General features: G+C 62.5%; 57 protein-coding genes, 1 tRNA gene and 3 pseudogenes (2 of these 61 cut by a window edge). 27 read left to right on the top strand and 34 right to left on the bottom strand.

The window, feature by feature from the left end:
- Both NKH90_RS13055 and NKH90_RS13060 read right to left on the bottom strand, forming a co-directional pair.
- On the bottom strand, positions 1-190 hold the 5' portion of the coding sequence (locus NKH90_RS13055) for a P1 family peptidase (RefSeq protein WP_352819764.1). It extends 830 nt beyond the left edge of the window; 190 of the gene's 1020 nt are visible here — the first part of the coding sequence; the start codon lies at positions 188-190; its stop codon lies off the left edge, out of view.
- 14 nt (positions 191-204) lie between these two features.
- Positions 205-1278 carry a branched-chain amino acid ABC transporter substrate-binding protein gene (locus tag NKH90_RS13060; RefSeq protein ID WP_352819672.1) on the bottom strand — a complete coding sequence of 358 codons (1074 nt, stop codon included), beginning with the start codon at positions 1276-1278 and terminating at the stop codon, positions 205-207.
- A gap of 179 nt (positions 1279-1457) precedes the next feature.
- On the opposite strand from NKH90_RS13060, the gene NKH90_RS13065 reads away from it, so the two are divergent.
- The 6 genes and pseudogenes from NKH90_RS13065 (at position 1458) to NKH90_RS13085 (ending at position 5784) form a co-directional block, all read left to right on the top strand.
- Entirely contained in the window at positions 1458-1952 is a 495-nt protein-coding gene (locus NKH90_RS13065; RefSeq protein ID WP_352449411.1) for a flavin reductase, read from the top strand.
- A gap of 33 nt (positions 1953-1985) precedes the next feature.
- Positions 1986-2114, top strand: a pseudogene (locus NKH90_RS34860) (AAA family ATPase); the annotation flags it as partial.
- Positions 2115-2177: 63 nt separating this feature from the next.
- A complete protein-coding gene (locus NKH90_RS13070; RefSeq protein ID WP_352662504.1) occupies positions 2178-2516 on the top strand; it encodes an XdhC family protein in 339 nt (112 codons plus the stop codon).
- A gap of 6 nt (positions 2517-2522) precedes the next feature.
- The gene (locus NKH90_RS13075) at positions 2523-3227 is read left to right on the top strand and encodes an XdhC family protein (RefSeq protein ID WP_352449412.1); all 705 of its coding nucleotides are present in this window, start codon (positions 2523-2525) and stop codon (positions 3225-3227) included.
- On the top strand, positions 3224-4834 hold the full coding sequence (locus tag NKH90_RS13080) for an NTP transferase domain-containing protein (protein ID WP_352541422.1): 1611 nt from the start codon (positions 3224-3226) through the stop codon (positions 4832-4834). The genes NKH90_RS13075 and NKH90_RS13080 overlap by 4 nt, the downstream gene beginning before the upstream one ends.
- A gap of 92 nt (positions 4835-4926) precedes the next feature.
- Positions 4927-5784: an alpha/beta hydrolase gene (locus NKH90_RS13085; RefSeq protein ID WP_352501599.1), complete on the top strand. Its 858-nt coding sequence runs from the start codon at positions 4927-4929 to the stop codon at positions 5782-5784.
- On the opposite strand, the gene NKH90_RS13090 is transcribed toward NKH90_RS13085, so the two are convergent.
- The gene (locus tag NKH90_RS13090; RefSeq protein WP_352818137.1) at positions 5781-6818 is read right to left on the bottom strand and encodes a DUF1176 domain-containing protein; all 1038 of its coding nucleotides are present in this window, start codon (positions 6816-6818) and stop codon (positions 5781-5783) included. The genes NKH90_RS13085 and NKH90_RS13090 overlap by 4 nt on opposite strands.
- 123 nt (positions 6819-6941) lie before the next feature.
- Between NKH90_RS13090 and NKH90_RS13095 the strand changes: the two genes are divergently transcribed.
- Positions 6942-7448: a DUF1993 domain-containing protein gene (locus tag NKH90_RS13095; RefSeq protein WP_352766959.1), complete on the top strand. Its 507-nt coding sequence runs from the start codon at positions 6942-6944 to the stop codon at positions 7446-7448.
- 45 nt (positions 7449-7493) lie between these two features.
- Here NKH90_RS13095 and NKH90_RS13100 read toward each other — a convergent pair whose 3' ends face one another.
- Entirely contained in the window at positions 7494-7658 is a 165-nt protein-coding gene (locus NKH90_RS13100; protein WP_023674744.1) for a hypothetical protein, read from the bottom strand.
- Between the two features lie 384 nt (positions 7659-8042).
- On the opposite strand from NKH90_RS13100, the gene NKH90_RS13105 reads away from it, so the two are divergent.
- On the top strand, positions 8043-9110 hold the full coding sequence (locus tag NKH90_RS13105; protein ID WP_352501601.1) for an aldo/keto reductase: 1068 nt from the start codon (positions 8043-8045) through the stop codon (positions 9108-9110).
- Positions 9111-9158: 48 nt separating this feature from the next.
- Entirely contained in the window at positions 9159-10424 is a 1266-nt protein-coding gene (locus tag NKH90_RS13110) for a cysteine desulfurase-like protein (RefSeq protein WP_352819676.1), read from the top strand.
- A gap of 18 nt (positions 10425-10442) precedes the next feature.
- On the opposite strand, the gene NKH90_RS13115 is transcribed toward NKH90_RS13110, so the two are convergent.
- From NKH90_RS13115 to NKH90_RS13135, 5 genes are read right to left on the bottom strand one after another with little or no spacing between them, the layout of a single operon-like run.
- Complete coding sequence (locus NKH90_RS13115; protein WP_352819678.1) at positions 10443-11474, bottom strand: histone deacetylase family protein; 1032 nt, start codon at positions 11472-11474, stop codon at positions 10443-10445.
- Positions 11471-11983: a GNAT family N-acetyltransferase gene (locus tag NKH90_RS13120; RefSeq protein WP_352501604.1), complete on the bottom strand. Its 513-nt coding sequence runs from the start codon at positions 11981-11983 to the stop codon at positions 11471-11473. Before NKH90_RS13120 ends, NKH90_RS13115 begins: the two co-directional genes overlap by 4 nt.
- 9 nt (positions 11984-11992) lie before the next feature.
- The gene (gene kce, locus NKH90_RS13125) at positions 11993-12922 is read right to left on the bottom strand and encodes a 3,5-dioxohexanoate:acetyl-CoA acetone transferase (RefSeq protein ID WP_352819680.1); all 930 of its coding nucleotides are present in this window, start codon (positions 12920-12922) and stop codon (positions 11993-11995) included.
- 10 nt (positions 12923-12932) lie between these two features.
- A complete protein-coding gene (locus tag NKH90_RS13130) occupies positions 12933-14300 on the bottom strand; it encodes an aminotransferase family protein (RefSeq protein WP_352819682.1) in 1368 nt (455 codons plus the stop codon).
- 1 nt (position 14301) lies between these two features.
- A complete protein-coding gene (locus NKH90_RS13135; protein WP_352772713.1) occupies positions 14302-15942 on the bottom strand; it encodes a N,N-dimethylformamidase beta subunit family domain-containing protein in 1641 nt (546 codons plus the stop codon).
- Between the two features lie 155 nt (positions 15943-16097).
- Here NKH90_RS13135 and NKH90_RS13140 point away from each other — a divergent pair, with 155 nt between their 5' ends.
- The 5 genes from NKH90_RS13140 to NKH90_RS13160 all read left to right on the top strand — a co-directional run bounded on the left by NKH90_RS13140 (position 16098) and on the right by NKH90_RS13160 (position 18858).
- On the top strand, positions 16098-16346 hold the full coding sequence (locus NKH90_RS13140) for a ParB N-terminal domain-containing protein (protein WP_023674751.1): 249 nt from the start codon (positions 16098-16100) through the stop codon (positions 16344-16346).
- A gap of 121 nt (positions 16347-16467) precedes the next feature.
- On the top strand, positions 16468-16953 hold the full coding sequence (locus NKH90_RS13145; protein ID WP_352819684.1) for an SRPBCC family protein: 486 nt from the start codon (positions 16468-16470) through the stop codon (positions 16951-16953).
- A gap of 24 nt (positions 16954-16977) precedes the next feature.
- Complete coding sequence (locus NKH90_RS13150; RefSeq protein WP_352681885.1) at positions 16978-17934, top strand: alpha/beta fold hydrolase; 957 nt, start codon at positions 16978-16980, stop codon at positions 17932-17934.
- 193 nt (positions 17935-18127) lie between these two features.
- On the top strand, positions 18128-18526 hold the full coding sequence (locus NKH90_RS13155; protein ID WP_352541413.1) for a GFA family protein: 399 nt from the start codon (positions 18128-18130) through the stop codon (positions 18524-18526).
- A gap of 119 nt (positions 18527-18645) precedes the next feature.
- Positions 18646-18858 carry a hypothetical protein gene (locus tag NKH90_RS13160; RefSeq protein ID WP_023717422.1) on the top strand — a complete coding sequence of 71 codons (213 nt, stop codon included), beginning with the start codon at positions 18646-18648 and terminating at the stop codon, positions 18856-18858.
- 13 nt (positions 18859-18871) lie between these two features.
- Here NKH90_RS13160 and NKH90_RS13165 read toward each other — a convergent pair whose 3' ends face one another.
- Positions 18872-19786, bottom strand: coding sequence for a hypothetical protein (locus tag NKH90_RS13165; RefSeq protein ID WP_352614084.1), 915 nt, complete (start codon positions 19784-19786; stop codon positions 18872-18874).
- A 259-nt stretch (positions 19787-20045) separates the two neighbouring features.
- On the opposite strand from NKH90_RS13165, the gene NKH90_RS13170 reads away from it, so the two are divergent.
- Both NKH90_RS13170 and NKH90_RS13175 read left to right on the top strand, forming a co-directional pair.
- Positions 20046-21065, top strand: a complete 1020-nt coding sequence (locus NKH90_RS13170) for a glycoside hydrolase family 25 protein (protein ID WP_352819687.1) — start codon at positions 20046-20048, stop codon at positions 21063-21065.
- Between the two features lie 232 nt (positions 21066-21297).
- Positions 21298-21669, top strand: coding sequence for an endonuclease domain-containing protein (locus NKH90_RS13175; protein ID WP_352467292.1), 372 nt, complete (start codon positions 21298-21300; stop codon positions 21667-21669).
- A 264-nt stretch (positions 21670-21933) separates the two neighbouring features.
- Here the strand turns inward: NKH90_RS13175 and NKH90_RS13180 are convergent.
- Positions 21934-22047: pseudogene (locus NKH90_RS13180) on the bottom strand (type II toxin-antitoxin system HicB family antitoxin); the annotation flags it as partial.
- Positions 22048-22097: 50 nt separating this feature from the next.
- On the opposite strand from NKH90_RS13180, the pseudogene NKH90_RS13185 reads away from it, so the two are divergent.
- Positions 22098-22247, top strand: a pseudogene (locus NKH90_RS13185) (glycoside hydrolase family 25 protein); the annotation flags it as partial.
- 17 nt (positions 22248-22264) lie between these two features.
- On the opposite strand, the gene NKH90_RS13190 reads toward NKH90_RS13185, so the two are convergent.
- The 7 genes from NKH90_RS13190 to NKH90_RS13220 all read right to left on the bottom strand — a co-directional run bounded on the left by NKH90_RS13190 (position 22265) and on the right by NKH90_RS13220 (position 31488).
- Positions 22265-23176, bottom strand: coding sequence for a DUF3037 domain-containing protein (locus tag NKH90_RS13190; RefSeq protein WP_352819689.1), 912 nt, complete (start codon positions 23174-23176; stop codon positions 22265-22267).
- Positions 23136-24002 carry a HipA family kinase gene (locus tag NKH90_RS13195; protein WP_352819691.1) on the bottom strand — a complete coding sequence of 289 codons (867 nt, stop codon included), beginning with the start codon at positions 24000-24002 and terminating at the stop codon, positions 23136-23138. Before NKH90_RS13195 ends, NKH90_RS13190 begins: the two co-directional genes overlap by 41 nt.
- A 72-nt stretch (positions 24003-24074) precedes the next feature.
- Complete coding sequence (locus NKH90_RS13200; protein ID WP_352819693.1) at positions 24075-27839, bottom strand: vitamin B12-dependent ribonucleotide reductase; 3765 nt, start codon at positions 27837-27839, stop codon at positions 24075-24077.
- Positions 27840-28489: 650 nt separating this feature from the next.
- Positions 28490-28978 (bottom strand): NUDIX hydrolase, encoded by a 489-nt coding sequence (locus NKH90_RS13205; protein ID WP_352819695.1) that lies wholly within the window; start codon positions 28976-28978, stop codon positions 28490-28492.
- Between the two features lie 220 nt (positions 28979-29198).
- Entirely contained in the window at positions 29199-29699 is a 501-nt protein-coding gene (gpt, locus tag NKH90_RS13210; RefSeq protein WP_023674762.1) for a xanthine phosphoribosyltransferase, read from the bottom strand.
- 127 nt (positions 29700-29826) lie between these two features.
- Positions 29827-30660 carry a universal stress protein gene (locus tag NKH90_RS13215; protein ID WP_352474045.1) on the bottom strand — a complete coding sequence of 278 codons (834 nt, stop codon included), beginning with the start codon at positions 30658-30660 and terminating at the stop codon, positions 29827-29829.
- Between the two features lie 78 nt (positions 30661-30738).
- A complete protein-coding gene (locus NKH90_RS13220; protein ID WP_352766769.1) occupies positions 30739-31488 on the bottom strand; it encodes a competence/damage-inducible protein A in 750 nt (249 codons plus the stop codon).
- A gap of 148 nt (positions 31489-31636) precedes the next feature.
- Between NKH90_RS13220 and NKH90_RS13225 the strand changes: the two genes are divergently transcribed.
- Complete coding sequence (locus NKH90_RS13225; RefSeq protein ID WP_352819697.1) at positions 31637-32623, top strand: alpha/beta fold hydrolase; 987 nt, start codon at positions 31637-31639, stop codon at positions 32621-32623.
- Between the two features lie 89 nt (positions 32624-32712).
- Here NKH90_RS13225 and NKH90_RS13230 read toward each other — a convergent pair whose 3' ends face one another.
- The 8 genes from NKH90_RS13230 to NKH90_RS13265 all read right to left on the bottom strand — a co-directional run bounded on the left by NKH90_RS13230 (position 32713) and on the right by NKH90_RS13265 (position 39410).
- Positions 32713-33606 (bottom strand): carbohydrate ABC transporter permease, encoded by an 894-nt coding sequence (locus tag NKH90_RS13230; RefSeq protein ID WP_023674766.1) that lies wholly within the window; start codon positions 33604-33606, stop codon positions 32713-32715.
- Between the two features lies 1 nt (position 33607).
- Positions 33608-34459, bottom strand: coding sequence for a carbohydrate ABC transporter permease (locus NKH90_RS13235; RefSeq protein WP_502893743.1), 852 nt, complete (start codon positions 34457-34459; stop codon positions 33608-33610).
- 187 nt (positions 34460-34646) lie between these two features.
- Positions 34647-35972, bottom strand: coding sequence for an ABC transporter substrate-binding protein (locus NKH90_RS13240; RefSeq protein WP_352819699.1), 1326 nt, complete (start codon positions 35970-35972; stop codon positions 34647-34649).
- Between the two features lie 33 nt (positions 35973-36005).
- Positions 36006-37091, bottom strand: coding sequence for an ABC transporter ATP-binding protein (locus NKH90_RS13245; protein ID WP_352620649.1), 1086 nt, complete (start codon positions 37089-37091; stop codon positions 36006-36008).
- A gap of 165 nt (positions 37092-37256) precedes the next feature.
- A complete protein-coding gene (locus tag NKH90_RS13250; RefSeq protein WP_023674770.1) occupies positions 37257-37496 on the bottom strand; it encodes a DUF2188 domain-containing protein in 240 nt (79 codons plus the stop codon).
- A 28-nt stretch (positions 37497-37524) separates the two neighbouring features.
- A complete protein-coding gene (locus NKH90_RS13255) occupies positions 37525-37818 on the bottom strand; it encodes a DUF982 domain-containing protein (RefSeq protein ID WP_352749379.1) in 294 nt (97 codons plus the stop codon).
- A gap of 61 nt (positions 37819-37879) precedes the next feature.
- Positions 37880-38197 (bottom strand): SH3 domain-containing protein, encoded by a 318-nt coding sequence (locus NKH90_RS13260; RefSeq protein WP_352819701.1) that lies wholly within the window; start codon positions 38195-38197, stop codon positions 37880-37882.
- Between the two features lie 109 nt (positions 38198-38306).
- Positions 38307-39410 (bottom strand): NADH:flavin oxidoreductase/NADH oxidase, encoded by a 1104-nt coding sequence (locus NKH90_RS13265; protein WP_352819703.1) that lies wholly within the window; start codon positions 39408-39410, stop codon positions 38307-38309.
- Positions 39411-39563: 153 nt separating this feature from the next.
- On the opposite strand from NKH90_RS13265, the gene NKH90_RS13270 reads away from it, so the two are divergent.
- Positions 39564-40142, top strand: coding sequence for an NUDIX domain-containing protein (locus NKH90_RS13270; RefSeq protein ID WP_352541399.1), 579 nt, complete (start codon positions 39564-39566; stop codon positions 40140-40142).
- 127 nt (positions 40143-40269) lie between these two features.
- Here the strand turns inward: NKH90_RS13270 and NKH90_RS13275 are convergent, their stop codons facing one another.
- The 3 genes from NKH90_RS13275 to NKH90_RS13285 form a co-directional block, all read right to left on the bottom strand.
- Positions 40270-40557 (bottom strand): ribbon-helix-helix domain-containing protein, encoded by a 288-nt coding sequence (locus tag NKH90_RS13275; protein WP_352819705.1) that lies wholly within the window; start codon positions 40555-40557, stop codon positions 40270-40272.
- A 428-nt stretch (positions 40558-40985) separates the two neighbouring features.
- Positions 40986-41074 (bottom strand) — tRNA-Leu (locus tag NKH90_RS13280).
- Positions 41075-41131: 57 nt separating this feature from the next.
- Positions 41132-41464 carry a tyrosine-type recombinase/integrase gene (locus tag NKH90_RS13285; protein ID WP_352819706.1) on the bottom strand — a complete coding sequence of 111 codons (333 nt, stop codon included), beginning with the start codon at positions 41462-41464 and terminating at the stop codon, positions 41132-41134.
- Between the two features lie 349 nt (positions 41465-41813).
- On the opposite strand from NKH90_RS13285, the gene NKH90_RS13290 reads away from it, so the two are divergent.
- From NKH90_RS13290 to ade, 3 genes are all read left to right on the top strand, one after another.
- Positions 41814-42296, top strand: a complete 483-nt coding sequence (locus NKH90_RS13290; RefSeq protein WP_352819708.1) for a class I SAM-dependent methyltransferase — start codon at positions 41814-41816, stop codon at positions 42294-42296.
- Positions 42297-42874: 578 nt separating this feature from the next.
- Entirely contained in the window at positions 42875-43327 is a 453-nt protein-coding gene (locus tag NKH90_RS13295) for a cupin domain-containing protein (protein ID WP_352453477.1), read from the top strand.
- A 594-nt stretch (positions 43328-43921) separates the two neighbouring features.
- On the top strand, positions 43922-45727 hold the full coding sequence (ade, locus tag NKH90_RS13300; protein ID WP_352819710.1) for an adenine deaminase: 1806 nt from the start codon (positions 43922-43924) through the stop codon (positions 45725-45727).
- Between the two features lie 140 nt (positions 45728-45867).
- Here ade and NKH90_RS13305 read toward each other — a convergent pair whose 3' ends face one another.
- The 3 genes from NKH90_RS13305 to NKH90_RS13315 all read right to left on the bottom strand — a co-directional run bounded on the left by NKH90_RS13305 (position 45868) and on the right by NKH90_RS13315 (position 49736).
- On the bottom strand, positions 45868-47031 hold the full coding sequence (locus NKH90_RS13305; RefSeq protein ID WP_352819712.1) for an alpha/beta hydrolase: 1164 nt from the start codon (positions 47029-47031) through the stop codon (positions 45868-45870).
- 132 nt (positions 47032-47163) lie between these two features.
- Complete coding sequence (locus NKH90_RS13310) at positions 47164-48237, bottom strand: alpha/beta hydrolase (protein WP_352451120.1); 1074 nt, start codon at positions 48235-48237, stop codon at positions 47164-47166.
- A 104-nt stretch (positions 48238-48341) separates the two neighbouring features.
- A complete protein-coding gene (locus NKH90_RS13315) occupies positions 48342-49736 on the bottom strand; it encodes a hypothetical protein (RefSeq protein WP_352819714.1) in 1395 nt (464 codons plus the stop codon).
- A 126-nt stretch (positions 49737-49862) separates the two neighbouring features.
- Here NKH90_RS13315 and ilvA point away from each other — a divergent pair, with 126 nt between their 5' ends.
- Together ilvA and NKH90_RS13325 are read left to right on the top strand one after the other, a co-directional pair.
- Entirely contained in the window at positions 49863-51119 is a 1257-nt protein-coding gene (ilvA, locus tag NKH90_RS13320; protein WP_352472737.1) for a threonine ammonia-lyase IlvA, read from the top strand.
- Complete coding sequence (locus NKH90_RS13325) at positions 51116-51688, top strand: DUF1697 domain-containing protein (protein ID WP_352819716.1); 573 nt, start codon at positions 51116-51118, stop codon at positions 51686-51688. The genes ilvA and NKH90_RS13325 overlap by 4 nt, the downstream gene beginning before the upstream one ends.
- Positions 51689-51696: 8 nt before the next feature.
- Here the strand turns inward: NKH90_RS13325 and NKH90_RS13330 are convergent, their stop codons facing one another.
- Both NKH90_RS13330 and gloA read right to left on the bottom strand, forming a co-directional pair.
- Complete coding sequence (locus NKH90_RS13330; protein WP_352472739.1) at positions 51697-51990, bottom strand: DUF2218 domain-containing protein; 294 nt, start codon at positions 51988-51990, stop codon at positions 51697-51699.
- A gap of 78 nt (positions 51991-52068) precedes the next feature.
- Positions 52069-52509, bottom strand: a complete 441-nt coding sequence (gene gloA / locus NKH90_RS13335; RefSeq protein WP_023674793.1) for a lactoylglutathione lyase — start codon at positions 52507-52509, stop codon at positions 52069-52071.
- 236 nt (positions 52510-52745) lie between these two features.
- Here gloA and NKH90_RS13340 point away from each other — a divergent pair, with 236 nt between their 5' ends.
- The 3 genes in view from NKH90_RS13340 to NKH90_RS13350 are tightly spaced (at most 20 nt apart) and all read left to right on the top strand, a layout consistent with a single transcriptional unit that may run on beyond the window.
- Positions 52746-53321, top strand: a complete 576-nt coding sequence (locus NKH90_RS13340) for a cold-shock protein (RefSeq protein WP_352541457.1) — start codon at positions 52746-52748, stop codon at positions 53319-53321.
- A 19-nt stretch (positions 53322-53340) separates the two neighbouring features.
- A complete protein-coding gene (locus tag NKH90_RS13345) occupies positions 53341-53904 on the top strand; it encodes a DUF192 domain-containing protein (protein ID WP_352458459.1) in 564 nt (187 codons plus the stop codon).
- Positions 53905-53924: 20 nt separating this feature from the next.
- Positions 53925-54567: the 5' portion of an alpha/beta fold hydrolase gene (locus NKH90_RS13350; RefSeq protein WP_352472740.1), read on the top strand. The gene runs 125 nt beyond the window's last position; 643 of the gene's 768 nt are visible here — the first part of the coding sequence; it begins with the start codon at positions 53925-53927; its stop codon lies off the right edge, out of view.

Genomic DNA, 54567 nt, shown 5'->3' on the forward strand with positions numbered 1-54567 from the left:
TCGAATTGTGCGGCTCGAGCAGGTCGGTTTCGCGGGTGCCCGGCGCACCGCCCAGGATTTGCACGCCGGCCACGGCCGGTTCGTCGCAGATGACGGTGGTCACACCGGATTTCAGCTTGGCATTCGCCGCATTGCCGACACGCAGGCCGGCGACGTCGGTGATGAGATTGCGCGGACCCGTATGGAACATCCCTGTGCTGGACATCATTGGCTCTCCGCCGGCACGAAACGGCCGCCGTCGAAACGGAAGGCTCGATAAGAATTTTGCGTCAGGTCACCTTTTTCGTCAAAGCGGATCGGTCCGATCGCCGTGGTGAAGTCATGCGCGGTCAGCACGTTGGCCAGCCTCTCGCCGGAGCTTTGCGTCAATGCTGAAGCCGACTTGGCGATCTCGACCGCGGCATAGGCGGGCAGCGTGTAACCTTCCGGCACGATGTTTTGTCCGGCAAAGCTCTGCAGCACCTTGGGGTCGGCGACATCGGCCCATTCGGGCGGCGCGATCATCAGCGTGCCGACGGCATAAGGCATGTCGCCGAGCGGCGCGCGCAACGCTTCGCCGCCGGCAAACACCATGCCGGTATTTAGCTGGCCAGCATCCCGGCCCATAATGGCGACATCATCGCCGTCGCCGCCGGCAAAGACATGCGTTGCGCCGGCTTTCCTAAGTCGGCCGATCAGGCCAATCTGGTTATCGAGCTGCGGCCGGAACGTGTCGACGAAAACCGGCTTCAGCGCCGCTTGCTCGGCGGCTGCCCGAAACGTCTCGGCCATTTCGCGGCCATAGATCGTGCCGTCGTCGACTATGGCGAACAGCTCGGTCTGCCATAGGCGGGTGAGGATGGCAGCGACGGCATTGCGCTCGTCGTCGCCGCGCGGCCCGAGACGATAGATCGGCCATCCGGTCTTGGCGCGCCGGTCGGTCAGGCTTTCCGTGCGAACGCCGACTGTGATCACCGGTATGCCGGCATCCTTGAGGATCGGCAGAGCCGCCTCGATTGCGTCGGTGCACAAAAACCCGACGACGACGTTGACCTTGGCCGCGGTGAATTCCCGCGCGGCGGCGGCGCCACCGTCGGCCGTGCAGGCGTCATCGATCGTCCTGATCTCGGTACCGTCAGCTTCAGCCGCCATTGTCGCGCCGGCCTCGATCTGTTTGCCGAGGATCGCCGACGGCCCCGACAAAGGAGCCGCGACGCCGACCAGCAGCGTCTCGGCGCTCGCACCACCGGCGACCGAGAGCCAGGCCAGCACCGCTATTGTGGTTGTCGAACGTCGCATGCGAGCGAAGAATTCCTCCACGCCGGTCGCGTGGTTGCCGGCGCCAATGCCGTCAAGACCTAAAGGCTGGCCAGCTTTGGCGCAACACGCGAATTCGGGATATGGGTCAAGCACTTCGCTTGTGGCCTGCAATATCCCCCCATATATAACGGTTGGTTCTGACTAGTGGAAAATCATCGGTGCTGAAGAAGAATGACATCGGGCCGCAGGCCTACCGCGACGCGATGGCCCATTTTGCTGGCCATGTGCATGTAGTCACCACCGATGGCCCTGCCGGCAGGCGCGGCGCGACGGTGATCGCGGCCTGCTCGGTGTCGGACACGCCGCCAACCATCCTGGTTTGCCTCAATCGTGAAAATCCCAAGAACGAGCCGTTCGTGGAAAACGGCAAATTTGCCCTGAACACGCTGGCTTCGGATCAGGAGCCGCTGTCGATCGGCTTTTCCGGCATTACCGGCCTGCCGGTCGAGGAGCGTTTCGCGTTGGCCGAATGGGATGTGATCTCGACCGGTGCGCCGACGCTGAAGGGCGCGCTCGCCGTCTTCGACTGCGAACTGATCGACTCCAAGGATCTGGCCACCCACCGTGTGCTTTTTGGCCAAGTTACAGGTTTGCGCATCGGCGATAATTTGCGGCCGCTGATCTATCACAACCGCGGCTACCACGCTTTGTAGAGGCTTTCAGATGGCCGCGCCCGCGAAAACAGAATGACCGAGTTGAAAACCGCGTCCGACGCCGCGGACGGTCGACGAGACGCTCGATCTGTTAACCCGTGCGGATTATGTGCGGACCGGTCGCTGGCAACCGTGCTGTTTTTATGCGTTCGGTCGACGCGCGCCCGTGGATCGAGGCTGGCGTGAAGCGCGTCGCATAACCACATGTCTGCCAGGGAGAAAATCATGGAACGCAGTATCTATCTCGATGAGGCCCGCGACCCGCTGATCATCGCGGAGGGCTGGATGAAGGACGGCAAGGATGTCGCCATTGCCACTGTGGTCGAGACCTGGGGCTCGGCGCCGCGCCCGGTCGGCAGCCACCTGGTCATCGACGCCGAAGGCAATTTCCACGGCTCAGTCTCTGGCGGCTGCGTCGAAGGCGCGGTGGTCACCGAGGCGGTCGATGTTATCGATAGCGGCAAGGCCAAAATGCTCGAATTCGGCGTCGCAGACGAGACCGCCTGGCAAGTCGGCCTGTCATGCGGCGGCCGCATCAAGGTCTATGTAGAAAGATTGGGTTGATCTCGAATGGATCCCTATGCGCTGAAGACACTCAACGCCGAACGCCGCGCCCGCCGCGCGGCAATCCTGGTCACCGATCTCGACGACGGCCGCGACCGTGTCGTGCGCGAGGGCGACCGGGTAGCCGGCGAACTCGGGGCGGCCATCGCCAAGGCATTTCGCACGGGCAATTCCGGTTCGGTCGAAGCTGAGGGACGGACCTTCTTCCTCAACGCACATCTGCCGCAGCCGCGCCTCGTGGTGATCGGCGCCGTCCACATCAGCCAGGCGCTGGCACCGATGGCCAGGATCGCCGGCTATCCTGTCGAGATCATCGATCCGCGCACGGCCTTTGCCACGCCCGATCGTTTTCCCGATATCGCGCTGCATGCCGAATGGCCAGAGGATGTGCTGACGCGTCAGCCGCTCGATAGCTATACGGCGCTGGCTGCTCTCACCCACGATCCGAAGATCGACGATTCCGCGCTGAAGGCGGCGCTCGACGCCGGCTGCTTTTATGTCGGCGCGCTCGGCAGCCGCAAGACCCACGCCAAACGTGTGGAACGCCTGCTGGCTTCGGGAGCGACCGCCGACCAGATCGCCCGCATTCATGCCCCGATCGGCCTCGACATCGGCGCCGCCAGCCCCGCCGAGATCGCCGTCGCGGTGTTGGCGCAAGCGATCCACGCCTTTCGCTCCCGCGGCCTCGAATCCAAAGGCGCGGTCGCGTGAAATTTGGTCCCGTTGCGATCGATGCGGCCGAAGGGGCAGTGCTGGCGCACGCCACCACAGCCGGAGAGCGCCGCTTCCGCAAGGCGCACAGGCTAAGCGCCGGGGATGTGTCCCTGTTGAAGGCCGCTGGCATTTCCGAGGTCGTAGCGGCGGTGTTGGCGCCCGATGATCTCAGCGAGGACGTCGCTGCCGAAAAGATCGCCGCATCCATGATCCATCGCAACATCGAGGCGAAGCCCGCCGCGACCGGCAGGGTCAACCTCCACGCGCAGGCTGCCGGCATGTTCACCGTCGACGCGGCGATGATCAACGCCATCAACGCCGTCGATCCGACGATCACCATCGCCACGCTCGCGCAGCATGCGCCGGTCGAAAAAGGTCAGATGGTAGCAACGGTGAAGATCATCCCATTTGCGGTCGCCTCCGCTTTGGTCGATGCCGTGGCAAGGATCTGCGCCGGCGGCGAGATATTTGCGGTCAACGCCTATCAGCCGGTGCGCGTCGGCGTCATCCAGACGGTGCTGCCCGGCATCAAACCCAGCGTGCTCGACAAGACGCTGCGCGTCACCGAAGCGCGCCTGGCGCGTTCGGGCGGCAGGCTGACGGCGGAGCGTCGAACCCTGCATGAAATTATCCCCGTCGCCGAGGCTGCGGCCTCGCTGATCCGCGACAACGATATGGTGGTTATCTTCGGCGCCTCGGCGATGGCCGATTTCGGCGACGTCGTTCCCGCTGCCATCGAAAAGGCAGGCGGCACTGTCATCCGCGCCGGCATGCCGGTCGATCCCGGCAATCTGCTGGTGCTAGGCACTCTAGGCGGCAAGCGCATCATCGGTGCGCCGGGCTGCGCCCGCAGTCCCAAGGAGAACGGCTTCGACTGGGTGCTTGACCGGCTGATCGCCGGTCTCGACGTGACCGCCAGGGATATTGCCGGCATGGGTGTCGGCGGGCTGTTGATGGAAATTCCGACGCGGCCGCAGCCGCGCGAGCCATTGCCGGCCAAAGCCGAACCAAAGGTCGAGATCGTGCTTCTGGCCGCCGGCCGCTCCAGCCGCATGGGCGGGCCGAACAAGCTCTTGGCGCTCTTCGATGGCAAGCCGCTGGTCCGTCGCACTGCCGAACGCGCGGTCGGTTCGAAAGCCGGGGCCACTATCGTCGTCACTGGCCACCAGCGCGAGCGCGTGCGCGATGCACTGTCTGGCCTCGATGTGACCTTCGCCGACAATCCGGATTTCGGCGAGGGTCTGTCTTCGTCGCTGAAGGCCGGCATCGCCAAGATTTCCGGCGACGCCGCCGGCGCCATGATTGTCCTCGGCGATATGCCCGGCGTCGCCTCGGCCGACCTCGACAGGCTGATTGAGGCGTTCCGCAGGTCCGAAGGCCGATCGGTGGTGCGGGCCTCGCATGACGGGCGGCGCGGCAATCCGGTGCTGCTGCCGCGTTCGCTGTTTGCCGCGATCGCTCACCTCGAAGGCGATACCGGCGCCCGCCATCTGGTCGAGGCCGAAGGGCTAGACGTCATCGATGTCGAGATCGGCGAAGGGGCAGCCGTCGACGTCGACACGCGCGAGGCGCTGGAAGGCGCCGGCGGCGTGCTGCAGGATTGACAAACCGAAGCCGAAAAACGCATGGCTGAGGGATGGCCTTTCGTTCCTGCTTCCGGTTCCGCTTGCCTCCCTTCGGCCTCCCGGCCCTGCTGATGGCGATTCTTTTGTCGCTCTCTTGTGCCGCCTACGCCAACGCTCTCGAACTCAAACCCTTCAAGGACGATCTGTTCGCCTACCCGGGCACGCTCTCGTCCGAGAGCAACGGCGCCTATACGGTTGTCGATTATCGTGAGCTGCGCGACATCAACGCTCGTGACGAAGTGCCTGAGCGTCGTGTACACGCGCAATACTCCGACACCGGCGTGCGTAAGGTGCAGCACGATCTCTTGCTGCCGACCGATGCAGGCGATGTCCGCCATATTGCCGTCGGCAAGACCGGGGGCGCCAGCATCATCGTGCTTTATCTGCACGGGCAGGGCGGCAGCCGCAAGCAGGGCATTGACGACTTCACCTTCGGCGGCAATTTCAACCGCATCAAGAACCTGATGGCCGGCAATGGCGGCCTCTATCTGTCGCCGGATTTTTCCGATTTCGGCGACACCGGTGCGACCCAGATCGCCGCGCTGATCAACCACTATGCCGAACAATCGCCGAGCGCAAAAATCTTCGTCGCCTGCGGCTCGATGGGCGGCTCAATATGCTGGAAGCTGGCCGCCCGCCATGACACCGGCGGGCGCATCGACGGGCTGCTGCTGCTCGGCTCGCTATGGGACGAGAGTTTCTTCTCAAGCCCCGCCTTCAAGCGTCGTGTGCCGGTCTTCTTCGGCCAGGGCAGCAAGGACCCGGTGTTTCCAATCGAGAAACAGGAAGCCTTCTTCCGATCGATTCTGGCCAAATCGAAAGCCTATCCGACCCGCTTCGTCCGCTTCGAGACCGGCACGCATGGCACCCCTATCCGCATGACCGACTGGCGCGGCACGCTCAATTGGATGTTGTCGAAGGCTCCCTAAGGCGCGGTATTGTAGTCGACGACCGTCTGCGGATTTTCCTCGCCGTCATAAGACGCGTCGACATCGTACTGGACCAGGGAAAAATCGCCGTTGCGAAACAGATAGGTCCCTGATGAAGAGGCATCGCCGATGCCACGCCATTTGTTGAAGCTGGTGATCGTCTTGGTCTCTTCGTCGTAATCGGAATTAGTTGCCCAGCCGGAGGTCTGGAAGCCAACTATGGTCATGCCCAGCAATTTGCCGTCGCTGTCATTGTTCTCGTAGCGGATGTCCATCTCAGGTTCGGCGAACTGCAATTGTCTCACGCCAAGCACGTCGTCGCTCATGTAATAGATCGAGTTTTCGTTGTAGGCCGCGGCCGAGCAGGCGAAATGGAAAAGCCGCGTTTCGCTTTCGGGATCACTGGCAGACGCATCCTTGCCCTTATAGTGGATCGAGAAAATGTCCGGCTCCTGCGCCAAAAGATCCTTGTCACACTGGTCGCCATAAGTCGCGGCAAACGCCTTTTTGGCTTGCTCAAGCGCTGCGTCCTTCTTCGGCGGCGGCGGTCCTTCGCCGCAGCTTGCCGGCACCGCATCCTCGAAATCGGCCTTTGAGGGTTTCAGCGCACCCTTATCGATGAAGATCGAGCGAAATGGCGGTTCCTGGATCGAGGCGTTGATCTGGCGCAGCGTATAGCAGCCGGCAAAGACATTTTCGCTGCCGTCCTTGGCCGTCGCCCGGATGGCGACCGGAACGCTATAGTAGATGCTGCCGGCAGCCCCGTCTTCGGATACGCCACCGGTTTTGACTTCGACCGTGTCCGTGCTGTCATAGCCTTTGACGAAGGAATTGAAATCCTTGGCCGGCTTGGTGTCGCCGAAATAATCCCAGGCGCGCGCGAATTCGTGCCGGCTGATGGCACTATAAAGTGACCGGATGACCGCTTCGGCATTCGACCTGTCATCGATATAAGGCGCGTCTGCGGCGAGCGCCGATTGGCCGGCAATGGCAAGAGACACAAAAGCGGTCGCTGCAAAAAGGGCGCGTCTCATCGGGAACCTCCACTCGATGAAAAATCCTATCATATCGATTGCGGCGACGTGGTGACGCTTGAACAATCGCCTGCGAAGGCGCTACCTCTCGCCCTCGGCAGTCGGGCCGCGTGGAGATTTCTTGTGACCATATCAATGTATGAAGCATCCGTGCCGGTATTTTCGGCGAGGCTGAAGGCACTAGCCAATGTGCTGAACATTGCCGAGCAAAATGCGGCTGATCGCAAGATTGATCCGCAGGTGTATCTGACGGCGAGGCTGGCGCCGGACATGTTTGCCCTGACCAGGCAGGTACAGATTGCCACCGATCACGCCAAAGGCGCCCCGTCACGGCTTGCGGGACGCGAGGTGCCAAAATACGAGGACAATGAGGCGAACTTCGCTGATCTGCAGGCCCGCCTTACCAAGACGCTCGATTATCTCGCGACATTTTCGGCGGCCGAATTCGATGGTTCAGATGACAGGATAGTCGAACTGCGGCTTGCGGGACGCGAGGTTTCGATGCCGGGGATGCAGTATCTACTGCATGCCGCCATGCCCAATTTCTATTTCCACCTGACCACCGCCTACGACATCCTGCGCCACAACGGCGTGCCATTGGGCAAGTCGATCTTCCTCGGATCGCGTTGAGATCCGCTCGGGAGATATCCGCCACGGCGGATATCTCACGGTTGTTTAGCGCAGGGACATTTCCCGGGCGATGCGCGGGAAATCGGCAGGCTTAACGCCGATATCGGCGCGATCGGCATTGCTCATCGAATGGAGCAGCGCCAGCGCCGCTCGATAGCGCAGCTGTTCCCGCGGACGCGGACGAGCGAACATTTCAGTGAAGAATCCCATGATTCAAGCCCCTTATTGAACCTCCAAGGCGGTCAATATAAGCAGATCATGACGATTGTGCAGTGCAGCATTCGCATGGCAGCCATGCTGCCCTGATCTTTTTTGACATAATTCGGCTGGTCCGGCGAAACTTCTGCGGCGCTTTGACCGTAGGCGTCTATGCCGGCACTTGGCCGGTTTTTTCCTCGCCATTCCTGGCGAACTTCCGGACTGCATGAAAATGCAGTCCGGCTTTTTATTAGCCGCAGGGATAAACCCTGTCCGCCGGCGTCCCGGGAAAGTCGTCTGACCTTCCATCCGTGGGCTTGGAAGCGGGCGACGCTTTCCTGTATGCTATTGCTTCCTCCTCGCGCAGCCGCGCAAAATTCCCGCCGGAGAAACTCCATGCACAAACGCCGTCTCGGCCAGACCGATCTTTTCGTGTCGCAAATCTGCCTCGGATCGATGACCTGGGGCCAGCAGAACACCGAGGCGGACGGTCACGCCCAGATGGATCTGGCGTTTGCTCGCGGCGTCAATTTCATCGACACCGCCGAACTCTATCCGATCCCGCCCAAGGCGGAGACACAAGGCCGTACCGAGACATTCATCGGCAATTGGATGAAGGCGAAGCGCAATCGCGACCAGGTGATCATCGCCTCGAAGGTAGTTGGTCGCACCGCCAACACTTGGTTTCGCGGCGACCGCCCGTCTAAGCTGGTGCGCGCCGATATCTTCGACGCTATCGATAAGTCACTCGCCAGGCTCAACACCGATTACATCGACCTCTATCAGATCCATTGGCCGGAACGCGACGTGCCGTGGGGCGCCAATCCGAACCGCATCGGCGCCGTACCGCGACGCTCCGATGCCGCCGGCGTGCCGGAAGGAGAGACGCCGATCGCCGAGACGCTTGCCGTATTTGATGAACTGGTGAAGGCCGGTAAGATCCGCCATTTCGGCCTGTCGAACGAGAATTCCTGGGGCGTCATGCGTTTCATCGCCGAAGCCGACAAGGGCCTCGGCCCGCGCGTCGCCTCGCTGCAGAACGCCTATAATTTCGTCAATCGCACCTTCGAGGTGAACCTTGCCGAAGTCTGCGAGCGCGAGCAGGTGTCGCTGCTTGCCTATTCGCCGCTGGCGCAAGGCTATTTGACCGGCAAATACGATCATGGCGCGCGGCCGCAGGGCTCGCGCTCGCAGTTGTTCAACCGCGGCCAGCGCTACGAGACTCCGAATGCTGCCGACGTGCAGCTCGAATACAACCGGTTGGCGCGCACCTTCGGCATGGAGCCGGCGCTGTTTGCCAATGCCTATGTCTCGAACCGGCCCTTGGTCACCTCGAACATCATCGGCGCCACCACCATTTCGCAACTCGAAATGGCGCTCTCTTCCGCCGACGTGGTCTGGACCGAGGACATGCAGAAAGCCGTTGATGCGATCCACCAGCGCGTCGGCAATCCGTGCCCTTGATGCGTCGGGACGCGGTTGTCCGATCGTCATAAGGAGAGGGGAACAGCCATGGACTTCTGGATCGACGCGGTGCGCGCGAAATTTCCGGCTTTGTCGCTGACCGACAAGGGCCGCCGGCGCATCTATCTCGACAATCCTGCCGGCACGCAGGTGCCGCAGTCGGTGGCCGACGCAGTATCGCGTTGCTTGCTGACCACGAATGCCAACCTCGGCGGCTTCTTCGACACCACCGTTGCAGCACAAGGCATCGGGGACGAGGCCCATCTGGCGATGGCGGATTTTCTCGGCGCTGCGAGCCCGCAGGAAATTATCATCGGTGCCAACATGACGACATTGACCTACCACATGTCGCGAACGCTCGGCCGCACGATGAGGCCCGGGGACGAGATCATCCTCACCCGCATGGACCATGAGGGCAACGTCTCGCCTTGGCTGCAACTGGCAGAAGACCTTGGCCTTGTCGTGCGCTGGCTGCCCTTCGACCAGCAGAGCTGGCAGATCGAAGAGGCGGCGCTCGCCGCGCTGCTTTCCGAGAGGACGCGGCTCGTCGCGCTCAACTACGCCAGCAATCTCACCGGGTCGATCAACCGGGTGAAGACGTTGACCGGCATCGCCAGGCGGGCTGGTGCGTTGGTCTACGTCGATGCCGTCCAGCTCGCGCCGCATGGCCTGATCGACGTCCAAAACCTCGGCTGCGATTTCCTGATCTGCTCGGCTTACAAGTTCTTCGGCCCGCATATGGGGATTTTGTGGGGCAGGCTGGACGTTATCGATGCGCTTAAGCCGTATAAATGCCGTTGCTCGTCCAATGCCTTGCCGGAGCGCTTCGAGCTCGGCACGCCGCAGATTGAATTGATGGCCGGCCTGTCGGCAGCTGTCGATTATTTTGCCGAGTTGGGCGCGGCAGCCGGCGCGCAAGGATCGCGTCGGCTGAAAATCGCCAAGGCCTTCGAAGTTTCAATCGCTTACGAGAACCCGCTGACGCGACAACTGATCGATGGCTTGTCGGATATTGCCGGCCTGACCATCCACGGCATCACCGATCCGAAGCGGATCAATGAGCGCGTGCCGACGGTGTCGTTCACCGTCGAGGGCATCGTGCCGGAGACGATCGTGCGGCAGATGAATGCGGAAAACATCTTCCTGTGGTCCGGCCACAACTACGCCTGGGAGATCGTCCACCAGCTCGGCATTCCGGCCGAGCAGGGCGTGGTGCGCATCGGCATCGCTCATTACAACACTGCAGCCGAGATCGACGAGACGCTGGAGAGCGTGCACCGCGTTGTCGCCATGCTGCGGCAGGAACGATCCTGAGCGGCCCTCGCGGGCGGATCATCGCTTGTGGGTGCCGCCAAAACCGGTGAGGAAGGCGGTGAGATTGTCGCCGAGCTCGTCGCAGAGATAGCCGCCTTCCTGGACGATGACCGTTGGCAGGCCGAGCCCGGCGATCACCTCGCCAATGCGCGAAAAACCAGGCGTGCTCACCGACAGCCCGCCGAACGGATCACCTTCGAAGGCGTCTAGCCCCAGCGCCACCACAAGCGCATCGGGCGAGAAGGCCTTGATGCGCTGGAACGCCATCGCCAGCGCTTCGAGGAACGCGGCGTCGCCGGATTTGCGCGCTAGCGGCAGGTTGAGATTGTAGCCGAGGCCGGCGCCTTCGCCGCGCTCGTCGCCATAGCCCCAGAAAAACGGGTAGAAGCGCACCGGGTCGGCATGCAGCGACACGGTGAGCACGTCCGGCCGGGCATAGAAGATGCCTTGCGTGCCGTTGCCGTGGTGCAGGTCGACATCGAGGATCGCCACCCGCGCCGCCTGCTTGCGCAGAACCTGTGCAGCGACGGCCGAATTGTTGACGAAGCAGAAGCCGCCGGCGACATCGGCAAAGGCGTGATGGCCGGGCGGCCGGCACAGCGCATAGGCGGCCGGCGCTCCCGACATCACCGCCGCGGCCGTTTCAACCGCGCTCCAGGCGCTCCAAAGCGCGCTCTGCCACGTCTCGCCGGAGATCGGGCAGGCGGTGTCGGCCATGTGGTAGCCGGCCTGGCCGACCGCCGAGGCCGGATAGGAGCCGTTCCGCGCGATCGGATGGATATTGGGGATGACCTCGGCCGACGCGCCCTCGATGCGCTGCCAGCGCGCGAAGATATGCTGGAGAAAATAGAGATATTCCGGCGTATGCACCGCCGCAATCGGGCCGAGCCCGTGATCCCGCGGCCGTTCGATCGTGCAGCCGGCAGCCTTTGCGCCGGCCAACAATCGCTCGACCCGTTCCGGCTTTTCCGGATTGGGCTGCGGCGCGCCGCTCGAGAGGAACGCCTTCGGGTCGTGGCGCTTCTGTTCTTCGGCATAGAAGGCTTTCATGTTGGCTCCTCCGGTGCATCGGCAAAAGCGAAAAAGGCGTCGCCGACGATCTTCTGCACCTGCTCGTAGCTGGACCAGGCAATGCCCAATCGTTCGTAAAAAGCCTTGGCGGTCTCGTTGTCGGTATCGACGGACAGCCTGAGATAGGCGCCGCCGTTCTTCCGGCATTGCGCCGCGACTCGGCGCAGCAGGCGTTCGCCGATCCTGCGGCCACGAAAACGGTCCTCGACATAGAGGTCCTGCACATAGACGCCGGGCCGTCCCATCCATGTCGAGAAGATCGGGAAATACAGGCAAAGCCCGGCAAATTCGCCACCGATTTCGGCGATCAAGGTCGAGAAGGCAGGCTTTTCGCCAAAGCCATAGGTGCGGAGATCCTGAGCTGTCGAGGTGATCTCCTGATGTGCGCCGACATGCGCGCCGAGCCGCAGGAGCGCGGCGTGGATGGTTTCGACGTCCTCGACGGTCCCGGGCCGGATGACAATGTCTCTTGACGGTGGGTTGGTCACGGTCGCATCTCAGAACGCCACGCGGTCGCCGCCTTTGAGCGCCAGCATCTGCCGCGCCTCGGCCGGCGTCGCGACGTCCAGCGACAATCCGTCGAGCACGCCGCGGATGCGGCGCACCTGGTCGGCATTGGACTTGGCGAGCTGGCGCCCGTCGTAGAGGCTGTCCTCCAGCCCGACGCGGACATTGCCGCCCATCGCCGCCGCAATCGAGATCATCGGCATCTGGTGGCGTCCGGCGGCCAGCACCGAAAACCGGTAGCTGTCGCCGAACAGTTTGTCGGCGATGCGCTTCATATGGATCAGGTTTTCTGGATCTGCGCCGATGCCGCCAAGAATGCCCAAAACAAACTGGATGAATAAAGGTCCGGACACCAGTCCACGATCGCGAAAATGCGCCAGCGAATAGAGATGGCCGACATCGTAGCACTCGAATTCGAAGCGCGTGCCGCAACCACGCCCGAGCTTCTCGAGCACCGTCTCCATGTCGGCAAAGGTGTTCTTGAAGATCGTGTCATGGGTAGCCTCGAGCAGCTTCGGCTCCCATTCGTGCTGCCATTCTCGCGGCCGCACGAGCATCGGGAATAGCGCAAAATTCATCGAACCCATATTGAGCGAACACATTTCCGGCTCGGCCCTGAGCGGCGCGGCCAGCCGCTGGTCGAGCGTCATCAGCGACGATCCGCCGGTGGTGATGTTGACCACCGCATCGGTCGCCTGCTTGATGCGCGGCAGGAACTGCATGAACACCTCGGGGTCGGCGGTCGGCCGCCCATCCCTAGGGTCGCGGGCATGAAGATGCAGGATCGAAGCGCCGGCCTCGGCGGCGGCGATCGCGTCTGCGGCGATCTGGTCTGGCGTCACGGGCAGATGCGGCGACATCGACGGGGTGTGCACCGACCCGGTGATGGCGCAGGTGATGATGACTTTTCGCGACGCCATGGTTCGCCTCTCAGCCTTCGACCGGCAGGTCGAGCTCGCCGGCCAGCACCTCGAGCGAGTCGCCGATGATGGATATGATCTCGCCGATCTGCGCGGCGGTGACGATCATCGGCGGCGCGACCATGAAATTGTCGCCGTCGACGCCGCCCTTGACCTTGCGTCCGTAGATGATCAGGCCGCGCTCATAGGCGAGGTCGAGCAGCCGCTGGGTGGCCTTGTTTGCAGGCTCGATCGGCCTCAGAGTGTCGGGATCCGCAAGCATCTCGGCACCGGTGAGCAGGCCCTTGCCACGGACGTCGGCGATGAATGGAAACCGCTTCGCCAATCGCTTCAACTCGTCCATCAAAAGCTCGCCCATGTCAGCCGCATTGGCGATCAGGCCGAGACGGTCCATTTCGCCGAGTACGGCGAGCCCGGCGGCGCAGGCGAGCGGGTTGCCGGCGTAGGTGTGGCCGTGCTGAAAGCCGCCCGACGCGAGCAATGGCTGCACCAGCCGCATCGGTGCCGCCAGCGCGCCGAGCGGCGCGTAGCCAGAGCCCAGCCCCTTCGACAGCGCGACGATGTCGGGCTTGCAGTTCCAGTGGTCGCCGCCGAGGAATTTTCCGGTGCGGCCGGCACCGCTCATCACTTCGTCATGGATGAGCAGGATGCCGTAGCGATCGCAGATCTCGCGGATGCGCGGATAGTAGCTGTCGGGCGCCACCAGTGCTGCCGTGGCAGCGCCGCCGACTGGCTCCATGATGAAGGCGAGCACGCTCTGCGGTCCCTCGGCGAGGACCTTTTCCTCCAGCATGTCGGCGTAGCGGATGCCGCGCTGTTCCATCGAAAGATTGTCGCGGTCGCGCCAGGCGATGGGCGCCGGCACGGTCGGCATCATCTGCATCATCGGCACAAATGTTTCGGACAGCGCATCGTCGCCGGTAACGGCGAGCGCGCCGAGCGTGCCGCCATGATAGGAGGGAAAGCGCGAGATCACCTTCCAACGGCTGGGCTGGCCGGTGGCGACCGCCCATTGCCGCGCCAGCTTGATGCAGGATTCGGTCGCTTCCGAGCCGCCGGAGACAAAGAAGATGCGGTCCATGCCTTCAGGGAGTTTGGCCGCCAGCTGCCGCGCGAGCTCCTCTGCCGGTTCGTTCTCGAAATGCAGACGGTAGGCGAAGGTGGCGCGGTCCATCTGCCTTTTCATCGCGTCGAGCACGTTGCGATTGGAGTGGCCGATATTGGCAACCATCGGACCGCTCGATCCGTCGATGAAGCGGCGGCCATCCTGCGTCCACATGTAGATGCCTTCGGCGCGGTCGATCATCGGCCGGCGCAGGCTGGATAGATAAAACAGATGCGAGGCTTCGCGAGTTTCCGGGGCAGGAGACTTCAACATGTCATGGCTTTCCAAGATAGCGGTCAAGGACATTTCTGGTGACGCGCTCGACAATCGCATCCTGCCTTAGCAGGCCGGCAACCCATTCGCAGCTTCCGGCGTGAAACACCTCGCCTTTGCCGCGCGGGAAATTGACGATCATGCCGTTGCCGCGTTTGACCTTGTCGAGGTTGGCATCGCTTGCCTCGCCGAACAGCGTCTCGGCGGTGAAGCGTCCGTCCTCGTCGCCGAGAAACTGGTCCTCGAACGCAATGTCGGCGCTTTCCTCGACCTGGCTCGCCATGCCGACCGCGAGCACCTGCAGGCCGTCCGGCGCACCGCTAGTGGTCGTGGGGTAGGGCAGGCCGCCGCGGATCTCGAAATCGAGCCCGTCGACCTCGTAGCCATAGACATGGCTGTCGGCGCCGAGCAGATCGCCATAGTAGATGCCGGTGCCGGCAAACGCCCAATGCTCCGGCCGGTAGACCGGAAAGCCGCGTACGCCGCGCGGCGCGCAGCCGCCCCAGCCGGCATAGACGCCTCTTGTCGCGTTGAGACCGAAGGTCGCGGCACCCGGCCGGCCGATTTCCGGCGCTTCCCAGGAATTGGTGGCGCGCCTTATATCGCCGCCGCGATAGGCCGGGTCTTCGGCGCGAGCGCAGTATTTGTAGCAGACCTGCCGGCGGCCTTCGTCCTCCAGCCTGGTCTGCCACATGAAATTGCCGGCAAAGCGCGCCGCATGACCGCCGCGCTCGACATAGGTGTCGACCGCATCGCGCATTTCCCAGGTCCAATATTCGTCGTGGCCGACCAGGACGACGCAGTCATAGCCGTCGAGAATGTCGGGCGAAAAATGCAGATCGTGCTGGCTGGCGAGATCGACGGCGTAGCCGGCACGCTCGGCGAAGCGGAAGAAATGGCTGTCGTAGCTTGCCCAGCCGGACGAGGCGTATTTCTTCGAATGGCCGGTAGCAAAGGCCCATTCCATGTGCGGATAGCGCGGCACGGTTTTTGGCGGCACGGCGACTTCGAGCGGCACGCGCGGCGCGTCCCTGGGCAGCACGACGAAGCCGCGGCACCACGGCCGTTGGGTCGACACCATTCGTGCATATTGGTCCCGGCCTGGCCCGGTGATGCCTTCGTAATGGTTGGAACCGCCCCACGTATTGTAGGCGAGCCAGGTGCCGGTGGCAGCCACCTGCAGCACACGGCCAGGCTTCTTGCCGGGCTGTGGCGCGACGATAAAAAGATGGTGGCAGCGGATCGGCTTGCCGTCCCGGCCATCTGCTGTCAGCGTCACGCGATAGGCGCCGGACGGCCAGTCGTCGCCGATGCGAAACTCGAACGACGCTTGCCAGCCGCAGCCTTCGACCGAACATTGGTCCGGCGTATCTTGCCAGCGCGCCGCGATTCCGGTCCCTTCGAACATTGTCGTTTCCGCGCCGCCGTCGCGGATGATCGCGATGCCGAAACTGACGGCCGTCGAACTGACATGCAGTGCCACCATCTCGCCAGGACGGTAGGAAAAACGGTCGCTGTAGCACCAGATTTCGCCGCGCCCGCCATCCATCCCCGGCCATTCCCAGTAATGGCTGCGCACCGCCTGGCCTCGCTGCTCCGGCGTCAGTCCGAAATCGGGAAACTCGGTCGGCAGGTGGTTCATGGACACCGCTAAGGTCGAAGGCCGCCATTTCGGCCATCCGCCGGCCAAGCGTCAATTGGAAACGATCGGGCCAGCCATTGCCGGGCGCTCCCTTGGCGTTGCCGGACAAACAGACTATCTCACAAAACGCGGCCTTGTCCGCCACGGGAGCCGACATGCTGAGAGTGCAAAAGGTCAGGGTCAACGATATCTACGTGCCGACGGCGCGCAAAAAGACGCTGCATCCCGAGACCGTCCGCCATCTGGCCGAGGACATTCTGGAAAACGGCATGAAGATGCCGATCCAAGTGCGCCATGACGGCAAGCGCCATATCCTGGTCGAAGGGTTGCATCGGCTGGAAGCGGCCAAGTGGCTCGGCGAGACCGAGATCGACGCCTATCTGGTGCAAGCCAAGCGCCACTGAAGCCACTTATTTCCGTCGTTCGAATCTCCTGTCCCGCGGATTTTTTCGCGGGCCGTGTCGGCTTGCGTCGTGTCGGTTCGTCCTAGACACGGAAGCCAAAACCGACGTGTGAGGAAACACCATGACCACCAAGCTCGACATCGCCCCCAACTCCGACCGCGAGCTGGTTCTCGCGCGCATCATCGATGCGCCGCACGAGAACGTCTATCGCTGCCGGACCGAGCCAAAGCTGTTGACGCAATGGTTCTCGCCGAAGCCGTGGATGACGCCGCGCGCCGAAATGGATGTGCGGACCGGTGGCTCCACCCTTGTCGTCATGGCCGATCCCGACGGCAAGGAGTTCCCGAATCCAGGCATCTTCCTCGAAGTCGTACCGGGCAAAAAGCTCGTCTTCACCGATGCCTATACGAAGGCGTGGGAGCCGTCCGAAAAGCCGTTCATGACGGTCGTGCTGACCTTTGAGGACGAGGGCGAGGGTAAGACCCGCTACATTGCCCGCGTCGCGCATTGGTCGGTCGCCGACCGCGAACAGCACGAGAAAATGGGTTTTCACGAGGGCTGGGGCCAGTGCGCCGAACAGCTTGAGGAGGTCGCAAAGCGACTTTGATGCAAACGGGAGAGGGAGACTGACGTGTCCAGATCGGTATTTTTCGCCATATTCGCCTCGGCCGCCGCGCTATTTGCCGCGCCGGGCACCATCAACGCAGAGGAGGCCAAGCCCGCCATGACGACCGCAACCGCAACACTGCCGACGCCGGAAAAATCCGGCCTGCTGCCGATCAACGGCCTGAACTATTATTACGCCGTCTATGGCAAGGGCGAGCCGCTGCTTCTGCTGCATGGCGGTCTCGGCACGACCGACATGTTCGCGCCGATCCTGCCGAAGCTTACCGGGAACCGCACCGTGATCGGCGTCGACCTGCAGGGCCATGGCCGCACCGCGCTCGGCGACCGGCCGCTCAGCCTGGAGGCGATGGGCGACGACATGGCGGCGATCGTCAAGGCACTCGGCTACGCCAAGATCGACGTCATGGGTTATTCGCTGGGTGGCGGCGTCGCCTTCCGCATGGCCGTGCAGCATCCCGAAACGGTGCGCCGCCTAGTGCTGGTCTCGACCGGCTACGCCGCGGACGGCTTCTACGCCGAAATGCGTGGCCAGCAGGCACAAGTCGGCGCGGCGATGGCCGACATGATGACGGACACGCCGATGTACAAATCCTATGTCGCGGTCGCGCCGCATCCGGAGGATTTTCCGAAACTGCTCGACCAGCTCGGCGCCTATATGCGCAAGGACTACGACTATTCCGCCGACGTGCCGAAGCTGAAAATGCCGGTCATGCTGGTGTTCGGCGACAGCGACATGTACCGGCCCGAGCACGAGATCAAGTTCTACCAGATGCTTGGCGGCGGGTTGAAGGACGCCGGCTGGATGCGCGAGAACCTGTCGCAAAACCGCCTGGCGATCCTGCCGAACCGCACCCACTACGACGTGTTCTTCGCGCCGGAACTGACAGCTGCCACGCTGCCGTTCCTCAATGGCGAGACCAAGGTCAAGACCTGGGATGAGGTCGTCAACGAAACGAACTGACGCCCAGTCAATTGTCTGCCGGCCGTCTCCTGCGCGATGGCCGGTTTTCATCTATGAGGCCTCGGCCGACGCATCGGGCCAATCGTGGATCGGCCGGGTCACAGCTTTAGATGGCGCCATCAAAGCTTTTCAATTGACGCTGCCACGCCTATCGATAGGTATCGCCTATCCTCGCAGGGAAGGGACACGGGCGATGGCAAGATATCAGGGCGGGTGTTTGTGCGGTGCGGTGCGCTACCGTGCCGAGGCGGCACCGATCAATGAGCGCGTCTGCCATTGCCGGCTCTGCCAGAAGGCACTGGGTGCCGCCTTCAACGCGCGCGTGCTGTTCCGCATCGACGATGTGACGGTCGACGGACCGCTGGCGACGGTGAATTCATCGCCCGATCTCAAGCGCGGCTTTTGTCCCCGCTGCGGCACGACGATGTTTTCCCGACGCGATTCCGGCGGCATCATCGGCATCACCACCGGCTCCCTCGATGATCCATCGGTGTTCAGGCCTGAGATGCATATCTGGACCGCCTCGAAGCAGCCCTGGGTGCAGATCGATGACGGCCTGCCGCAATATGAAGGCGCGCCACCTCCGGCTTGAGGTGAAATCTGGACAAAAATTTAATCCGAAGCGACACGAGATAGCCGGCAAAGCGTCATTGGCGGGCCATCATTGCTGCCTATCTATTGCGTGCGGGCGGCAGTCGAGGAGGCGACGGAATGAACGACAGCATCAACACCCTGGACGAGCTCTTGAGCGATCCGATGATCAAGCTGGTGATGGAGCGCGACCGCGTGCAGCCGGCAGAACTTCGTACGCTGCTCGAGGAAAAGGTCCGCCGGGCGGACGACGATGTGGCGGTCAACGATCGTTTTGTACCGCCGGCCCACCTGATGGCCACGACCTGCCACAAGCTGTGGCTGTGCGGCTAGGGTCTTGAAACGGTCAGCCGGAATTTGCCGGCAAATAGCTGTAATGGCTGCGGAAATAGGCAAGCTTGAAGCCGAGGCGTGCATAGTTGCGGTAGGCCGGCCCGTCGCGTTCGGACTGCGGCGCCTCAATGTCGGTCACGAACAGTTTTGCACCGCCCGCAAGTCCGTCGCGCACCATCGCTTCGCCGAGCATTGCATCGAGGTCGAAGCTCGGCGCCATGATGCCGGGAACCGGCGCGTCGATGCCGCTCCAGGCCATGCCGTCGACACCGATGAACATCGAGCGCACCGCCGCCACCGCGCCGTCCCGCCGCAGCATGTAATGATGCCAGCCGCGTCGGCCGGCCAGCGCCAGCAACCACGGTGAGGTCGGCAACCGATATTGGCTGTCGATGAACCCAGCCCATTCCCTTGCCGTTGCCGGCGTCACCCGCTCGACCGAGACATTCTTCTTCGGGAAAAGCGGCTCCGTTGGCAATGGGGCGGCGTCGCGAAATATGCGTTCCCACCCGCCCTGACGCTGCAGGCCGCGCGCCTCGAGCCAGCAGCTGAGCGTCGCCGGCTCGGTATGTGGATTGGTGTAGAACCAGGGCCTCAGAATACCGGCCTCGCGATAATGCGCCAGAAGCGCGTCAAGCCGGCTCTCGGTGGCTGCGCTATCGACACCGAAATTCTTGACGCAGTTGAAATGGATGAACGGGATCGTCGTGCAGGTGGTCCAGACGAGATCGCCATCTTCGGCGATGGCAAGGCCTTGCCTTGCGGCAAAGTCTGCCGGGGCGGCGCGATAGAGATCGAGCCAGGCATCGACCTCGGCGCGTTCGATGACGCGGCTGAGATCGCCAGATATCTCGTCGATCCCGATGGCGGGCGAGTGTGGCTCGGGCGGGGCTACGGGCTGCAATTCTGACAAGGCGGCGGGCTGCATGACTTCCTCCCAAGTATGGCCTTACACCGTAAGATTAGCGGAGACTAATCTCATGCCGTGAGTTGTCAAGCGGGATTGCGAGGCAGCCAGGTGGCCGAACGCTGGGGGATAGCGCACCTCCGTCCGGGCCAACGTCCCGATGCAAAGCCCTAACAATTCGATTCAAACTTTGTTGGTAGTTTCTTGTTAGGAATCCAGCTTGGTTTGTCCGGCGGCGTTGTCCTGCCTACGGTCTGTTGTGTTTTGCGTACAGGTCCAGATGCGGTTATCAGGCGTCGTCATCTTCTCGATCGCAGCGCTGTGCCTTGCCGGCTGCACGTCGACCTCCGGCGTCGATGCGCTGCAAGTGCCGTCCAGTGAGACCACCAGCTCGGTTGTGCGGCCACCCGCGCCGGTGGCATCCGTGGCGAAAACTGATGCTGCGCCAGCCTTCGCGGAACAGGAGCAGGACGAACAACAGGTCGCGATGGACGTACCCGACCAAAGCATCGATCCGCCGGCCGAGGTGATCGCGCTGATGGCGCCGCCGAAGCGGCTGACACGCGCAGCACCGGCGATGCTTGCCGAGCCGGTCACGCGCTATGGTTTTCGCGACGCCAAGCCGATCAATTTCGGTAAATCCTCCTCGCCGAGGCGCCTTGCCGTCCACGGCGTCGACGTTTCGCGCTGGCAGGGCAATGTGAACTGGCAAAAGCTGCGCGCCCAGGGCGCCAACTTCGCCTACATCAAGGCCACCGACGGCGGCGATCATCTCGACCCGATGTTTACCAGGAACTGGCGCAATGCCGACGCTGCCGGCCTGAAGCGCGGCGCCTACCACTTCTTCTACTGGTGCCGCACCGCCGGCGAGCAGGCCGACTGGTTCATCCGCAACGTGCCGAGGGTCGAGGGCGCGCTGCCGCCGGTGATCGACGTCGAGTGGAACGGCGAATCCAGCTGCAAGCGCCGCCCGTCGCGGCAAAAGGTGCTGGAGAAGATGCAGGTGTTCATGGACAAGCTCGAGCGCCACTACGGCCAGCGCCCGATCATCTACACCGCGCCCGACTTCTATCGTGACAATCTCAGGGGCGCCTTCCCCGATTATCCATTCTGGCTGCGCGCTGTGGCGGCGCACCCATCAAAGGTCTATCCCGACCGCAAATGGCTGTTCTGGCAATATTCCGGGTCCGGCCTGTCGCACGGGGTGAGGGGTCGCATCGACCTCAACGTCTTCCACGGCGATGAGAAGGCTTGGCGCGACTGGGTTGGTGGAAGGCAGATGGTAGCCGAGGCGGAGTAGCGCGGCAGCTTCTTCCTTCTCCCCATGTGGGAGAAGGTGGATTGGCGCGCAGCGCCAAGACGGTTGAGGGGTGTTGGACGGATCGCCGTCGGTGCCAAGCTGGAACACCCCTCATCCGACCTCGCTTCGCGAGGCCACCTTCTCCCACAAGGGGAGAAGGGATAGCGCTCGGTTTTCCACACTTGGTCTCAAATTCCTTGGACGTCATGCCCAGATTGGATACCCTCGTCCCATGCCGCACCAGCCCGTCGCGCCGACCAAGCGTCGTTTCGCCCGCTCTATGCGACGCGAGCCGACCGAGGCGGAAGACCGCCTGTGGCATGAGCTGCGCGGACGCAAGCTCGACAGCATCAAATTCCGGCGTCAGGTCCCGGTCGGCCGGTTCATCGCCGATTTCGTTTGCGCCGAGGGCAGGCTGATTGTCGAGATCGACGGCAGCCAGCACGCGGATTCGGGCTATGATCGGGAGCGGGATGCCGAATTGAAGGCGAGGGGCTTTCGCGTGCTGCGCTTCTGGAACGATGACGTGCTGCGGGATCTGAACGCCGTCTGCGATACCATCATCGCCTACGTACGGGACGAGAGTTTGCAGCCTTGGCGGTAGCGCGCTCTTCCCTTCTCCCCCTGTGGGAGAAGGTGGCTCGGCGCGGAGCGCCGAGACGGTTGAGGGGTGTTGGACGGAGCGCCGCCGGTGCCAAGCTGGAGCACCCCTCATCCGACCTCGCTTCGCGAGGCCACCTTCTCCCACAAGGGTAGAAGGGGAGATCGCACCTTCTACGCCTCTACATATTCCGCCAGGCTGACCCCCTTTGGGTACATCCAGCCCATCGGCCCGCAGGCCTTCGATATGAAAGCGTATTGCGTCACGAATTTCGGCTTCAACCTCAGGCACCGTCGCACCGGTGGCGATGCAGCCGGGCAGATCCGGCACATAAGCGGAAAAATTGTTTCCGGCTTTTTCAATCACCACCGCGTATCGCATGTCGTCACTCCTTCAGACCGGACTGCTTGAGGATGCTGTTTCTGGTCTAACCCGGCCACAAATTGCTGTTCTGGCAATACTTCGGCTCCGGCCTGTCGCACGGGGTGCGGGGCCGCATCGACCTCAACGTCTTCCATGGTGATGAGAATGCCTGGCCGGACTGGGTTGGCGGACGGCAGGACGTGGCCGACGCGGAGTAGTTTACTCGCTGCGATCGTTAATGGAAGAGTTTCTCTTGAAGGATTGAAGCAAATTGCCTGCCCTTTCCATCTTCTATCGGGTGGGCAAGAGGGGAAACGGTAATGAGGAAACTATTCCTATCGTTTAGACTAGCCCAATTTACAAGTTCGATGCCCTGATGAGCTGCTGCATCAAGCGAGGGCCGGGCAAGCTTTTCCAATGCGGCAGACGTCGAATAGATCAAGCGCGCTTTTGTTGACTTTTCTCCAAACCGCATTTTTGCCCGTTCGATCACCAGCGCCGAGATGGCGATTTCTGACACAGCTTTTCGAAAAGACGCTTCATCACCAGAGGCGTCCACTGTTTCAAAGACATGGAAGGCGCCGTTCCGCAAAACAAGATCAGCGACAAGGCCATCGTCGAGCTCGTATCCAGCGACAAAACGATGGGAATCAAGACCCTCTTCCTTTCGAGCGAGGATTCTCTGGTCCTTCAAAACTCTCTTCACTTGACTATACAGCCGTGTACGCTTCTCCCTCACCTTTCGAGGAGCCGGCTCTGGTTCGATCAATCGTTCTAAAACGGTTGATATCCGGCTCTCATAAGCCTGTTGTGAATCAGCCATAAACTGTCCAGCCTTAACGACTGAAAGTGGTCCCAATCGCGCGAGGCGACCAAACCTTTCTTCTTCAGTAATTGGGCCTTCACGCCTAGCGCGATCGTCAATATCCCTGAAGTTTGAAAATAGATCGACTAACACTTGCTTATCGAGTGCAGCCGACAATACGCGTGCTCGGTCCAGACTTCGCGTCACACGCACGTCTAGGCTATCATTCCGCAACACAACTATGCCGAGGTTCAGCCGTTCTCCTCGACCGTCGTTGGGTTCAAGCCGCACAATGGCGAACTTATATGAGTGAGGCATCAGATAAGCCCTTGCGAAGCGCATCTATGCGCCTTTGCCTCTCGCCGTTCTCCCACCAACTAGTAAACTCCACTCTTGCAGCTTGCTCAAGCCATGAATCCGGCATCGACGAAAACGCAGCTGATATTTTGTCTGAGCCGATTTCAGCAAGTCGATCAAGCATCGCGTTCGCAGCAGCCGGATCGTAGCCATGTCTTTGTACGATCTTCTTAAATGTGATCCTCGTCAGCTGGGTCGCTGTCGGAAAATTATCGAGCTTGCCATGCCAGAAGAGTGAACGTCCAAAGTCAATGGCGTAGAAGCGCCGCGTGCCTCTGTCTTCTATCGAAAGGTAGTTTTCATCGTGGCGGTCCACGTTGTTCGTGAACATGTCGAACGCATACAAGGCGCTCAAGAGTGCTTGCAGCCCAAGAATGGGTGTTACGCCAGTCCCGACCGTGACGGAAGTCAGTATCTGCGATGTCTTCGCTACGTCCGCAATTCCGGAAATTATCCGAGACCCGAAACACAATCGGCCATCCGAAAGCTGTATGATCTTCGGTGTGGGGCAAGGCATATTGAGTTCTTCAGCCAAGCGCGTTCCAACCCACTCGGATGCTCGAATTGCTTTCCCACCGCGTTCGTCTGTCTTGACCAAATAAAGATGCGAGTCTGACGCTTCAACACGTCCCCATGCGTCGGCAGTACCAGTCGTATCTGGCATCTCAATCAGGGTGGTTAGGGGGAAAAGTTCAACCTGTCTCTCTACCGGCATAAACGGGAGAAGGCCAGGTCGAATAACAGCGACGGAGACAGGCTTAGCGGATGAGCCTCTGGACATGTAATCCTCGGAACAGGTGACCCAAGCCATCAGGTTTGGGTCGGTTGTATGTACACATCATCGTGGAGATCCCCCTCCTTGAAATCAGACTGCTACAGCCCCTCAGCTACACCCGCTCGTAGCCCCACAAGTATCGCACTTCTCGCAAGTCCCGTTCCGCACCATCGTGAAGTTATGGCATTCCGAGCATTCGTTGCCGGTGTAGCCCTGCATCAGTGATTGCTGGCGCCGGTTGGCGGCAAGTGCTTTGGCTTCGGCTGCTTCTTTCGCCGCCTCGTCGGTGAACAGCTCCGTCGGGTCGGAGGCTTCCGCGTAGACGATGTCCTCGACCAGTTCCCTGGCGCGCTCCTCGTAGTCGCGCTTGTAGGCGATGGCTTCGTCGCTGGCCGGCTTCAGCGTCAGCACGTTGGAGCCGGAGAAGGCGGTCGGGGCGGTACGGGCCGGAGTTCCGGAGCCGGAACCCGCAAAGCCTTTCGGCTCGGCGCCCATGCCCGACACCAGCTTGACCGGCGAGGCACCGCGGGTCAGGCCCTTGGAGAAGGGCGTTGCCTTGCCTTCGTTGATGCCGCGCCCGAGCGCAGTCTTGTCGAAGTCCGACTGATCGACATGGGCGAGGTCATGACGGCCGAGATAGGAGACGGCGAGTTCGCGGAAGACATAATCGAGGATCGACGTGGCGTTCTTGATGGCGTCGTTGCCTTGCACCATGCCGGCCGGCTCGAATTTGGTGAAGGTGAAGGCCTCGACGAATTCCTCGAGCGGCACGCCATATTGCAGGCCGAGCGAGATGGCGATGGCGAAGTTGTTCATCATCGCCCGGAAGGCGGCACCTTCCTTGTGCATATCGATGAAGATCTCGCCGAGGCGGCCGTCATCGAATTCGCCGGTCCTGAGATAGACCTTGTGGCCGCCGACGACCGCCTTCTGGGTATAGCCCTTGCGGCGGTTCGGCAGTTTCTCGCGGTCGCGGTAGAGACGCTCGACGACGCGCTCGACGATCTTCTCGGTCACCTGCACGGCGCGCTGCGCGGCCGGCGCCGCGATCAGCTGCTCGATGGCTTCGTCCTCGTCGTCTTCGACGTCGGCAAGCAACGAGGCGTTGAGCGGCTGCGACAGCTTTGAGCCGTCGCGATAGAGCGCGTTGGCCTTGAGCGCCAGCTTCCACGACAGCATGTAGGCGCCCTTGGCATCTTCCACCGTTGCGTCGTTCGGCATGTTGATGGTCTTGGAAATGGCGCCGGAAATGAAGGGCTGTGCCGCCGCCATCATCATGATGTGGCTGTTGATCGACAGCGAGCGCTTGCCGATCTTGCCGCACGGGCTGGCGCAGTCGAACACCGGCAGGTGTTCGGCCTTCAGGAACGGCGCGCCTTCCAGCGTCATCGCCCCGCAGACATGGATGTTGGCGGCCTCGATGTCTTTCTTCGAGAACCCCAGCGCCGGCAGCATCTCGAACGAGAAATCGTTGAGCTGCTCATCGGTGAAGCCGAACGTCTCCTTCACCCAGTCGGCACCCAGCGTCCACTGGTTGAAGACGAACTTGATATCGAAGGCCGACTTCAGCGCCGCATTGAGCGCTGCGATCTTTTCGTCGGTAAAGCCTTTTGCCTTGAGCGAGCCGGGGTTGATGCCCGGCGCCTGGTTGAGATTGCCGTGGCCAACCGCATAGGCCTCGATCTCGGCGATCTGGGCCTCGGAATAGCCGAGCGTACGCAGCGCTTCGGGCACCGCGCGGTTGATGATCTTGAAATAACCGCCGCCGGCCAGCTTCTTGAATTTTACCAGCGCGAAGTCGGGCTCGATGCCGGTGGTATCGCAATCCATCACCAGGCCGATCGTGCCGGTCGGCGCGATCACCGTTGCCTGCGCGTTGCGGTAGCCATGCTCCTCGCCGAGCTCGATGGCGCGGTCCCAGGCGGCCTTGGCATGTTCGGCAAGCTCCTGCTGCTTGAGATCCGAGGCGACCAGTGGCACCGGGTTGACGGCAAGCTTCTCATAGCCGTCTCTTTCGCCATAGGCCGCGCGGCGGTGGTTGCGCATGACGCGCAGCATGTTCTGCGCGTTGCGGTCGTAGTCGGGGAAGGCGCCGAGCTCGGCGGCCATTTCGGCCGAAGTGGCATAGGCCGTGCCGGTCATGATCGCGGTGAGGGCGGCGCAGATGGCGCGGCCCTCGTCGGAATCATAGGGAATGCCGGAGGTCATCAGCAGGCCGCCAATATTGGCGTAGCCGAGGCCGAGCGTGCGGTACTCGTAGGAAAGCTTGGCGATCTCCTTCGAGGGGAACTGCGCCATCATGACGGAGATTTCCAGCACCATGGTCCACAGCCGCACCGTGTGCTCGTAGGCTGATATGTCGATGGTGCCGTCGGTGTTGCGATAGGGCAGAAGGTTGATCGAGGCCAGGTTGCAGGCGGTGTCGTCGAGGAACATGTATTCCGAGCACGGGTTGGACGCCCGGATCGCACCGGCCGAGGCGCAGGTGTGCCAGTCGTTCATCGTCGTGTTGAAATGCAGGCCCGGATCGGCCGATGCCCAGGCGGCATAGCCGATCTTTTCCCAGAGATCGCGCGCCTTCAGTGTCTTCAGCACCTTGCCGTCCTTGCGGGCGGTGAGATGCCAGTCGCCGTCCTGCTCGACGGCGCGCAGGAAATCGTCCTTCAGCGACACCGAATTGTTGGAATTCTGGCCGGAAACGGTGAGATAGGCGTCCGAATCCCAGTCGGTGTCGTAGGTCTTGAACGACATCGAGGTGTAGCCCTGCCTGGCGAACTGGATGACGCGGTAGATGTAGTTCTCCGGCACCGCGTCCTTCTTGGCCGCCTTGATCTCGCGCTTCAGCGCGGTGTTGACCGCCGGGTCGAAGCAATCGTCGCCATTGCCTTCGCAGTTGATGCAGGCCTTCATGATCGCTTCGAGATGCTTCTTGACGATCTTCGAGCCAGTGACCAGCGAGGCGACCTTCTGCTCCTCATTGACCTTCCAGTCGATGAATTCCTCGATGTCGGGATGATCGGCGTCGACGATGACCATTTTCGCGGCGCGACGCGTCGTGCCGCCCGACTTGATGGCGCCCGCCGCGCGGTCGCCGATCTTGAGGAAGCTCATCAGCCCCGACGAGCGGCCGCCGCCGGACAGCTTTTCGCCTTCGCCGCGCAGGAACGAGAAGTTGGAGCCGGTGCCGGAGCCGTATTTGAACAGGCGCGCCTCACGCACCCACAAATCCATGATGCCGCCCTCGTTGACGAGGTCGTCCTGCACGCCCTGGATGAAGCAGGCATGCGGCTGCGGATGCTCGTAGGAAGACTTCGACTTGGTCAGCTTGCCGGTGAACGGGTCGACATAGAAGTGGCCCTGGCTCGGGCCGTCGATGCCATAGGCCCAGTGCAGCCCGGTGTTGAACCATTGCGGCGAGTTCGGCGCGACGCGCTGGGTGGCCAGCATATAGGCGAGTTCGTCACGGAAGGCGCGCGCGTCTTCCTCCGACTTGAAGTAGCCGCCCTTCCAGCCCCAATAGGTCCAGGTGCCGGCAAGCCGGTCGAAGACCTGGCGGGCGTCGGTCTCGGAACCGTAGCGCTCGGCTTCCGGTAGCTTGGCCAGTTCAGCCTCGTCGGCGATCGAGCGCCACAGGAAGGAGGGGACTTGTGTCTCTTCGACCTTCTTCAGCCGTGCGGGAACACCCGCCTTGCGGAAATATTTCTGCGCCAGGATATCGGCGGCAACCTGGGAGAACTGCGCCGGCACGTCGATGTTGTCCAAGCGGAACACCACCGAGCCATCCGGATTCTTGATCTCCGAAAGCGCCTTGCGGAATTCGATCTTCGAATAGGCAGATTGTCCTGGCTTGGTGAAACGACGCTCGATGCGCATTGGTCCGGTCCCTTTTGTCTACATATAGCGCTTTTCCCAGAGGATTTCTGCCCTCTTGACGAAACGCGCATGTCCGCCATCTGCCGGCGTTCGAAAACCGCCGGCTCTCATCGTCACAGTCTCCGCCGCCCTGCCGGTCGAACCTCTTGCGAGGCCGCTGTCCAACGCGCACACGGACCCTGTGGGTCCCTCAAAACTGAAAACTTTTTGTAACGCCCTCGATCGAGGGAAATTCACATTATCTAGCGTCGAACCTACCTGCAAACACTAAATATAGTATTAACAGACAATTTATTCAAGTCCGACAATCCTCCCCTTTCGCCCCCCAAGGCTTCAAAATCCCACGCCTTCGCCGGCCTCGTAAACAGGCGGGAATGCGGCTCAAAACGCACATATTCCGGGAAAAAGACCGGCCTCGAAACTTTTCCGGTCGCACTCTCAACAGGAGCGCATGGCCTATAAAAGGCGACTCGTTTTGCGCCGTCAAGGATTCGTTTGCGTAGCTTTTATGACCCCCACATCTTGTGTGTCACATATGTGGATAACGGGGATAGAAGCGGAGCGCAGCGAGGAAGGTTCGGCTCTGGGTGGAGGCGCTTCGGCAACGACGTTCACAGCACCTGAGCGAATAGGCTATGCGCGACTGAGACTCAGGAGAACCGATGCGGATCCGCGCAGAAATGGGCGATGATCTGGCTGAGGTCGGGTTCGTTGACCATGCGCACAGCCTCGGCGGCGCTGACCCATTTGCGGGTGCGTGCCCGCTTTTCCTTCCATCGGTCGGCGACCTTGTCGACCTGCAGCGGGAAGACCAGCACCTCGCACGGCACTTCCTCGCCGGAATCCAGCAGCTTGGCGTAGAAATAACGGCCGGCCTCGTGATGCGAGATCGTGCCGCGCAGCCCGGCCTCCTCGCCCGCTTCGCGTGCCGCCGCTTCACAAAGCGGCTCCTTTGCTTCCGGCCAGCCCTTGGGAAGCACCCAGCGGCCGGTATCGCGGCTGGTGATCAGCATGATTTCGACGCCGTCCCCGCTATCGCGCCAAGGCAGGGCTGCAACCTGCAGGCGGTACGGCACCGCGCCTAAGAGTCGCCGGACCCTTTCGGCCTTATGGTTGTGCGTCGTTGGCCTCGTCAACATCGGAGAAGCTTGCCCCAGCTTCCAGAATCATTTGCCGTCTCACGAATCTTAAGGCTAATCGTGAGCAATAAAAGTAAAAAATCTTTCATGGACCAGCGAAATTGCGCCAATTTGCGCCGGTCCCACCCAAATGGCGCGACCGCGTGAGCATCGCGCCGGCATTTGTCGGTCGCGGATGGTGCCTTGGGCGACCGGCTGCAATGAGCGGCGTTGCCGCGAATCAGCCGGCGTGGTCGTCGGCGATCGGCTTCTGGTAGGTGAAGCCCATGTCCCAGGGGAAATAGATCCAGGTGTCCTGGCTGACCTCGGTAACGAAAGTGTCGACCATCGGCCTGCCTTTCGGCTTGGCATAGACGGTGGCGAAATGCGCCTTGGGCATCATCGCGCGCACGATGCCCGCCGTCTTGCCGGTGTCGGTGAGGTCGTCGATGATCAGCACGCCGGCCCCGTCATCGGCGAGCAGCGCCGGCGTGACCTCCTTCAGCACCTGCAATTGGCCCTGGCTGGTATAATCGTGGTAGGAGGCGACGCAGACCGTCTCGATGATGCGGATGCCAAGTTCGCGCGAAATGATAGCCGCCGGAACCAGGCCGCCGCGCGTGATGCAGACGATCGCCTTCCATTGCCCCTTGTTGGCGCCGGCAAGCCGCCAGGCGAGCGCGCGCGCATCGCGGTGGAACTGGTCCCAGGAGACCGGGAAGGCTTTTTCGGGCAGGGACATCTTTCGCGCACTCCGCAAAGCGCGCATCGCGCGCAGACACTATGGAATGCGCGCGGAATTAACTGGAAAGGCTTGGCTTTGGCAAGGGCGCGGCAAAGCGATTGTCCCGCCAGCTATCCCTGTGAACCTACCGCGACAGGAAAGCCGCCACCGGGGCGGTGCGCAGCACCGTTCGCGTCACGCCGCCGAACAGCAGCTGGCGCAGCCAGGAATGGCTGTAGGCGCCGAGCACGAGCAGGTCCGCACCCGACTCGGCGACCCTGGTCTGGATGATGTCGTCGACCGAGGCGCCGCCGGACCTCAGCACCGAGACGCTGACGGTCGCGCCATGCCTGGACAGCGAGGCGGCGATCTCGGCGCCGGCTGTTTCCGGCGCCTCGTCGAGCGTATCGGGCGGGTCGATGACGACGATGTCCGTCTTTTCGGCCTCGATAATGAAGGGCAGGGCATCGAAGGCCGCGCGCGCGGCTTCCTTGCTGCCGTTCCAGGCGAGCAGCACATGCTTGAAGCTGGTCACCAGCGAACCCGAATGCGGCACCACCAGCACCGGCCGGCCGGCATCGTAGACCAGCGTGTCGACGTCGGCGCTCGGGTCGCTGCCCGATTCGCGCTGCGCGGCGATGATCAGGTCCGCGGTGCGAACGGTCGAGATGCCGGTCAGCGCACTGTCGCCGGAAAAACTCTCGAGACTGCGCCACTCGAACGACAGGCCGGAATTCTCGATGCGCTTGTGAAAGGCGGCCTGCAACTTCTCGGCGCGCTCCCGGTTCATGTCGGCGGAAACCTGCAGGAACTCGGTGTCCGGAAAGCCGGTGGCAGAGGTGTAGGGCACGGGCAGCGCCTCGGCATGGATGCCGATCAGATGGCTCTGGAATCGGCTGGCCAGCGGGATCGCGCAATCGAGGACGCGCTCGGCATCCGGTTCATTCTGCAATATGGCGACGATGGTCTTGAAGCGCATGGCAGTCCCTCACTTCATACGGCGATCCCACTCGTGACAAACGTCACTGCGCGAAGCTGGTTCCGTCAGGCCGGCCGATCAGCCCACTCGGCTTTCCTTGATCAAGCCTGCCACCATAGCCTCTACGTCGGCGCGTGCGGAGTCCAGCGCCTGCTGGCTGCGGGCGCGCACCACCAGTTCCGTCCAGAACTTGCCGTCGCCATATTTCGGGTAGGAGCCGATGATCGTGTCCGGATGCGCCTTCTGGATGTCGCCCAGCGGCCCGCCGATCAGGCCTTCGCCGAACGGGCATTCCACGGTTGCCGACAGCATTTTGGTGCCGGCCCGCAATGTCGGCACGACATTGTCGAGCATCGCCTGGAAAATCGCCGGCACGCCGGCCATGACATGGACGTTGCCAATGCGAAAGCCCGGCGCAACCGACACTGGATTATCGATGTGGTCTGCCCCGCGCGGCATCCGCGCCATGCGCTTGCGCGCTTCGGTGTATTCGATGCCGCGGGCGGCGTAGCTTGCCTCCAGCAGGGCGTAGGCCTTGGCGTCGTATTCGCATGGCACGCCAAAGGCCTTGGCAACCGAATCGGCGGTGATGTCGTCATGCGTCGGGCCGATGCCGCCGGTGGTGAAGACATAAGTATAGCGGGTGCGCAGCGCATTCACCGCAGCGACGATCTCGTCTTCCTCGTCCGCAACGATGCGCACTTCCTTCAGGTCGATGCCGATCGCCGTCATGATCTCGGCGAGGTGGCCGATGTTCTTGTCCTTGGTGCGGCCGGACAGAATCTCGTCGCCGATGACGAGCATGGCGGCGGTGACGATTTCGGTCATGGCAGGCTCCGGCAAACGGGTCGCCTGAGATAGCGCGGCAAACGGCCGGCGGCAATGCCGCCAAACGACGGATCCACCTGTGCCACCTCCCTTGCAGTGGAGCCGTCGGCGGGTGATGCTGCGCGCTGGTTTGGGCGCTGAGTGAAAAATGCCGGTATCAATTCTGCTATGGCTACCCGGCGCGCTGTTTCTGCTGGCGCTCGTCGTGGCAGCCTATCCGCTGCTGGCGACGCTGCGGATCGCGGCGAAGGCCGAAAGGCTGGTGCCGGCCAGTGGCAAATTCATCGAGATCGACGGCAACCGCATCCATTATGTCGAGACGGGCGAGGGGCGGCCGATCGTCTTCCTGCACGGCCTCGGCGCGCAGCTTCATCAATTCGGCCACACGCTGTTCGGACGGTTCGGCCCGGACTATCGGCTGATCGCGCTCGACCGTCCGGGCTCCGGCTATTCGGTGCGGGCCAGGGCCGCCAGCGGACGGCTGTCCGAGCAGGCCGAGGTCGTGCGGCATTTTATCGACGCGCTTGGGCTGGAAAAGCCGCTGGTCGTCGGTCATTCGCTGGGTGGCGCCATCGCGCTGACGCTGGCGGTCGAGCATCCAGAGGCGATTTCCGGCATCGCCTTGCTGGCACCGCTGACCCATCTGGAGCCGGACGCGCGCGAGAAGTTCGGCCCGCTGTACATCAAGTCGCCGCTGCGGCGCCGGATCATGGCTTGTACGGTGGCGATCCCGGCGGCTCTCAAATATGCCGAAGCGACGCTTGCCTTCATTTTCGCGCCGCAGACGGCGCCGGCCGACTATATGGTCGAGGGCGGCGGCTGGTGCGGGCTCAGGCCAAGCCATTTCTACGCGACATCGACCGATGTCGTGGCGATCGCGCACGACCTTGGCCGCATCGAGCAACGCTATGGCGAGATCACCTTGCCGGCCGGCATTCTGTTTGGTGCTTCCGATCGCGTGCTGGGCATCGATATCCACGGCTGGCCGCTGATGGAAAAGATCAGCGGGCTCGATTTCGAACCTGTCGAGGGGCTTGGCCACATGCCGCAATTCGTCGAGCCGGAACGGGTCGTCGCTTTCATCGAACGCATTGCCGACCGCGCATTTGCGCCGAAGTCCGACACCAGCAGCTGACACCCTCCCGGAACACGGTCTCGGCCGGCCGGGTGCCCGCCCCGGGCATCCCGGCCGCCGGGGAATACCTCCGAACTTAATCACGTCGGCTATTCCTTCACGGCTCCGGTCATCGAGGAAACATAGTGCTCGACAAAGAACGAATAGAGCACCACCACCGGCAGCGAGCCGATCAGCGCTCCCGCCATCAGCGCCCCCCATTCATAGACGTCCGAGCGCACCAGCTCGGTGAGCACGCCGACCGGCACAGTCTTGTTTTCGGACGACTGGATGAAGGTCAAGGCGTAGATGAACTCGTTCCATGACAGCGTGAATGCGAAGATGCCGGCGGAAATCAGCCCCGGTACCGACAGCGGCAGCACGATCTTGGTGAGGATCTGCCAGCGGCTCGCCCCGTCGATCAGCGCGCATTCTTCCAGCTCGAACGGGATCGAGCGGAAATAGCCCATCAGCAGCCATGTGCAGAACGGGATCAGGAAGGTCGGATAGGTGAGGATGAGCGCGAACGGCGTGTCGTAAAGCCCAAGGTTGAACACCATCACCGACAGCGGAATGAACAGGATCGAGGGCGGCACGAGATAGGCCAGGAACACCGCGAGGCCGACCTGCCGCGCCCCGGAGAACCGCAAGCGCTCGATCGCGTAGGCAGCGAACACCGCAGCCAGCAGCGACAGGAACGTAGCGGCGGTCGAGATGATGATCGTGTTGAGCAGCCAGCCCGGGTAAGACGTCTCGAAGAGCAGGTAGCGGATATGCTCGAGCGTCGGATGCACCACCCAGAACGGATTGAAATTGGCGTAGTCGGTCATCTCGAGGTTGGGCTTAACCGCCGTGATCGTCATCCAGTAGAACGGAAACAACAGCACGATGACGAAGATCAGCAACGGCAGGTAGACCGTCACCACGCGGCGCGGCAAACTCTGCAGGTAGCCCATGCCGCCTTCGTCGAGTTCCGGGCGTTTGCTCGTTTCGATCGCGGTCATGTCAATCTCCGCCGCCCTGCTGCCATTTGCGGCGCTGCAGGCCAAAATAGCTGAACAGGATCGCCGCCAGCAGGAACGGGATCATGGCGACCGCGATTGCGGCGCCTTCGCCAAGCTGGCCTCCGGAAATGCCGCGCTGGAACGACAGCGTCGCCATCAGGTGCGTGGCGTTCACCGGCCCGCCGCGTGTCAGCACATAGATCAGCTGGAAGTCGGTGAAGGTGAACAGCACCGAAAACGTCATGGTGATGGCGATGATCGGCGTCAGCAGCGGCAGCGTCACATAGCGGAACAATTGCCAGCGGCTGGCGCCGTCGAGCGTGGCGGCCTCGTAGAGCGACTGCGGAATCGTCTGCAGGCCGGCAAGCAGCGTGATCGCCACGAAAGGAATGCCGCGCCAGACATTGGCGGCGATGACCGAAGCCCGCGCATTCTCCGGATCGCCGAGGAAGTTGATGCGATGGTCGATCAGGCCCATTTCCATAAGCGCCCAGGACAGGATCGAGAATTGCGAATCGTAGATCCACCAGAAGGCGATCGCCGACAGCACCGTCGGCACCACCCAGGGCAGCAGGACGATCGCGCGGAAGAACGACTTGAACGGCAGGTTCTGGTTGAGGATAAGCGCCAGCCACAGGCCGAGCACAAACTTCAGGACCGAGGCGCTGATCGTGTAGAGCAAGGTGTTAAAGACGGAGAGCCAGAAGACGGCGTCATCCCACAGATATTCGTAGTTCTCGATACCGATGAAGATGCCGGGGCGGCCGATGCGGGCATCGGTGAAGCCGAGCCAGACGCCGAGTCCGAGCGGATAGGTCAGGAAGACCAGCAGCAGCGCCGCCGCCGGCAGCATGAAGCCGAAGCCAAGCGCGTTATGACTTTCGGACACGAACGTCAGAATGCGCGACAGCGCCGACCGGCGTGGCTGAGCGGCAGCGGAGGTCACGGCCATGGGTCGGCTCCTCTAAGGTCTCATTGAACGGCCGGGCGGCCATGCGCGATTCGAAGCCGGGCAGCATGGCTGCCCGGCTTAACCCGGCTCAAACGCGATAGTAGCGGTTTGCGCGCTTCTCGGCTTCTTCCATCGCTTCTTGCGGCGTCGCTTGGCCTGTCACCGCCTTGGCGAACATGTCGACCAGCACATAATCGGCCATGGTCGCTGCCGAGGCATAGCCAAGCGGGCCGGCATAGCCGTTGGGCCGCAGCGTCGCCGAGGCCTTGGCGTAGGCGGCATTGTTCGGATCGGCCGTCCACACCGGGTTGTTGTCGAAGGCTTTGAGCGTCTGGCAGCAATAGCCTGCCGACGACGTGATCCACTGCGACATTTGCGGATCCTCGAACATGAACTGCAGGTAGGCCTTGGCGGCGTTGGGATAGGGCGTGTAGTCGAAGATCACGGCCGTGGTCACCTGGAACAGCTCGACGGATTTCCCGACCGGGCCGATCGGCAGGTTGGTGGTGCGAATGTCCTTGGCTATTTCAGCCAGCTTCGGATCATTGTCCTTGTTGATCTTGGCCGTGTTGTACGCGGAAATCCCATTGGCGATGACACTGACTTCGCCGGCCAGGAAGGCGCGGTTGTTGTTGACGTCGAGCCAGCTTTCGGTGCCGGGAATGAAGGTCTTGTAGAGTTGCTGCGCGTATTCGATCGCCTTGAGCGTCTCCGGGCTGTTGATCGTTACCTTTCCGCTCTCGTCGACCATCTGGCCGCCGTGGCTCCACAGCAGCCAGTGAGCGTAGTTGTTGCCGTCGCCGACGCCGTGGCCGTGCGTGAAGCCGGCCGGATGTCCCTTCGCCTGCAGCGCCTTGCAAAGTTCGAGCAAGCCTTGAGTGTCCTTGGGAAACTCCGAAAAACCCGCTTCTTTCACCCAGCTCTCGCGGTAGACGATGGCATTGCCGATGGTGGCGAGAGGCAGGCCGAGGAATTTGCCCTCCCGCGTCGCATACTGGTGCGGTCCGTCGTACCAGCCGCCATATTTCGAGCCGAGATATTCACCCAATTCCGTCACGTCGTGCAGCTTGTCGGGATATTGATGCGGGTCGTCGAACCAGACGAACATCAGGTCCGGACCGGAGCCGACATTGGCGGCGACCGCCGCCTTGGGGCGGATGTCCTCCCAGCTTTCCTTGTCGACACGGACCTCGACGCCGGTCGCTTCGGTGAAGCGTTTGGTGTTGGCCAGCCATTGATCCTCGTCGCCCTGCACGAAAGGCGACCAGCGCAGCAGCCTGAGCTTGGCGCCGTCCTCGGGCTTGTATTTCAACCCCTCCTGGGCAAAGGCGGGAGAGCCGATGAGCCGGCTTCCCAAGGCTCCCGCCGCAACGCCGGCGGTGGTGCGGATCACGTCGCGTCTGGTGAATTTCATGCTCGCTTCCTCCTGCTTATTGTCCTTGCCGTCCTACTGCCCGATGGGCGTTTCGAACCGCTGTCCGGTTTCGCCGTGAAAGAGGTGAATGAGGCCAGGCTCGGCCGTAAGCCGGATGGTTTCGCCTGGCGTGAAGGAATGGCGTTCGCGGAAGTTGGCGACGATCTCCTCGCCGCCGGCGGTGCGGCCGATGAGCTGCACTTCGGACCCTGTCGGCTCGACCACCACGACGGTGACCGGGATGCCCTGATGGTCGGACAGCCGTAAATGCTCGGGCCGTATCCCCAGCACGACCGGCTCACCATTGCCGATGGAAAGTGCCGAGGCCAACGGGACCGAAATCCCGCCGGCGCCGCGAAATGACGGCGAGCCGTCGCTTACGATCTCGCCCCTGAGCATGTTCATGGCGGGCGAGCCGATGAAGCTGGCGACAAACAGATTGTTCGGCCGGTCGTAGAGCTCGAGCGGCGGCCCGATCTGCTCGACGATGCCGTCATGCATGACGACGATCTTGTCGGCCATGGTCATCGCCTCGATCTGGTCGTGGGTGACGTAGACCGTCGTCGTCTTCAGGCGCTGGTGCAGTTCCTTGATCTCGGCGCGCATCTGCACCCGGAGCTTGGCATCGAGATTGGACAGCGGCTCGTCGAACAGGAAAACCTGCGGATCGCGCACGATCGCCCGGCCCATGGCAACGCGCTGGCGCTGGCCGCCGGAAAGCTGGCGCGGATAACGGTCGAGCAGCGGCACCAGTCCCAGGATTTCGGCCGCGCGCCGCACGCCGGCATCGCTCTCCGTCTTGGGAACGCCCTTGAGCATCAGCGAGAACGCCATGTTCTCGGCGACCGTCATATGCGGATAGAGCGCATAGTTCTGGAAGACCATGGCGACGTCGCGCTCCTTTGGCGCAACGTTGTTGACGACACGTTTGCCGATCGCGATCTGGCCGCGCGAGATCTTTTCCAGGCCGGCGATCATCCTGAGCAGGGTCGACTTTCCGCAACCCGAAGGACCGACCAGCGTGACGAACTCGCCGTCGTCTATGTCGACGCTGACCCCGTGCAGGACCTCGACGGTCCCAAATGATTTGTAGACATCGCCGATCGCGACAGACGCCATCGATCTCCTCCCGATTGATTCCCGCAACGACTTCGAAGGAAACCGCTTTCCTGCCTGGCCCGCGACGGCGCCCAGGCTCCTCCCCGGTCACGCGCGATGTGAGACGGTAGCGCTACCAAATCGACCTGTAAAGCACGCCGGCATCACCCTGGATATCGGCACACTCTAATCCGAAACCTCGGTCTGCGGCCGGTCGCGGCCGTCGGCGAGCTCGTCGTGCCATTTGCCGTCGGCGTCCTCGTACTGGATGCCGTCGGTGTTGCCGGCGACCTGCTGTTCGGCCGAAGCGATCTCCGCGGCGCGCAACGCGTCCTGATGGGTGGGGAACGTTTCGGAGAATGTCGAGCCGACCTTGTAGGCCCAGCCTCCGTCATGCTCGACGATCTTGTAGGTCAGTTTCGCCATGAAACCCTCCGGTTGAAAGCCCGTTGCCTCAATGCAGCCTGTCGTCGGCCAGTCTGTCGTCCGGCAGCCTGTCGTCTGCGACCAGCACGTCCGATTCCCTGGCGGCTTCGATCAGTGCCCGGCGCGCATCCGCCGTCGAACGATAACCTTCCAGCACTTTTAGGCAAGTGTCGAGGGCATCACGATGACGCGGCCCGCGGTTGAGTGGCCAGATCGTCATCAGGCACTCCGCCGCCTCCTGGGCGCTGCGGATCTGCCGATATTTGCCGACATGGCCGAGTTCGACCACGACCGGCTTTTCAAATGGCTTGCTGTCCATCATCGCCGCCAACGCGGAGCGGCCGATTTGGTTGCAACTGCTTTTTAGCTCAGGCGAAAATAGCTCAATAGCCGCAGTCGTTGCGCAGCCAGCGTGCATTCGCCCAGCCGGTGCGGCCGCCGAAATCGACCTTGTACCAGTTTCCGCGGCGGTCGAAGATCTCGGTTTGGTCGCCGTTGAACAATTGCCCGATCATGCGCGACGACGAGTTCGGCCGGGCCCGAACGGCGAGAAAGCCGCTTCCCGTCGCCAGATTGTAGTGCCTGGAAAGGCCGTGCACCGTGCCTTCGCAATATTGCGCCCCGGCCGGCGTCGGTGCGGCGAACGACAGCCCGGCCAACACCGCGGCGGCGGCCGAAATGGAAATCCCCCTGAACGACATGTCTCTGCTCCCCCAACCCGCCGCGCCCAGCCGCGGCCCCCGGCCACTCTACACCGGCAGAGGATCAATGCGAAGCTGTGCTGGCCCGTCCAGCGAGACGAACCCGCCGTCAGTTCGCCGCCCTCATCCAGTGCTGCATCGTCGTCACCGAGCGGGCAAGCTGCGGCGCCGGGTGGATTTTTTCACCGAAGGTGGCCGCGGCGCGCCAGCCCCAGCGCGGATCGGCAAGAAAGGCGCGCGCCAGCGCCACCATGTCGGCGCGGCCGTCGGCGACGATCGCCTCGGCCTGTTTCGGATCGTCGATCAGGCCGACGGCCCGCGTCGGGATGCCGACGGCCTTGCGCACCGCTTCGGCCAGATGCACCTGGTAGCCGGGCCCGGAGGGCAGCTTCTGCAACGGTGAATTGCCGCCGCTCGAGCAGCAGAGATAGGCGACGCCGGCTTCCTTCAGCGCTTTTGCCACTTCGATCGCATCCTCGACCTCGAAGCCGCCATCGACCCATTCGTTGATCGACAGACGCGCGCCCAGCATCAGCCTGGGCACCGCCTTCTTCACCGCCTTGGCGATCTCGACGGCGAAACGCATGCGGTTTTCCAGCGAGCCGCCCCAGCGGTCGGTGCGCCGGTTGGAGAGCGGCGACAGGAACTGGAAGATCAGATAGCCATGCGCGGCATGCAGCTCGATGAAGTCGAAGCCGGCGCGCTCGGCCCGCCGGGCTGCTTCGGCGAAGCGTTCGATGATTTGCAGTATCTCGTCATCCTCCAGCGCCCGCGGCACCTGCCAGCCGGTGTCGTAGGCGATCGCCGAGGCCGACACGATCGGCCACGGATCCTGATCGGCATGCAGCGGGCCGCCGCCCTCCCAGGGTTTCCGGTTGGACGCCTTGCGGCCGGCATGGGCAAGCTGCGTGCCGAATTTCGTGCCCGGTGCGGCGACACGCTTGGCTGCATCCAGCGTGCGTCGCGCCGCCGCCTCGTTGTCCTCGGAATAAAGGCCGAGACAGCCATGCGAGATGCGGCCGCGCCGTTCGACATCGGTCATCTCGACTGTGACCATGCCGGCGCCCGACATCGCCAGGTTCATCCAGTGATAGAGGTGCCAATCGCTGGCCGAGCCGTCCTCGGCCGAATACTGGCACATCGGCGCGACCGCGATGCGGTTGGGGAAGGTGAGGCCGTCGAGGGTGATCGGCTGGAAAAGCGATGAGGTCATAAAAAACTCCGGAAAGGGTTGCCGCTATTTATGCAGCCGATTGTGCCAGCGCCAGACACGAGACGGTGAACCGGTGCTCTGGACCAATTGGTGGCCCGATTGCACGAACCGCCGTTCGCGGCTACGCCTTGCCGCGGCAGCAGGGAGTCCACCATGGAAGATCGCATTCGCATCCGCTCCGAGGAAGTCCTTTCCGACGAGTGGGCGGTTTTGAAAAAGACCGTCTTCGACTATCGCCGGCGCGACGGCAAATGGGAAACGCACACCCGCCAGACCTACGATCGCGGCGACGGCGCGGTGATCCTGCCTTTCGATCCGGAGCGTTCGACGGTGCTTCTGGTGCGGCAGTTCCGCTACCCGGCCTACGTCACCGGCCACAAGGAGCCGCTGATCGAGGCCTGCGCCGGCCTGCTCGACGAAGACGATCCCGAAACCTGCATCCGCAAGGAGGCCGAGGAGGAACTCGGCTACCGCCTGAAGGACGTGCAGCGGCTGTTTTCGCCCTATATGAGCCCCGGCAGCGTGACCGAGCGGCTCTGGTTCTTCGTCGCCCGCTATTCGCCCGCCGACCGCATTTCCGACGGCGGCGGCGCGCATGACGAAGGCGAGGACATCGAGGTTTTGGAAATGCCGCTCGACGAGGCGCTGGCCGGCATCCACGACGGTCGCATCATCGACGCCAAAACGATTATTTTAATCCAGCACCTGAAGCTGAACCCGATTGGTGGGTGAGCCCCGCAATAGGCCACGGTGCCGCCAACGAACGATTCCGCACGGGCTGTGGAGGAATATTCCTCTATGTAGCGATACAGCGCATCCAACCGGTGCTCCGCTTGCGCGGAAAATACAACCCTGCGCGTCATTCCTTAGTGGCATCGTCGCGCCGCGCGGCGGCGCGGTCGCGGATACGCAGCATGACCTGCTCGGCAGGGATGGCGCTGGACGGATTCGCCTTGTACTCGTCGTAGCTCTGGGCGACTTCCTCGCGCAGCCAGCGTTCAACGGCGGCGTCGCGGTCGAGCAGCGCGCGCACGCCCTCGCGCAGCACTTCGCTGACGGAGGCGTACGCGCCGGAGTCGACCTTGCGCGCGACGGCCTCGGCCATGTCGCGCGGGAGGGTGATACTTATCGGCTGGGTGGTTCGCATGGGCGGACTCCTTTTCCACCATATAGCAGCCGATGTGACAAAATCATATCGAAATTGCTGGCGATGATGCGTGTGACCGATACCGCCGCCCTTGCCTGAGTGCGCTTTGGAAGCTGGCAAACGAACACGCGGACGCCGGAATACGCATATCGCAGATCCCGCATCGGCTCGCCGGCTCCTGGTCGAGAAATGGCATATTGCAGCCTGTATTCGGCGAGTTCACGCTCTTGCTTAATGCATGTCGCGCAAAAGTGTGCAGCGGTTTTGCGATAACGACATGCATAAAAACAAGAACCTAAAGCGCGTCGCATGAGGCCGATCGAACGCGACACGCTTTAGGCCGCAATGGCGCCGATGTTGCTGGTGCGGACGACGGACTCGAACCCGTACGATCAGAGATCGAGGGATTTTAAGTCCCTTGCGAGGCTTGGTGTGGGCGACGGGATTTGAACCCGTAAGTGCTTGAAACACCGGCAGATTTTAAGTCTGCTGCGTATACCAGTTCCGCCACGCCCACTTCCCACATTGTGGGGAAATCCCACCGGTCTCCCACATGGTTTCCCACACGGTCGGCTTAGGATTTGCCGTTCACTACCACGAGCCTCGGAGCAGCGCCACCTTCGAGGGCGGTCAGGTTGTCGAGCAAGTGATTGGGTGCGAGGTGGGCGTAGTTCAGGGTGGTCTGGATCGACTTGTGGCCCATCCAGATTTGGACGCGCCGGATGTCGATGCCACGGATGATCTGCCACGAGTAGCACGTATGCCGCGTTGTGTAGACCACGGTGTCGGACAGTCCTGGGATGTGTTCGCGGATGCTGCGCCACACCTCTATGACCTCCCACTTGCCGATGTCGCAGAGGTCGCTGTGCTGCATCGGACGATGGATGCCCTTGCGGTTCTGAGCCATCAGGCGACTGCCGAGAGATCGTGGTCGTGATGCGTTAATGGGGTTGGCTGGACTAGCTTTGAAGGCGATGTCCTAAACACCGTCCTCTCCTACTCCAATGCGAGCGCCTAGTTTCCCGCAAGTTGAGATCAGCAAGGCGCCTCGCAGCGCCCTTGAACGTGGTGTCCATGATGTTTTTCTGTGTTTTTGTGGGGGGCAGGCTTTTCTTGGCCACGACTTATGAATAGTAGAAGGTAACGAGCGCTATATTTCGGCGATCTCTAATTTAGGAGTATATGATTTGTGGTGGTCAAGGTTCAAAAGAGGTTTTGCAGGAACATGGGAGGATAGACTGGACGGGATATTCTCATTGGAGATCGACTATGCTGGGAAATCCATTCTCGATGTTGGCTGCAATATGGGTGTTGTCGCCTATGAGATCTCCAAGCTGAAACCCAGTTCGATCCACGGGATCGACATTGCCAAGCCGCACATCGAGACCGCAAAGATGTTGTTGAGTGGCTCCCCGGTACATGCCAGGTTCGATCGCCTAAACCTCGGCAGCCGGCGCCTCGGCAATATCCTTCTACCGAAATACGATATCGTCCTGCTGCTGGCCGTCTATCAGCACATGCAGCGCAACATCGGCCCAGGCAAGGCGCGAAGGGTGCTTTCCAATATTGTGAGGCGCACCTCGAACGTCGTTGCCCGCGTTCCGCCTGGAACGGATGGCGAATTCATCGAAACGCTTTCTGACGAGGGGTTCCAGGTTAAGAGCACTCACACATCGCCTCTTGGCAGTCATGTGCTGGTGTTTGAGAAACCGCCTCACGCACCTCTAAGATTGTGCTGATTTAATTCGATTTCCTCTTCTGGAGCCACCCTTGGCGTAGTTGTCTAACTCGTCGTCGGTGCCGGCCTGCAGATTGATGTGGATTGGTTTGGCCATGAACGTCTGTTCTCCTTTTGCCACACGATTCCCACAACGGCGTGTTTCCCACAAAATCCGTTGCACGAGTGGAGAGATTAAAATGAAATGAAAAACCCCGGCGCAAACCGGGGAATTACAAGCGTTGAGGGGTTAGTTGCGAGGGTGCAACGGACTAGAACGGGATTTTAAGTCCCTTGCGTCTACCAATTCCGCCACGTCCGCAGGCCAGTCCTGTTCAGATGCCGGGCAGGGGCCGTCAAGCCGTCTTCTGCCGTCGACAAATCTGGCACTGGAAGCTAGCGAGGCCGATCACCTACAGTGATACAAACAAAATCGTTTCACCTGGAAATGTTTTTAGCGGCAGCTTCCGCGGCTACCGCGAATGCGCGTCCCCCGTTCGCAGGATGCGTTCGGGCGCTCTGCCCTGATAGACTCCAATTGGCAAGTGGATCGGCGCGCCGATACTCGACGCCGTCCTCTACAGACATTGGGAGATTGTCATGCTCAAGCTTGCCTCTGCCCTGGCACTGCTGGTTGTTGGGACGGCGTCTCTGTTTGCCGATGAGATGCCGATGAACGCCAAAGACATCAAATGGGGTCCTGCTCCAGCTGTCATTCCCGCTGGCGCGGAAATGGCTGTTGTCGCTGGAGACCCCTCAAAGGAGGGCGCCTATGTGCTGCGGTTGAAGACACCCGCCGGCTACAAAATTGCCGCACATAATCATCCCACCACGGAATACGTAACGGTGCTTTCCGGCAACTTCCATATTGGAATGGGCGATAAGCTCGACGAGGCGAAAGGTGTCGAACTGACTGCTGGCGGCTTCGGCGTCGCGCCGGCCGGAATGAATCACTTCGCCTGGACGACAAGCGATACGATCATCCAGGTTCATGGCGAGGGGCCATTCAAGATCACCTACGTCAACCCGGCAGACGATCCAAGCAAGAAGTGACAGTTCGGGATCGAATTGAGTGAACCGGCCGAAGGCTCGAACGATGGAGTGCGTCAAACTCCGCGACCGTCGATTCAGAAGGATCCTCTAACGAGACGAAAGCTGATTGGCCGCAACGGAATCGTATTCCGCCTGGGCCATTTGCCATGAATGGCGCAATAACAAAAACCCGCCTCGGGAGGCGGGTCGTTGGAGCCAATTGGCACCATACCCAAATTAGTAGCATAGCTGCCGGCACAAAGCAAGAACAAAGTTGCCTGTCAGCGTTGAATCGCCGCTTCATTTCAGCTTGGGTTCCTCGCCCCCACGAAAGTGGGGGAGAGGTGGCTCGGCGCAGCCGAGACGGAGAGGGGGACCGCGCTCTATGAAAGGCCCCCTCTCCGGCCGCTTCGCGGCCACCTCTCCCCCGCTTCGCGGTGGGCGAGGAACCCAGGTCTTGAGAGGTCGGCGCCCGACCCCCTCTGTCGCCTTCGGCGACATCTCCCCCGCTGGGTCCCACTTGGGGGGAGATCGGCAGTTTCGCCACCGGCGCTTACTTCCTCGCTGGTCAAAATCCTCGCGGCTTGGCACAGTCGGGCAAAGAGGAGCCTGTTGATGCCGAAGAATGCGACGAAACCAAAACCCTGGGCCGAGATGGCGACGCATCTGGTCGATGTCGCCATGGGCCGCAAGCCCGCCGATCTCGTCATCCGCAACGGGCGCTGGGTCAACGTCCATTCGGGCGAGATCATCGCCGGCACCGACATCGCCATTGCCGGCGGCCGCTTTGCCTATTGCGGGCCGAACGCCGGCCATGCCATCGGCCAGGGCACCAAGGTGGTCGATGCCGGCGGCCGCTATCTGGTGCCGGGGCTTTGCGACGCGCATATGCATGTCGAGAGCGGCATGGTGACGGTGACGGAATTCTGCCGCGCGGTGATCCCGCACGGCACCACCTCGATGTTCATCGATCCGCATGAGATCGCCAACGTGCTCGGCCTGCCGGGCGTGCGGCTGATGCATGACGAGGCCGTTGCCATGCCGGTCAACGTGCTTGTGCAGATGCCGTCCTGCGTGCCTTCGGCACCGGGGCTGGAGCATGCCGGCGCCGAGCTGACCGTCGCCGACGTTGCCGAAGCGATGAGCTGGGAGAACATCATCGGGCTCGGCGAGGTGATGAATTTTCCCGGCGTCGCCGCCAACGATCCGGTGATGTCGGGCGAGATCGCCGCGACGGTGAGGGCCGGCAAGACCGTCGGCGGGCATTATGCCTCGCGCGATCTCGGCCTGCCGTTCCACGGCTATGTCGCCGGCGGCCCCGAGGACGATCACGAAGGCACGCGCGCCGAGGACGCCATCGCCCGCGTCCGCCAGGGCATGAAGGCGATGCTGCGGCTGGGCTCGGCCTGGTACGACGTGGCCTCGCAGATCAAGGCGGTGACGGAGAGCGGGCTCGACCCGCGCAACTTCATCCTGTGCACCGACGACAGCCATTCCGGCACGCTGGTGCACGAAGGCCATATGGACCGGGTCGTGCGCCACGCCATCAGCCAGGGCTTGAAGCCGGTGACGGCGATCCAGATGGCGACGCTCAACACCGCCCAGCATTTCCGGCTGGAGCGCGAGATCGGCTCGATCGCGCCGGGACGGCTCGCCGATCTGCTGATCGTCTCCGACCTCGCCGAAATGACCATCGACGAGGTCTATGGCCGCGGCGTCAGGCTGGCCAAGGGCGGCAAGCTCGAAATCGACATTCCAGCCTACGACTATCCGAAGACGGCGAAGAACACCGTCAAGCTCGGCAGGAAGCTCAAGCCCGGCGATTTCGATATCGCCGCACCCCTGGGCGCCAACGAGGTGCGGGTACGCGTCATCGGCGTCATCGAGAACCAGGCGCCGACGCGGGCGCTGGAGGCCGATCTTGCCGTCGAGGACGGGCTGGTCGCCATGGACCGCCGCAACGATGTCTGCCAGATCGCGCTGGTCGAACGCCACAAGGGCACCGGCGGCGTCACCAACGCCTTCGTCTCCGGCTTCGGCTATATCGGCGACTGCGCCATGGCGTCGAGCGTGGCCCACGATGCCCACCACATCATCGTCGTCGGCACCAACAAGCAGGATATGGCTCTGGCCGTGAACCGGCTGGGCGAGGTCGGCGGCGGCGTCGTGCTGTTTTCCAACGGCAAGGAGCTGGCGCTGGTCGAAATGCGGATCGCCGGGCTGATGTCGGACGAGCGCGCCGAAATCGTCGCCGCCAAGGCCGACAAACTCAGCGATGCAATGCGGCAGATGGGCTGCTCGCTGAACAACGCCTACATGCAGCACTCGCTGCTGGCGCTGGTCGTCATCCCCGAGCTCAGAATTTCCGACGTCGGCCTGATCGACGTGACAACTTTTCAGAAGGTTGATTTGTTCGTTTGAAGAATCACTGAACCCTGGAGGGACAGCGCCCGGACAGCGCCCCCTCTGTCCGGCAGGACAGAGGGGGGCGCGAAGGATCGCTGCAGAGCGTTTTTGTTGACAGCTGCCAATCACCGGCGCGTTTGGCAGCAGAGGTCGGCTCACCCGCCGGTGGCGATGGTCAGCACTTTGAACGGCGTGGTGATGACGATTTCGGCGACCGAGCCGACGGCCTTGCCGAGGCCCTGGCCGAGATTGTCGAGCTGGGCCGGCGCGGTCTCTTCGGAGGCGAGGCCGGCCGGGGCGCGCAGGCGGTCGCCGAGCAGCTGCACCAGGAACGGGTTGTCGGCGAATTTGGCGTGGTTCAGCCGGTCGCCGCCCTTGGTCTTGGTCAGGTCGACCACCGAGACGCCATAGCTGGCGAGGTCGGCCGCGTCGCCATAGTCGCCGACGCGTGGCTTGTCGCCGGAGATCAGGGTCGACAGCCTGAGCGCCCGGTCGTCGCCCGAAAGCAGCACGGCGAACGGCTTGTCGGGCTTGCCGTAGCGGATCATCTGCTTCTTGAACACGTCGACGTCGATATCGGGCGAGGCCAGGATGACGTAGCCGAGCTTGCCGCCGAGGTCGCGGTCGCCGGTGATGGCAAGCTGGCGCAACGCTTCCATGGTCACCCAGGTCCCCATCGAATGGGCAATGATGTCGATGCTCTTGGCGCGGCTCCTGGCGAGCATGCGCAGCGTCGCTTCGAGATCGTCGCGCGCCGCATTGGCGCTTTCCTTGTCGTAGATGTAGCCGGTCGTCTTGCCGCTCGACGCCCACGAAAACAGCACCGGCGTGCCTGGGTATTTCGTGTCGTGCGCGATCTGCGTCAGCCGGTAGATACCGTCATCGAAGCCGTTGTTGAAGCCGTGCACGAAAACCAGCGCGCGGTCGCCGCGCATGGCGATGTCGGCGCCGACCGCCTTGGCGAATTGCGGGGCGCCTTCGTAGAAGGTGACGCCGGTCGCCGTGAAATCCTTCGCCGGATTGCTGTTGGCCGAGCCCTTGACCCGCTCGATGGCGCCGAGCTGGTGGATTTTGGGCACCGTCACCTCGACGCTGGCAAAGCTGGTGGTCGGCGAACGGTCGCCGTCGAACACCTGCCGGGGCTCTTTCATTGCCTTTTGCCGGGTTGTGGCGACGAAGATCTTGTGCGTCGCCGCAATGTCCGAAGCAGGCACGATGATCGTCGTCTTGTTGAGCAGATCGTGCGTGTTCTGGCCGGCGCAGCCGGTAACCGCGAGCGCGAACGCAGCGACGAGAAAGATCTTCGAAGGCACGATCACGCGGGCTCCCGCAAAGGCGACGTCGAGCCGGAGACGTCTTGGCCTATTCGATAGAGGCAGAGGCCGGCACGGTCCAGTTCAAACTGTTCCGATTGTGCGGCAATGGTCAACGGTCGCTGCCGCGCAATGCAGCTATTGTCCGACCGAGGCGATGCGGTCTGTCACTTCGCGGTCGCTGGCAAACCCGTCATCCTCGCGCAGCTTCTGGCCGATCAACTGCACCAATTCCGGATTATCGGCGAATTTGGTGTGGTTGAAGCGGTCGGTTCCCTTGACGCTGGAGAGATCGACGACCGACACGCCATAGCTGGCGAGGTCGGCGGCGTTCTTGTAGTCGCCAACGCGCGGCCGCGCACCGGCGATCAGGCCGGAGAGCCGCAGCGCCCGGTCGTCGTCGGAGAGCAGCAGGATGAACGGCTTGTCCGGCTTGCCGTAGCGGCGCATCTGGCTCTTGAACACGTCAACGTCGATGTCGGGCGAGGCCAGCACGACGTCGCCGAGCTTGCCGCCCAGATCACGGTCGCCGGTGATGGCGAGCTGGCGCAACGCCTCCATGGTAACCCAGGTCCCCAGCGAATGGGCGACGATGTCGATGCGCCGCGCGCCGGTCTGCGCCAGCATTCTCAGCGTCACTTCCAGCTGGTCGCGGGCAACGCTGGCGCTTTCTTTGTCGTAGACGTAGTCGGTGGTCTTGGCGCCCGACGCCCAGGAAAACAGCACCGGCGTGCCCGGATAGCCGGAGTCATGGGTGATCTGGGTGACGCGGTAGACGGCGTCGTCGAAGCCGGTGTTGTAGCCGTGGACGAAGACCATGACACGGCCGCCGCGCGCCGCGATGTCGGCGCTGAGGGCGCTGGAGAATTTCGGCTGGGTGTCGTAGCCGACGACCTCGGAAGCCATGAAGTATTTGGCCGGATCGTCCGACTTGCCGCGTGAGCGCCGCTCGATCTGGCCTGTCTTGTGGATGCCGGGGACGGTGACGTTGACGCGGGCATAGTTCAGCGTCGCCGAACGCTCGCCGTCGAAGACCTTGTTGGGATCGTCGGAGCGCTTGCGCGTCGTGGCGATGAAGATCGAGTGATTGCCGGCGATTTCCGTCACCGGCACCGCCATCATGGCGCTGCCGAGCAGTTCCTCGGTTTGGCGGCCGCCGCAGCCGGCGAGCAGCGCGGCAAGGACAATGATGCAAATCGTCTTCAAGGGCACTTAAGCAATTCCACTCCGGCCTGACCAAAGGCCCATCCACCTCCGCCGCACCTCCCGGACAGGCGAAGTGCGGCAGAAGTAAGTCGCAGGCGCCCGAAATGCGCTCAGCGCCCCGCGACTGCCATCGCACTGTTGCGCGAAAGCCAGAACGGCGGCAGGAACGCCGGAATGTTGGAAAAGGGCAGCACTTCCGGCTTCAGCCTTATGCCGAGCACGTCGGTCATGAAGGCGTGGCGCGCCTCGATGCGGCGCCAGGCCTCGGGAAAGCGCGCCGCGATCTCTTCGCGCAGCGCCTCGTCGGCCAGCGCGATGCCGTCCTCGATGTTTGTGGTGAAATAATCGGTGCCGGTCGCCGGGATGATGTCGACCTGCAAGGCCATGCCCGACTTCAATCTGATGTCGGAGCCGGAAAATACCGGCGAATGCATCCATTCGTCGATATGGATGAGATGGCCGGGGTTGAGCGCTACGCCGAAGAACCGATCGCCGATGCGCTCATGCACAGCTTGCCACAACGCGCCGCCGGGAACGCCGATGCCGACCGTCTCGTACCAGTCGACGACGGCGCAGAAATAGGGCGCAACCAGCTTCTCGACATAGTCCTGGATGCCCCTCGGAAGCTCGGCCGCGTCCTCGACCAGAAAACCGGCGCGGGCATTGAGCGAGCCCTGGATGCCATAGGCCATGGTGATCGGGTCGCCGCGCTTGATGACGTCAAGACGCGGGCTCGGCAGGCCATAGGCCGCCCGCCCGCCGGCCGACAGCATCGGGTGGCAGCATTGCGGCAGGCCGTTGATGCCCATCAGCCGCGCCGCCTGCAATTCGGTCATGCCGGGTTCGATGCCTTGCAGGACATTGCGCAGGCCTTGCGAGGAATAGGTCGCGGCGAATTCGAACGCGGCCAGTTGGTCGGCCTCGTTGATGGCGCGCAGGCCGTCGGCAGGGTTCATCAACAGGTTCGCCGCGTTGACGATCACGCCCCTATCGCCGGCAAGGCTGCGCAACGTGTCGGCGATGAAGGACGGCAGGTCGAGCGTCGTTTCGCCAAAACCCGCATCGCCGGGGCCGAACGGCTTCCAGCCGATGGCGCCGATGCGCTGGCCGGCTTTCAGGCCGCAACCGACGAGGATGTCGGCCAGCGCTTGCGAGCGGTCGCGCGGCTGCGCCGGCAGCGAGAACGTCTGGTAGAGCACGCGCTCGTAAGGCCCGTCGCAGATCTCGGCATAGCCCCAGCCCTCATTGCCGACCAGCAGTTTCGGCGGCTTACCGGGAACGATGACCAGCAGCGTCTCCTCGAAGCGAGGATCGTAGCCGCAGAGGTAGGCGACATTGGCCGCATGTTCGCGGTCGCCATAGACGACGAAGGCATCGAACCCGCCGCGCGCGACCAGTGCCGCTATACGGGCCTCGTAGGTGGCGCGCGTAACCAGTGGCATCACCGTCGGCTCGCCGAACTCCGGCAGCGACACGGTTTTCCGGGCCACCGATGCGACAGGCATGAACACACGCTCCTAACGGCCAACGAGGTTTTGGGAACACCCTTTCGGGTGGCCGGACAATGGCTTCGCGAGGCCGGATATGCAATAGCGGGACCGAATTCGCCTAGCCTGTGGGGTGCTCCAGCCATGACCAGTTTCTCTTCTCGCGTCGCTGCCGCCGCTGCCGCGATCCGCGAGATCTTTCCGGAGACGCCGCTGCAGGAAAACGACTATCTGTCGAAGAAGACCGGCGCGCGGGTGCTGCTGAAGCGCGAGGACCTGACGCCGGTGCGCTCCTACAAGATCCGGGGCGCCTTCAACTTCTTCCGCAAGACGCTCGCCGCCGGCAACGCTGCCGAGCTGTTTGTCTGCGCCTCGGCCGGCAATCATGCGCAGGGCTTTGCCTTCGTCTGCCGCCATTTCGGCAAGAAGGGCGTCGTCTTCATGCCGGTGACGACGCCGCAGCAGAAGATCGACAAGACGCGGCTGTTCGGCGGCGCGTTCGTCGAGATCAGGCTGGTCGGCGATTTCTTCGACGACTGCTACCGCGCGGCACTTGAATTCACCGAAACTGCCGGCGCCCACATGGTGCCGCCGTTCGACCATAAGGACATCATCGAAGGGCAGGCGACCGTCGCCTATGAGATATCAGGCCAGATGCCCGGCGCGCGCATGGCTGATATCGTCATGCTGCCGGTCGGCGGCGGCGGCCTGGCCGCCGGTGTCACCCATTATTTCGCCGACCAGCACCGCGAAACGCGCTTCGTCTTTTGCGAGCCGGCCGGCGCCCCGAGTTTGAGCGAGAGCCTCGCCGCCGGAAAGCGGATCAAGCTCGCCAAGGTCGACAATTTCGTCGACGGCGCAGCAGTGGCCGAGATCGGCCGCGAGCCGTTGCGCCACCTGAAGGAGTTTGCCGCCGACACCGTGCGGCTGATCCCGGAAAACCGGCTCTGCGCAACCATGATCGAAATGCTCAATGTCGAAGGCGTCGTGCTCGAGCCGGCCGGCGCGCTGGCGATCGATGCGCTCAAGGATTTTTCCAGGAAGGAAATCAGGGGCAAGACCATCGTCGCCGTGGTGTCGGGCGGCAATTTCGATTTCGAGCGGCTGCCGGATGTGAAGGAACGGGCGCTGCGCTTCGAGGGCTTGAAGAAATACTTCATCATCCGCTTTCCGCAACGGCCCGGCGCGCTGCGCGATTTCCTCGAATTGCTGGGTCCCGACGACGACATCGCCCGCTTCGAATATCTGAAGAAATCGGCGCGCAATTTCGGTTCGGTGCTGATCGGCATCGAAACCAAGGACCGCCGCAATTTCGACCTGCTCAAGGCAAATTTCGACGCCGAGAGCGTCCATTACCAGGACATCACAGACAACGAGACGCTCGCCGGGTTCATCATATGAGCAGCAACGATCTTCCGAGCGCTCCGGCGAACGTTTTTATCGCGCTGTTGTCCGGCATCAATGTCGGCGGCAACCGCATTGTCAAGATGGCGGAACTCAGGTCATTTTTGGAGCAGCTCGGCTTCTCCGATGTCGCCACCTATGTGCAGAGCGGCAACGCCGTGTTCCGGTCGCCAGATGGCGATGCGGCGACGCTGACCAAGCGGTTGGAAGCGGAATTCGAGAAGAAATGGGGGTTCCATTCACGCATCATGGTGCGCGATATCGGCTGGCTCGAGCGGCTGGCGGCGGACAATCCCTATCCGGAAGTGGCCGGCGAGCCGACCAAGCTGCATGCCTATGCGCTGGAGCGCCGGCCGACCGCCGAGGAGGTCGCCCGGCTGGCGGAAAAATGCACCGGGCCAGAACGCTTCGAGATCAAGGGCGACGTGCTCTACCTGCATGCGCCTGACGGGCTCGGCAAATCCGTGTTTGCCAATCAAATTCCGCGCGTTCTGAAGGTGCCGGGCACGGCGCGCAATTGGCGCACCGTGCTGATGCTGCTGGACATGGCCAAGGCCGGCGGTTGACAGGTCGTCTACGCGGTCGGAGCGCGTTTCCAGTCGAATGCCAGCTCTTCACGGAAGGCGAAGCGCTTGATGTGCTCGGCGACGACCGTTTCCAGGCGCTCGAGCGAGCCGGCTTCATCGGTCGTCACTGCAATGTGCAGCGCAGCCGGGTCGGCATCGAGAACCGTGCGGCCGAGCGTCAGATCGATGGTGCCGTGGTTCGGGTCGAATTCGACGGGAAACTTGTGCGCCCAATGTTTGCACAGCTGCTGCAGATAGCGGCTGGCATGTTCGGTGGCGACGTCGACATGGCTGGCCGGCATGAATGAATTCTCCTTGGGAATGCGGACGCGAAAACCGAACCAGGGCCCGCCTGCGTCCGTTCAAGATGGCGTGATCGGTTACCAGCTGCCGGTGTTCGGCATCGACGCCCACGGCTCGGCCTTCGGCTTGGCCGGACCTTTCTGCAACAGCTCGATCGAGATGCCGTCCGGCGATTTGACGAACGCCATGTTGCCGTCGCGCGGCGGCCGGTTGATGGTAACGCCATTGTCCATCAGCCGCTGACAGGTGGCGTAGATGTCGTCGACCTCATAGGCGAGATGGCCGAAATTGCGGCCGCCCTTGTAGTCTTCCGGGTCCCAATTGTAGGTCAGCTCGACCAGCGGCGCTTTCTCGCTGATGCCGCTTTGCTCGTCTTCGGGGGCGGCGAGGAAGATCAGCGTGTAGCGGCCTTGCTCGTTTTCATGGCGGCGCACTTCCTTGAGGCCAAGCTTGTTGCAGTAGAAATCGAGCGAAGCATCGATGTCGGCGACACGGACCATGGTGTGCAGATAGCGCATGATTTCCTCCTTATGTTGCGTTGCGGCGCAACATAGGGGCGGCCCGGCCAAAGGGCAATTGGCCACGCTTGCCGGCGCCGGCAAACGGCAAATCCGCTATTCCTGTACGGAACCGTGAAAAAAGGCACGTCAGGTCTTGCACACACCGGAAGCCGCGGTGTTAATCTGATACCAAGAATCAGTTGCGGTGTTTGTTGAAAAAAGGGGGCGTTCTTATGGGGGAAAAGGCCTCTTTCATGGGGCGGGACGGGGCCGGTAACGATGCGTTGAAGCGGGATGAGAGCGCCGATACGGCCGATCTCATCGAAATCGCCGGCGCCATCAAATGGTTCGACGTGGCCAAGGGCTACGGTTTCATCCTTCCCGATGATGGTACTTCGGGCGACATCCTCCTCCATGTGACATGCCTTCGAAAGGACGGTTTTCAGACCGCCCTGGAAGGCGCCCGTGTCGTCTGCCTGGTCAAGCAGGGCGAGCGCGGGTTGCAGGCCTTCCGCGTGCTCTCGATGGATGTCACCACGGCGGTGCATCCGGCGGAGCTGCAGGAGCAGCGCACCCATGTCGCGGTGACGCCGGAAAGCGGCCTCGAACGGGCGCTGGTCAAATGGTTCAACCGCACCAAGGGGTTCGGCTTTCTGACCCGGGGCGAGGGCACCGAGGACATTTTCGTCCACATGGAGACGCTGCGCCGCTACGGCATCACCGAACTCCGGCCGGGCCAGGTGGTGCTGGTCCGCTTCGGACGCGGCGACAAAGGCCTTATGGCTGCCGAAATTCACCCCGATATGGGTACCTTGCCGGTCTCGCATTAGTTCCGGCCGAGGATTTCATATGGCTCACAGCAACCGGCTGACGGCGGGCGCGCTCTGCGCCGGGATTTTCCTCATCGTCGCCGCAAGTGCGTTCTTCTATTTTCAGCAACCGAGTTCCGCCGACGGCAAGGCGATGATCCTTCCCGTCGACCCGGCGCCGCTGGTCGCGGTGACGAAGGCCGGCGAGCGTTCTTTTTCCGTGGAAATCGCCGACACGCCCGCCGAGCGCGAAGCCGGGCTGATGTTCCGCCGGCACATGGCCGACAATCACGGCATGCTGTTCGTGTTCGGCGCGCCGCAGGATGTGAGTTTCTGGATGAAGAACACGCCGATGCCGCTCGACCTGATCTTCGTCGGACAGGACGGCCGGATCCGGGCGATCGAGCAAGGCGAGCCGCAGTCGGAGGCGATCATCTCGCCGGACGAACCGGTGCGCTTCGTGCTCGAGCTCAAGGCGGGCACGGCCGCCAAAAAGGGCATTAAGGACGGCGACCTGCTGCGCCATCCGGCCATCGGCACGGCGCCGGGGCCGGCCATGCCGCCGCCCGACAAGGGCGATGCGCCGAGTGTCGATTCCGACTGAGCGGGCAGGATCTTCAGCCGATGCAGTTCTTCTCACATGACGGTTTCGACCTTGCTTTCCTTGACCGCCAGCCGGCATCGGGGCAGGGCGATCCGGTGCTGATGATCCACGGCTTTGCCTCGAGCCATTACGTCAACTGGGTGTCACCCGGCTGGTTCAAGACGCTGAACGACGCCGGCTATCGTGCGATCGCCTTCGATAATCGCGGCCATGGCTCGTCGTCGAAGAGCTATGACGAAGCTGACTACACGCCGGCAAAAATGGCGTCGGACGCGGCAGCGCTTTTGAACCATCTCGGCATCGAACGCGCTCATGTCATGGGTTACTCGATGGGCGCGCGCATATCGGCCTTCCTGGCGCTCTCCGACCCGGATAAGGTGGCGACGCTGGTCTTCGGCGGTCTCGGCATCGGCATGGTCGACGGCGTCGGCGATTGGGATCCGATAGCCAACGCCCTTCTGGCCGACGATCCGTCAGGCACCAGCGATCCGCGCGGCCGCTCGTTCCGCGCCTTCGCCGATCAGACCCGCAGCGATCGCCGCGCGCTCGCCGCCTGCATCGCCACCTCGCGCGAATTGCTGAGCGAGGCCGACATTGCCCGCATTGCCCAGCCGACCTTGATTGCGGTGGGAACCAAGGACGACATCGGCGGCTCGCCGGATG

The organism is Mesorhizobium sp. M0898 (genome assembly GCF_040319695.1).
Lineage (GTDB): Bacteria > Pseudomonadota > Alphaproteobacteria > Rhizobiales > Rhizobiaceae > Mesorhizobium.

What these genes read in the sequence shown, in the direction of transcription:
- NKH90_RS13060 (WP_352819672.1), bottom strand. Translation starts at nt 1,278, where the DNA reads ATGCGACGTTCGACAACCACAATAGCGGTGCTGGCCTGGCTCTCGGTC.
- NKH90_RS13070 (WP_352662504.1), top strand. Translation starts at nt 2,178, where the DNA reads ATGGAACGCAGTATCTATCTCGATGAGGCCCGCGACCCGCTGATCATC.
- NKH90_RS13075 (WP_352449412.1), top strand. Translation starts at nt 2,523, where the DNA reads ATGGATCCCTATGCGCTGAAGACACTCAACGCCGAACGCCGCGCCCGC.
- NKH90_RS13085 (WP_352501599.1), top strand. Translation starts at nt 4,927, where the DNA reads ATGGCGATTCTTTTGTCGCTCTCTTGTGCCGCCTACGCCAACGCTCTC.
- NKH90_RS13090 (WP_352818137.1), bottom strand. Translation starts at nt 6,818, where the DNA reads ATGAGACGCGCCCTTTTTGCAGCGACCGCTTTTGTGTCTCTTGCCATT.
- NKH90_RS13100 (WP_023674744.1), bottom strand. Translation starts at nt 7,658, where the DNA reads ATGGGATTCTTCACTGAAATGTTCGCTCGTCCGCGTCCGCGGGAACAG.
- NKH90_RS13105 (WP_352501601.1), top strand. Translation starts at nt 8,043, where the DNA reads ATGCACAAACGCCGTCTCGGCCAGACCGATCTTTTCGTGTCGCAAATC.
- NKH90_RS13110 (WP_352819676.1), top strand. Translation starts at nt 9,159, where the DNA reads ATGGACTTCTGGATCGACGCGGTGCGCGCGAAATTTCCGGCTTTGTCG.
- NKH90_RS13115 (WP_352819678.1), bottom strand. Translation starts at nt 11,474, where the DNA reads ATGAAAGCCTTCTATGCCGAAGAACAGAAGCGCCACGACCCGAAGGCG.
- kce (WP_352819680.1), bottom strand. Translation starts at nt 12,922, where the DNA reads ATGGCGTCGCGAAAAGTCATCATCACCTGCGCCATCACCGGGTCGGTG.
- NKH90_RS13130 (WP_352819682.1), bottom strand. Translation starts at nt 14,300, where the DNA reads ATGTTGAAGTCTCCTGCCCCGGAAACTCGCGAAGCCTCGCATCTGTTT.
- NKH90_RS13135 (WP_352772713.1), bottom strand. Translation starts at nt 15,942, where the DNA reads ATGAACCACCTGCCGACCGAGTTTCCCGATTTCGGACTGACGCCGGAG.
- NKH90_RS13140 (WP_023674751.1), top strand. Translation starts at nt 16,098, where the DNA reads ATGCTGAGAGTGCAAAAGGTCAGGGTCAACGATATCTACGTGCCGACG.
- NKH90_RS13145 (WP_352819684.1), top strand. Translation starts at nt 16,468, where the DNA reads ATGACCACCAAGCTCGACATCGCCCCCAACTCCGACCGCGAGCTGGTT.
- NKH90_RS13155 (WP_352541413.1), top strand. Translation starts at nt 18,128, where the DNA reads ATGGCAAGATATCAGGGCGGGTGTTTGTGCGGTGCGGTGCGCTACCGT.
- NKH90_RS13160 (WP_023717422.1), top strand. Translation starts at nt 18,646, where the DNA reads ATGAACGACAGCATCAACACCCTGGACGAGCTCTTGAGCGATCCGATG.
- NKH90_RS13165 (WP_352614084.1), bottom strand. Translation starts at nt 19,786, where the DNA reads ATGCAGCCCGCCGCCTTGTCAGAATTGCAGCCCGTAGCCCCGCCCGAG.
- NKH90_RS13170 (WP_352819687.1), top strand. Translation starts at nt 20,046, where the DNA reads ATGCGGTTATCAGGCGTCGTCATCTTCTCGATCGCAGCGCTGTGCCTT.
- NKH90_RS13175 (WP_352467292.1), top strand. Translation starts at nt 21,298, where the DNA reads ATGCCGCACCAGCCCGTCGCGCCGACCAAGCGTCGTTTCGCCCGCTCT.
- NKH90_RS13190 (WP_352819689.1), bottom strand. Translation starts at nt 23,176, where the DNA reads ATGCGCTTCGCAAGGGCTTATCTGATGCCTCACTCATATAAGTTCGCC.
- NKH90_RS13195 (WP_352819691.1), bottom strand. Translation starts at nt 24,002, where the DNA reads ATGGCTTGGGTCACCTGTTCCGAGGATTACATGTCCAGAGGCTCATCC.
- NKH90_RS13200 (WP_352819693.1), bottom strand. Translation starts at nt 27,839, where the DNA reads ATGCGCATCGAGCGTCGTTTCACCAAGCCAGGACAATCTGCCTATTCG.
- NKH90_RS13205 (WP_352819695.1), bottom strand. Translation starts at nt 28,978, where the DNA reads ATGTTGACGAGGCCAACGACGCACAACCATAAGGCCGAAAGGGTCCGG.
- gpt (WP_023674762.1), bottom strand. Translation starts at nt 29,699, where the DNA reads ATGTCCCTGCCCGAAAAAGCCTTCCCGGTCTCCTGGGACCAGTTCCAC.
- NKH90_RS13215 (WP_352474045.1), bottom strand. Translation starts at nt 30,660, where the DNA reads ATGCGCTTCAAGACCATCGTCGCCATATTGCAGAATGAACCGGATGCC.
- NKH90_RS13220 (WP_352766769.1), bottom strand. Translation starts at nt 31,488, where the DNA reads ATGACCGAAATCGTCACCGCCGCCATGCTCGTCATCGGCGACGAGATT.
- NKH90_RS13225 (WP_352819697.1), top strand. Translation starts at nt 31,637, where the DNA reads ATGCCGGTATCAATTCTGCTATGGCTACCCGGCGCGCTGTTTCTGCTG.
- NKH90_RS13230 (WP_023674766.1), bottom strand. Translation starts at nt 33,606, where the DNA reads ATGACCGCGATCGAAACGAGCAAACGCCCGGAACTCGACGAAGGCGGC.
- NKH90_RS13235 (WP_502893743.1), bottom strand. Translation starts at nt 34,459, where the DNA reads ATGCTGCCGGCGGCGGCGCTGCTGCTGGTCTTCCTGACCTATCCGCTC.
- NKH90_RS13240 (WP_352819699.1), bottom strand. Translation starts at nt 35,972, where the DNA reads ATGAAATTCACCAGACGCGACGTGATCCGCACCACCGCCGGCGTTGCG.
- NKH90_RS13245 (WP_352620649.1), bottom strand. Translation starts at nt 37,091, where the DNA reads ATGGCGTCTGTCGCGATCGGCGATGTCTACAAATCATTTGGGACCGTC.
- NKH90_RS13250 (WP_023674770.1), bottom strand. Translation starts at nt 37,496, where the DNA reads ATGGCGAAACTGACCTACAAGATCGTCGAGCATGACGGAGGCTGGGCC.
- NKH90_RS13255 (WP_352749379.1), bottom strand. Translation starts at nt 37,818, where the DNA reads ATGATGGACAGCAAGCCATTTGAAAAGCCGGTCGTGGTCGAACTCGGC.
- NKH90_RS13260 (WP_352819701.1), bottom strand. Translation starts at nt 38,197, where the DNA reads ATGTCGTTCAGGGGGATTTCCATTTCGGCCGCCGCCGCGGTGTTGGCC.
- NKH90_RS13265 (WP_352819703.1), bottom strand. Translation starts at nt 39,410, where the DNA reads ATGACCTCATCGCTTTTCCAGCCGATCACCCTCGACGGCCTCACCTTC.
- NKH90_RS13270 (WP_352541399.1), top strand. Translation starts at nt 39,564, where the DNA reads ATGGAAGATCGCATTCGCATCCGCTCCGAGGAAGTCCTTTCCGACGAG.
- NKH90_RS13275 (WP_352819705.1), bottom strand. Translation starts at nt 40,557, where the DNA reads ATGCGAACCACCCAGCCGATAAGTATCACCCTCCCGCGCGACATGGCC.
- NKH90_RS13285 (WP_352819706.1), bottom strand. Translation starts at nt 41,464, where the DNA reads ATGGCTCAGAACCGCAAGGGCATCCATCGTCCGATGCAGCACAGCGAC.
- NKH90_RS13295 (WP_352453477.1), top strand. Translation starts at nt 42,875, where the DNA reads ATGCTCAAGCTTGCCTCTGCCCTGGCACTGCTGGTTGTTGGGACGGCG.
- ade (WP_352819710.1), top strand. Translation starts at nt 43,922, where the DNA reads ATGCCGAAGAATGCGACGAAACCAAAACCCTGGGCCGAGATGGCGACG.
- NKH90_RS13315 (WP_352819714.1), bottom strand. Translation starts at nt 49,736, where the DNA reads ATGCCTGTCGCATCGGTGGCCCGGAAAACCGTGTCGCTGCCGGAGTTC.
- ilvA (WP_352472737.1), top strand. Translation starts at nt 49,863, where the DNA reads ATGACCAGTTTCTCTTCTCGCGTCGCTGCCGCCGCTGCCGCGATCCGC.
- NKH90_RS13325 (WP_352819716.1), top strand. Translation starts at nt 51,116, where the DNA reads ATGAGCAGCAACGATCTTCCGAGCGCTCCGGCGAACGTTTTTATCGCG.
- NKH90_RS13330 (WP_352472739.1), bottom strand. Translation starts at nt 51,990, where the DNA reads ATGCCGGCCAGCCATGTCGACGTCGCCACCGAACATGCCAGCCGCTAT.
- gloA (WP_023674793.1), bottom strand. Translation starts at nt 52,509, where the DNA reads ATGCGCTATCTGCACACCATGGTCCGTGTCGCCGACATCGATGCTTCG.
- NKH90_RS13340 (WP_352541457.1), top strand. Translation starts at nt 52,746, where the DNA reads ATGGGGCGGGACGGGGCCGGTAACGATGCGTTGAAGCGGGATGAGAGC.
- NKH90_RS13345 (WP_352458459.1), top strand. Translation starts at nt 53,341, where the DNA reads ATGGCTCACAGCAACCGGCTGACGGCGGGCGCGCTCTGCGCCGGGATT.